This window comes from Rhodococcus sp. SORGH_AS_0301, from assembly GCF_030818285.1.
Lineage (GTDB): Bacteria > Actinomycetota > Actinomycetes > Mycobacteriales > Mycobacteriaceae > Rhodococcoides.
In genome coordinates this window covers 3,483,129-3,539,509 of sequence record NZ_JAUTAC010000002.1, presented here as the reverse complement: position 1 = coordinate 3,539,509, position 56,381 = coordinate 3,483,129, and the positions used below count along the sequence as shown (strand labels likewise).

The following is a 56,381-nucleotide window of genomic DNA, read 5'->3' as shown; positions in this document are numbered from 1 at the left end:
ATCCAGGACGGCCGCACCATGGCCGGTGCGCCCATCTTCATGGCGGCGGACGAGGGCATCGGCGCCGAGGAGGTCCCCGCGACCACCGAGTTCACCCGCGAATTCCAGTACGAGACCAAGCTGCTGCAGCGCGAGCGCTCGTTCGACCACCCGGCGTGGCTGTTCACGGCGGCGTGCCTCGTGGTGCTGGCCTGCTCGCTGGCCCTCATCTGGTCGCTGTCCTGGGGCGCCGCGCGCATCAGCCTGGCCACCCCCGGCAACACCGCGACGAAGGGCAGCAAGGAGCGCAGTCGCGTATGACGCCCGATCCGAACGTGATCTACCTCGCGGATCACTCTGTCGTGCTGGCACTTCCGGCCGTCATCCCCGCAGTGCTCATCGCTCTCGTGGTGATCGTCATCGTCGTGCGCGACCGGCGGGCCGAGCGGGCGGAGAACGCCGAGAACGAGCTGAAGGACGCGAACGAGAGGGAGGGCACGGAGTGAGAGGGAAGGCCGGAGGCCGGTCGGCAATCGGCATGCGCGCAGTGGTAGTCGGGTTGGCAGCCTTGGCACTGGCGGGGTGCTCGCCGGCGGAGCCGGAGACCGAGGCGACGCCCGAGCAGGTCTCCTCGACACCGGCCACGTCCGTAGCGGCATCTGACGTCCCACGCATCACGCCCACCACCACGCTCGACGTCTCCATCGCGGGCGGTGAGGTCACCCCGGTCGACCAGCGTCTCGAGGGCAGGGTCGGCGAGGAGATCCTCGTGACCGTGTCCAGCGACGCGGAGGACGAGATCCACGTGCATTCCGTTCCGGAGCAAAGCTTCCCGGTGGCGGTCGGTGACGATCAGCAGTTCCGCTTCACGGTCGACGTGCCGGGCTCGGTCGACATCGAGTTGCACGAGGCCGACGTCACCGTGGCGACGGTGCTCGTCCGGTCGTGAGTAGCGAGCTCCTCGCGCACGGTCTCGGCGGGTCGACCGACCTGCCGATCCCGGTGACGTACGCCCTCATCGGCGGTGCCTGGGCGCTGGCAGCGTCCTTCGCGGTCCTGTTGCTGGCGTGGAAGACTCCGCGTCTGACGCCCGATCGACACCTGGTCCGGACGCCGCTGGCGCGACTCGTGGACGCTGCCGCGTTCCGGGGCGCCGTCGGCGCCGCGTCGGTGGCGCTGGCCGTGTGGGTCGGTGCGGCGTCGGTGCTGGGTCCGCAGGATGCATCCAACGCGCTGCTCGGCGTGTTCTACGTGCTGGTGTGGGTCGGGCTGGTCCCGGCATCGCTGGTCTTCGGGCCGGTGTGGCGCATCGTGTCCCCGGTTCGCGCGCTGTATCGCGTTCTGCCGCACGGCCGGCCGCGGACCCTGCCCGACGGCATCGGGGTGGTCCCGGCGGTGCTGGGCCTGCTGGCCTTCGTGTGGCTCGAACTGGCGTCGAGTGATCCCGGTTCGGTCGCCGCCGTGCGTACCTGGTGTCTGCTGTACGTGGTGATCCTGCTCGGCGGTGCCCTGATCTTCGGCGAGGAGTGGTTCGCGCGCGCGGATCCGTTCGAGGTGTTCAGCGACACCGTGGCGCGGTTGTCGATCCTGGCGCGCGACAGGGAGTCACGCGCCCTCGTGGTGCGCAACCCGCTCGACGGCGCCGCCACCCTCCCCGTACGACGCGGAACCGTCGCCGTGACGGCCGCGCTGCTCGGCTCCACCGCGTTCGACTCGCTGGCGCAGACGCCGAGTTGGAAGTCGTTCGCGCGTGACCTCGGTGACCCGGTGCTGATCCGCACGGCCGGCGTGCTGGCGTGTGTCGCACTGGTGGGCACCGTGTTCTGGCTCGCGGCGCGCACCACCGGCGGTGTGACGAGGGAGCGTCGCGCGCAGTTGCCCGGCTTGCTGGCGCACTCGCTGATCCCGATCGTCGTCGGGTACTTCTTCGCCCATTACCTCACCTATCTCGTAGAGAAAGGTCAGCAGAGCGTCTTCACGTTATTCGATCCGTTCGACCGAGGATGGAATCCGCTCGGCATCGCGGACGCGTCGGTGAACTACGCGTTGTCCTCGCACCCGTCGGTGGTCGCGTCCATCACGGTGCTGTGCGTGGTGATCGGGCACATCGTCGGAGTGACACTGGCGCACGACGCGGCTCTGCGGCTCCTACCGAAGAAGGATGCGCTGCTCGGCGAACTGGCACTGATGCTGGTGATGGTGCTGTACACCTTCCTCGGTCTCTTCTTGTTGTTCGGTGCATGAATGGTCGTTGACCTTTCCGTGACCGTAGGTTACCGTCCGATAGGTTAGTGGCGCCCATCACAGGGGAGGGTGCCGATCAGAGCATGGGGGCTCGTGTGCGGCGTCGTTCCACGGTCATCTCGGGCGTTCTCGTCGCCCTCCTCGTCGCATCCGGTACCGCGGTGCCGGCCACGGCGGATCCCACCGGCGGCGCGGACGCCGTCGCCTGGACCGCCGCGGCCGATGCGCCGCCGCACTACCCGCAGGTGGCCATCGACTGGGACGTCCCCATCACGATGAGTGACGGAACGGTGTTGCAGGCCAACATCTACCGGCCCGCCGATGCGTCCGGTCGCCCGGTGGAGACCGACCTCCCGACCGTCCTGAACATCACGCCGTACACCAAGCTCGTGGGCAACCTGATCGACTCGATCCAGCAGATCCCCGGAGTGAGCGAGCCGGTGCTCGACTTCCTCGCGAGCCTGAACTTCGCGGGTACGCCGTTCGACGGCATCACCGATCTCACGCAGGCGGTCGACGGCGGGGGCCTGCGCATCTTCGCCGTCAACCGAAACCTGGTCCAGAACGGCTACGCCCAGGTGATCGTCGATGCCCGCGGCACCGGGTTCTCGCAGGGCACGTGGGACGTGTTGGGTCCACGCGAGCAACAGGATTCGGCGGAGATTATCGACTGGACGTCCCGGCAGTCCTGGTCGGACGGTCAGGTCGGCATGTCGGGCATCTCCTACTCGGCCATCAACTCCGTGCAGGCCGCGGCGCTGCGTCCGCCGGCGCTCAAGGCCATCTTCCCGGTCGAGCCCGGCAACGACCTGCTGCGCGACATCGTGGGTACCGGCGGCGCGTTGGGTGTCGGGTTCATGCCGCTGTGGCTCACGTTGGTCAACGTGCTGAAGTTCGTCCCGAACGTGCAGTCGATCCTGCAGGGGCAGTTCGACACTCGGTGGCTCGCCGATCGATTGGCCGATCCGGCGATCCTGATCCCCGAACTCGCCAACGCCTTCACGGCGCCGACCATTGCCGACATCCGGCCCGAGACACTCGGTGTCGCGCAGGACGGCGAGTTCTACGCCGACCGTTCGGCGGATCTGTCGCAGATCGAGGTGCCCACCATGGTCTACGGCGGCTGGCACGACATCTTCACCAACAGCGAGCCGCGCATCTACAACGACATCCCGGTCGCGCCCGGACGCAAGCAGCTGATCATGGGCGACGGGTACCACGTCAATCCGGGCGCGGGCTTCGGACGCCCGGGCAATCCGCCGCGGCTCGATGCACTCGAACGCGCGTGGTTCGACCACTGGCTCAAGGGCGTCGACAACGGTGTCGAGAGGTACGGCCCCGTGACGCTGTTCCAGCAGGGCGGCGGGTGGACCACCACCGATCAGTTCCCCCGTGCCGGAGCGCAGTCGCAGCGCACCTACCTCTCCGCCGCCCCCAGCGGCACCGCCGGGCACAGCCTCCATGACGGCTCGCTGTCCTCGTCGCCGACGTCCGACACCGCGCGCCTCACCGTCGCGCCGGGCCTGCGCGGGGTCTGTTCCCGCGACGCCGCGGTCGGTACGGCGGGTGCGGCGGCGATCCTGGGGTCCGTGTGCACGAAGGACTCCCGGTTCAACGAGGCCGAGGCGCTGACGTTCACCAGCGCGCCGGCCGAGAAGCCCACCCAGATCTCGGGTGCCACCAACCTGCATCTCAACACGGTGCTCGATCGGCCCGACGGCTTCTGGGCCGCGACGATGAACGACGTCGCGCCGGACGGCACGTCCACCCCGATCAGCCACGGCGCTCTCACCGCATCGCTGCGCCAGATCGACGAGGCGAAGAGCACCCGCTCGGCCAACGGCGACTACGTCGACGCGAAGCCGGCGCTCACGCTCGCGAGCCGGCAGCCGCTCGTGCCCGGCGTCCCGACCACGGTGGACATCAACCTGCTCCCCACGGATGCCGTGATCGCGCCGGGCCACCGGATCCGCATCGACGTCTACGCCGCCAGCGTGCCGCGCTACCTGCCCCTGGGGCCGATGCTCGTCGACTCCGCGCTGGCACCCCAGCACGTGCAACTCGACCCCGCGAACCCCAGCTTCGTGAACATTCCGTATGTGAGCTGAGCGGATACCGTGACCATGTCGCGTCCTCGCAGGCGGTTCGGTGGCCGGTCTCGGTGGAACACTTCGTGACATGTGGTGGTTCGTCATCGGCTTCGTGGCCGTCTGGATGGTGGTGTCGGTCGTTCTCGGCGTCCGAGTCGGCCATGCCATTCATGTGGCCGACGTCGAGGAGGATGTCGAGCACGCGCACGACGTCGACGGTGACGCGCCACTCGCTCCCACGAGGTGATGGGGACCGAGATCGAATTGTGATAAATCCCGACAATCCTCGCCGACATGTGTGACGAAAGCCGGGTGTGAGACTCCCTGGATTCGGTCGCTCCCACTCGGCACCCATGGTCGTTCCGGCTCCCGGTGCCGTGCTCACCTTCACCGGCCCGGTCTCTCTCCTGATCGAGCTCGCGGACTCCAGACCGCGGTTCGTCGACATCGGGTACGTCGATGTCGCAGGCCAGAAGGCTCGGCGGAGCGTTCTGGTCGACACGTTGTGGCCCGAGGAGGACCGGTTTCGCATCGAGTTCTCCGACAGGTCGGTTCCGGACATGGTCGTGGGTGCGGACGAGGACGTCACGTTTCACGTCGTGGACATCGATCGGCCGGACCTCGCGCAGTTCGGCGAGGACGGGTACGTGGTGCGGATGGAGCCGCGCGGAATAGAGTGACCCTCGAACAGTCGTTCAGCGAGGGAACCCGGTGCGATTCCGGGACTGGCGCGCAACGGTGACGAGCTTCGGCTCGAAGTCCGATCGCTTGCTGTCCGGCACCACCCTCGAAGCTCCGCGCACGGGCTCCCAGCAGGACGGCACAACCGAACATGACCCCACGCCTCGCGATCGCCGCTGTCGTCACGACAGTCGGCCTCCTCGCCACAGGATGCTCCACCGGCCCGACCACGACGGCTGCGGCCGAGGCCGGAAGCACCTATCCCGTCACCCTCGAGAACTGCGGCCGCACCGTCACCATCGACGCGCCGCCGCAGCGCGCCGTCTCCCTCAACCAGGGATCCACCGAGATCCTGCTGTCCCTCGGGCTGGAAGATCGGATGGTCGGTACCGCCACCTGGACCGACCCGGTACGGGCCGACCTCGCGGACGCCAACGCGCAGGTTCCTCGGCTGGCGGACAACAAGCCCTCGCTCGAGGTGGTGCTGGACACCGAGCCCGATCTGGTCACCGCGTCGTTCGGCGGAACGCTGGGAGAGGGTGGAGTCGCGGACCGCGACCGGTTCGATGCCCTCGGCGTCCCGACGTACCTGTCGCCGACCGACTGCATCGGTAAGTCGGCCACCAGCGTCAACGCTGACGGTGCCCGGGACGAGCCACTGAGCATCGAGACGGTGTTCGAGGAGGTGCGCGATCTTGCGGCGATCTTCGATGTCCGCGACCGAGGGGATGCCCTCGTCGACGAGCTGCGAACGCGCTACGACGCGGCATCCACGCCGGTGTCGGAGGCGTCGCTCGCGTACTGGTTCGCCGACACCACCGCCCCCTACATGGCCGGGTGCTGCGGAGCGTCCGGTGTCATCTCGAACGCGGTGGGCGTGCGCAACGTCTTCGCGGACACGAAGGACGAATGGCCGCAGGTGAGTTGGGAGAGTGTCGCCGACCGCAACCCCTCCGCACTCGTGCTGGCAGACCTCAGCCGGCGCAGCATCGACGGTGACGCGCTGGCGAGCAAGATCGCATTCCTCGAGAGCAACCCGGTGACGAGTCGCATGCAGGCGGTGATCGACAAGCGCTACATCGTCGTGAACGGTGCCGACCTCAATCCGTCGATCCGGACCATCGACGGTATCGAGAAAGTGGCTGCGGCACTGCAGGAGTGGTCGAACGGGTGAGGGTGCGACCGGCATTGGCGGTCGTGGCCACGCTGCTGGCGGTCGTCGCGTCGGTGGCGGTGTCCATCGCGCTGGGCCCGGCGAACGTGACGGTGCCCGACGTGGTCGCCGTCGTCGTCGCGCATCTCGGTGGCCCGCCGGCGGACGTCAGCCGCATCCAGGACGGCATCGTCTGGGAACTGCGGCTTCCCCGTGCACTTCTCGCGGTGATCTGCGGGTGCGGCCTGGCGCTGTGTGGTGCGATCATGCAGTCACTGCTGCGTAACCGCTTGGCGGATCCGTTCGTTCTCGGCATCTCGTCCGGTGCCTCGACGGGCGCCGTGTCGGTGGCGGTGCTCGGTGTGGGTGCGGGCGCACTGTCGCTGTCGACCGGCGCCTTCGTCGGTGCCCTCGTGTCCTTCGTGCTGGTGATGATGTTGGCCACCGGCGCGGGCGGTGGGACAGGGCCGGTGATTCTGGCGGGAGTGGCCGGTACGCAGTTGTTCTCGGCCCTCACCTCGTTCATCGTGCTGTCCTCCGCCGACGCCGAGCAGACGCGCGGGGTGCTGTTCTGGCTGCTGGGCTCGCTCGCCGGTGCCGGGTGGAGCGATGTCGCGGTGTGCGCCGGCGCCGTGGGGATCGGGGCGGTGGCGTGCGTGGTGGCGGCGCCGTCGCTCGACGCGGTCACGCTGGGATCGGACACGGCCCGCGCGCTCGGGGTCTCGATGCTCCGCCTGTCCGTCGTGCTGCTCGGAGTCACTGCGCTGATGACCGCGACCATCGTGGCGTCGGCGGGAGCCATCGGATTCGTCGGGCTGGTCATCCCGCACGCGGCTCGCATACTCGTCGGCACCGCCCATCACCGCGTGCTGCCGGTGTCCATGGCGATCGGTGCCGTGTTCATGGTGTGGGCGGACACCCTGGCGCGCAGCGTCTTCGCACCGCAGGAGATTCCGGTGGGGGTCGTGACGGCGCTCGTGGGTGTGCCGGCGTTCGCGGTGATCCTGTTGCGGAGTCGGCGCGGGGTTCGATAGTGGAATCTGAACCCCGGAATCCGGGGCGCCGATTCCACTATCGACGCGGTGCTCGACGCACTTCGGCGATCACGGCATCGGGCTCCCGAATCAGCCGGTGGTAGGTGAACCGGAGTACCGTCCAGCCGTCGTTCACGAGCGCGTTCTGACGCACCGCGTCGTGTGCCATGCGCTCGGCCGTGCGGTGATACGCCCAGCCGTCGATCTCGATCGCCACCCGCCTGTCGACGAAGGCCACGTCGATCACGTAGCCGCACGATCGCACGGCGCACTCCCATCCCGTGATGCGAAAGGTGCGCAGCAGTCGAAGGAAGATTCGCTCCGCCTCGGATTCGCCGCCGGTCGCCGCGTGCACGAGCATCGCCGCGGCGCGAGGGCTGCCGACACGTCCAGGGTTGCGAGCGTGGGCACTCTGCAGCCGGTCCAGTGACGTGCGGGTCTGCAGTGCTCGGTCGAGGAACTGGGTTCCGTCGCCGGGTCGTGCCTCCTCCAGGATCACCGCGGTCTCCAGCACAGTCAGAGCGAGGCCGGTGACGCGAAGATCACGGGCCACCGCCACGTCGATTGCGGGAACGTCGCGTCGTCGCACGGTGACCGACCGATCGAGGTAGCGCCGAGCACGCGGAATGGTCACCCAGGAGTGGGCGGGCGGCCGCTCGAGCAGGCCGAGCCACCACGCGGCGGTGGGTCCACTCGCCAGTGCTCCGCGACCGCATCGGAGCACCGCGATGCGCACCATCGCCTGCTGGGTGACCGGTTGACCTGCCGGCATGTAGATGCCCGACGCCATGCGGGTCCAGCGTCCTGCGGACACGCGGCGTTCGAGCGCAGTGGACGACAGTCCCAGTGCGAGGGCCTGAGCCCGGCTGATGACGCCGTCGTGCCGACCAGCGAATCTGTCCAGTTCGTCCACGCACTGTTGGACGGTCGTGGGCCCACCGGGGATCCCGGGAGCAATAGTGGAACCAGGACCCCGGAAACCGGGGTCTGACATCCACGATCAACACCCCCGCGGCGGCGGCTCCACGAGGTGATCGCGTGCCCGCGCGACGACGAACGCCTGCGCCGCCGTCTCCGTGTCGTGAGCGGATCGCACGGCGTCCCGGTGCAGCACGTACCCGCTGTCGATGAGCAGCGACTGCACCTCGTCGACGTCGTGGCGGAGATAGTCGAGGTGCACGTCCCGCCCGAACGCAGTGCGCAGCTCGCGGGTGGGTGCGGCGGTCTGGAATGCCAGCAGCAGCCAGCCGTCCGGGACGGTGACGCGGCGGAACTCGGAGAACAGAGCGGGCAGATCGGCGGTGGGGGTGTGCACGATCGAGTACCAGGCGCACACGCCGTGAACCGAACCGTCGGCCAGGGGGAGCGCGGTCATGTCGCCCACCACCCAGGAGGCCGGCCCCGATGCTGCGGTGATCATGCCCTTCGACGCGTCGAGGCCCAGGACATCGAGGCCGGCACTCGCGAGCTCGCGTGCCGCCTGGCCGGGCCCGCATCCGGCGTCGAGCACCGTCGTGCCGCGCGAGGACCGCACCGAGCGAGCGAACGACGACAGGAATCCGCGGTCGAAGGGGCGCGAGCCGAGCTCGTCCGCGAACGCCGCGGCGTAGTCGGGCGCGATCGCGTCGTAGGGGGATGCCGGGGTCACCTGCTCACCATAGTGAGCGCCACAAACCGGCACGGGGCTGACAAACTACTGAGATAGTGGCCGAAAGTACTGACATCCATTCACGGCTCTGGTGTCATGGACGTGGCGCCGAGGGCGTCGCCGCTCAGCCAGCCGAGGTGACGACAGTGAAGTTTCGATCCCGAGACAGACGTCCTGTGGCCGTGGTGCCCGCGCCGGGTGCGGTGCTCTCCTTCACGGGTCCGGCCGCCACTCTGTTGACACTGGACGACGGCCGACCGCGCTTCGTCGACCACGGTATCGAGGACGTCTCGGGTGTCGTGATGCGGCGCAGTTCGTTGGTCGACACCCTGCACGTCGTGGGGGACGAGATCCGCATCGGCTTCAGCGATCCCACGCTTCCGGACCTCGTCGTGCCCTGCGGTGACGCCCTCACCTTCCACGTGGTGGACATCGATCGCCCCGACCTCGGAACACGCGAGATGAAGGACGTGTTCGTGCGACTCGAACGGCGAGCCTGACAGGCACACAGCTAAATACGTCGCGATGGTCGTCGACTCCACGTACCGTTCGGACCTCACCGAACACGACGAAGGAGATCACCATGCCACCGACAGGCGCGGGAACGCGGCTGCTCAACTGGGCCTCGGCCATCGAGGACGCCACGTTGGAGCAGGCGCGTCGCACCGCGGCCATGCCCTTCATCCACCCCCATGTCGCCCTGATGCCCGATGCGCACCCCGGAATGGGAAGCGCTGTGGGCACGGTCATTCCGACACTGCGCGCGGTCATCCCCGCGGCGGTCGGTGTCGACATCGGGTGCGGGATGATCGGCGTCGAGACGACGCTGAGCCACAGCGACATCACTGACCTCGACCTGGCGCAGCTGCGTCAGGACGTCGAGCGCGTCATCCCCCTCTCGCCCGGCAACTACAACGGGCACCTCGACCGCTTCGAGTTCACCGCTGCCAAGATCGCGGAGCTCGAGGAACTGGCCGAGAAGAGCGGGGTGGACCTGTCGCACTCGCCGAAGTGGCGTCAGCAGCTGGGGTCTCTCGGTGGTGGCAACCACTTCATCGAGCTGTGTCTCGACGAGCGGGACCGGGTGTGGCTGTTCCTGCACTCGGGTTCGCGAGGGGTGGGCAACAAGATCGCCAAGAAGCACATCGCGATCGCGCAGAAGATGTGCGAGAAGTGGTGGATCCAGCTGCCCGACCGTGACCTCGCGTACCTGGCCCAGGGCACGCCCGAGTTCGATCGGTACATCGCGGATCTGACGTGGGCGCAGCGGTTCGCGTACCTCAACCGGGCCGAGATGATGGATCGGTTCCTGCACCAGTTCGTGCATCGGGCCGGTACCGACACGAGTGTCGAGTCGGATCGAATCAACTGTCACCACAACTACACCCGGCCGGAGAAGCATGGCGGCAAGGACGTGTGGCTCACCCGTAAGGGCGCCGTCCACGCGGCCGAGGGTGTGCGGGCCATCATTCCGGGCAGCATGGGAACGCGGTCGTACGTCGTCGAGGGCAAGGGCAGCGCGAGCGGTCTGCACTCGGCTCCGCACGGTGCGGGTCGGCGGTTCTCCCGGGCCGAGGCGCGCAAGCGCTACACGCAGGACGACCTGCGTGAGCGGATGGTGGGGATCGAGTACCGGGATTCGGCCGAGTTCATCGACGAGATCCCCGATGCCTACAAGTCCATCGACGTGGTGATGGAGGATGCTCGCGATCTGGTCACGGTGCTCCACGAGCTCCGCCAGATCATGAACGTCAAGGGCACCTGACGACCCCGATGGCCCTGCAGTGCAGGGCCATCGGACGTCACACGCTCCGCCAGGCGTCGTCCTTCACGAACTGGACGGCCTGCGGCCCCATCAGGGCCATGCCGCCGTCCACGACGAGGGAGGCGCCCGTCATGTACGACGACGTCGGGCCGGCGAGGAACGCGACGACGGAGGCGATCTCCCGTGCGTCGCCGGTACGCCCGAGCGGGACACCCGGCCGGGGGTTGCTCTCGGGGTTCTCGTCGGTCTGACCGGTCATTGGTGTCGAGATCTCGCCCGGCGCAACCGAGTTCACCGTGATGCCGAACTGCGCGAGCTCGATCGCCATCACCTGCGTCAGTCCGCCGAGACCGGCCTTCGCGGCGCAGTACGGTGCCGCACCGACCTTGGGCAGGTGTTCGTGCACGCTGGTGACATTGACGATGCGCCCGCCGTGGCCCTGCTCCACCATCAGCCGTGCGGCGTGCTGTCCACACAGGAACGCGCCGTCGACGTCGACCGACAGCACCGTGCGCCACGAGTCGAAGTCCAGGTCGAGGAATGAGGTGGCGGTGCCTGTGCCGGAGCAGTTCACCAGCACGTCGATCCCGCCGAGCTCACTGGACAGCGAGTCGACGGCGAACGGGGCGCCCGGGAGGTCGGTCAGGTCCATGTGGGCACTGAACCCGCTGCACCCCAGCGCGCGGATCTCCGCGACGGTGGCCTCGGCGCCCTCGCGGTCGCGGTTGTAGGTCACCCCGACGTCGAGGCCGCCGCCGGCCAACGCGACGGCCACCGCGCGGCCGATGCCGGAGTCGCCGCCGGCCACGACGGCGGTGCGGGGAACGAAGTCGGAACCTGGTGTCGTCATGGCCGGGCCATACCCGCTCAGAGTGCGTTCATGCCGTCCTGACGGCTCAGGATCGGAGTGGAGGTGGGGCGCCCCAGCAGGAACCCTTGCACCATGTCGGCACCGAGGCTGCGCGCCGACTCCAGCTCCTGCGGCGTCTCGATGCCCTCATACACGCATTCCGCACCGATGGCCGCCGCGAAGGTGGTGAGGGCGCTGGCGGCGGCGCGGCGCATGGGGTCGGTGTCGATACCGCGGACGATCGAGGCGTCGAGCTTGAGGACGTCGGGCTTGATCTCGACGAGCTGACGGAGACCGGAGTAGCCGGCCCCGACGTCGTCGACGGAGATGGACAGGCCCTCGTCGCGCAGATGATCGAGGGCGGCGCCGAGTGCGGTGTAGTCGCTGACCAGGTCGTGCTCGGTGATCTCGACGACGACGCGTCGGCACTCGGCGGCCTCGTCGAGGATCGGCACCAGATCGGTGGCGACGATGGTGGTCGCCGAGACGTTGACGGCGAGGAAGACGTCGGTCGGGAGGTCTCGGGACGCCGCGACGGCGCGTCGGACAGCAGCGAGCTCCAGCGGGATCTGCAGGCCGTCGGCGGCCGCGTCGAGGAACCAGCTCTGTGTGGTGCCGTGCCCGGAAGGAAAGCGGGACAACGCTTCGTAGCCCATGACGCGACCCGTCGACACCGACAACACGGGTTGGAAGACGATGGCGGGCCCGCCGTCGGCGATCAGCTCGGCGACGTGGTGGTTGCTGCGCGGAGCCACGGCGTCGCCGTACTGCAGGAACGCGGCGGCGGTGAGGGTCTTGCCGAGCGCGACGGTCACGGTGGTGCGGTAGTCGACCGGCACGGTGGAACTGGTGCACGTCATGCTGACGGTGGCGCTGCGCAGGCGGGTCGACTCCACCAGGGCGCGCGCCGCGGCGAGCCGCTCGGCCACGTCGTCCGCGGAACCGAGCCAGACACAGGCGAATTCGCCCGGTTGGGTCCGGGCCACGATGGCGTCGGGAAACGCGTCCGTGAGGAGACTCGATGTCTCGGCGACCAGGTCGTGGCTCGTGGCGCGGCCGAGGCGTCGCTCGATCTGCACGAAGTCGCGGAGATGGACGACGGCCGTGCCCAGGGTCTGCTCGACTCCGCGCGGGACATCGAACCGGGCGACGGCGCCGTCGAGGCCGCGACGGTTGAGCAGGCCGCTGACGCTGTCGCGTCGGCTGTTCTCGAGCTTGTCGGTGAGGAAGTCGACGTGCATCTTGAGCAGGATCGGCACGATGACCGCGGTGAGCAGGGTGAGCGCTCGAGACAGAACGAGCCAGCCGGGGACTCCGTCGTGTACCGAGAGCACAGACAGCACGACGAGGATCGCCGCGGCGAAGGCCAGTTGGGCCGCCAGGATCCGCCCGGAGACGTACACGCCCGCGAACAACGACACCAGCATCAGCAGGACGACGCCGGGAAGGGCGTCGAACGGCGACCGGGAGGCGAACAGAACGACGGTGATGCCGATGTCTGCGTAGACGACGAAAGGAATCGAGTAGCGGAGATTTCGCCCGTAGAGGTAGATGAGCAACGCGGACGGAAGAGTGGTCAGCGCCGCCACGGCGACGATGACGAAGGACGTCCTGTCGAACTGCGGTGACAGACCCCAGGTGATCCCGGCCAGGCCCACGATGATGACCAGCGTCAACACGACGAGACGCATCGCAGGCACGCTCGGGTACTCGAGGCGTGCCGCGGCGTGGTCAGCGGTCGGGATCGGACGTACGGGCAACACACACTCTCGTTCGTCGAGCCGCGTCGACCCCCGACGAACGATGCGGCAGTGAGGAGAAGGACAGGTCGAGTTCCCGGTATTCGGAGCTGCGGTTCGCAAGGACGGGCAAACGGTACCCGATGATCGAAGAATAGATGCCGAGTGAATGCAACAACCGAGAATGGCCTGATTTCGGCCATGATGACAACGTTCGTTGTACCAATTCGCGACGGCTCAACGCTTGCGTGGTACACCGAGTTGCAGTAACTTTTACTGCAACAGCCTGTCGCACCAAGTCGGCCCGGCACTCACGGAGGTTCACGCCATGACGATCACATCCGACACGCGCTCCGAGTACGAGCAGACGCTGCGCACCCTGTCCGAAGCGTCCGTTCACCAGCACTTCGATGCATTCCTCGACATCCCCTGGGACGATCCGCACTACGCGATCGTGGCCGACGATCCCCGCTGGGTGCTCCCGGCCGCCGATCCGCTGGGCAACACCGAGTGGTACCGGTCGCTCCCTCTCGATCGGCAGATCGCGGTCGGGATGTACCGGCAGGCCAACATTCTCAAGGTGGGTCTGCAGTTCGAGCAGGTGCTCATCGCCGGCATCATGAACTACGCGCTGCGGCTCCCGAACGGCTCGCCGGAGTTCCGCTACTCCACGCACGAGGCGACGGAGGAGTGCCACCACACCCAGATGTTCCAGGAGCTGGTGAACCGGATCGGTGTCGCCGTGCCCGGTGGCCCGAGGTGGTTCCGCAAGGCCGGCCCTCTCCTTCCCCTCTTCGCGGGCCCGCTGCCGTTCGGCTTCTTCGTCGGAGTGCTGGCCGGCGAGGAGCCCATCGACCACGCGCAGAAGTCGATCCTGCGCGCCGGTGCATCGCAGCACCCGTTGATGACGCGCATCATGCAGATCCACGTCGCCGAGGAGGCGCGGCACATCGGCTTCGCGCACCAGTACCTGGAGCACCGTGCGCCCAAGCTGTCCCGACGTCAGCGGTTCGCGATGTCCATCGCGACGCCGATCATCATGCGCGTGCTGTGCGACGTCATCATGAAGCCCAGCAAGCAGGTGCAGCGCGAGCTCGGGATCCCGCCCGAGGTGGTGCGTGAGGTGTGGTGGGACAACGAGGCCTCCGCGAAGACGTTGCGCGACATGTTCGGTGACGTCCGCAAACTGTCCGAGGACATGGGCCTGATGAACCGCGTCTCGAAGCGTCTGTGGACGAGTCTGCGTATCGACGGACGCCCGTCGCGGTTCCGCAGCGAGCCCGCCTCCGCCGCGGCCTGATTCGATGCCACATGTCGTCACCGGGACGTGCTGCGCCGACGCGTCCTGCGTCCTCGCGTGCCCGGTCAACTGCATCCACCCCGCGCCGGGTGAGCCCGGGTTCGGGACCACCGACATGCTGTTCATCGACCCGGCCACGTGTGTGGGATGCAGTGCCTGTGTGACGGCGTGCCCGGTGGGCGCGATCGTTCCCGACACGAAACTGACGATCGAGACCGCTCCGTACGCGGCCCTCAACGCGGAGTACTTCGAGCGGTCTCCGCACGCGGACCGCACTCCGCTGGCTCTCGTTGCGCCGCAACGACGTCTGCGCCGCGGTGGCCCGTTCCGCGTCGCGGTGATCGGTGCCGGGCCTGCCGGGCTGTATACCGCGGACGAGCTGCTCAAGCATCCCGAGGTGGCGTCGGTCGACGTCTACGACAAGCTCCACACTCCGCACGGCCTGGTGCGGCACGGCGTCGCACCCGACCACGCGACCACCAAGAAGGTCACCGACCTCTTCGAGGCGATCGAGAACGAGCCCGGCTTCCGCTACGTGCTGGGCGCCGAGGTGGGAACGACTGTCACTGTGGCGCAACTGCAGTCGGTCTATCACGCGGTGGTGTTCGCCGTCGGCGCGTCGTCCGACCGCTTGCTCGGCATTCCCGGTGAGAACCTGACGGGCTCCGTGGCGGCCACCGACGTCGTCGGCTGGTACAACGGCCATCCCGACCATCGGGACGCCGCCGTCACGCTCGATCACGAGCGCGCCGTCGTCGTCGGCAACGGCAACGTCGCCCTCGACGTCGCGCGCATGCTCACCCGCGACACCGATTGGCTCTCGGAGAGAACGGACATCGCGCCGCACGCTCTCGACCAGCTCCGGGATTCTCGGATCCGAGAGGTGCAGATTCTCGGCCGACGCGGACCGGCCGACGCGGCCTTCACCGTGCCCGAGCTGATGGGTCTCGCAGCGCTCACCGATGTCGATGTCATCGTCGAGGCGGATCCCGCGCAGCTGCAGGGTGACGATCAGCGGAGTCGCCTGCTCGCGGAGCTGGCTGCTCGGCCGCGATCGACAGACGCCACGCGCCGTCGCATCGTGCTCACGTTCGCGGTGTCTCCGGTGGAGATCCTGGGCCGGGACGGCCGGGTGACCGGCGTCCGCGTCGCCCGGAACGACCTGGTCGAGGGTGCTGACGGTGCCGTCGTCGCCGCCCCGACGTCCGACGAGTACGTCCTCGACGCCGGCCTGGTGGTGCGGTCGGTCGGCTTCCGCGGTGTCGGTCTGCCCGGGCTCCCGTTCGATGAGCGCACGGGCACCGTGCCGAACGATCGCGGGCGGGTGGCGCCGGGTGTGTTCGTCGTCGGGTGGATCAAACGCGGTCCGCGCGGCTTCATCGGCACGAACAAGACCTGCGCGCAGGAGACGGTGGAGGCAGTGCTCGACCACCTGGACTCCGAGATCACCGAGCCGCACCACACGCCCGACGAGTTGATCGCAGCAGCGATCCCGCGGGCGGGTGACCTGGCGGCATGGCGCCGGCTGGATGCGGAGGAGCTCGCCCTCGGTCGACGGAACGGTCGGCCGCGCGTGAAGATCGTCGATCGGCTCGACCAGGAGGCCGTCGCGGCACGTGTGACGGTCAGGGCGCCGCGGAGACTACTGCGTACGTGAGATGCTTCGGTGCGATGAGCACCGAGCGCACCACCTCCGGTGACGGCCGGAGGCGACGGTGGGATCAGCACAACGCCGACCGCCGCCGTCAGGTGATCGCCGCTGCCCTCGACGTGCTCGAGCGGGGCGTGCATCCGGGGGAGTGGGTCACGGCGCAGCAGATCGCCGACGAGGCGCGCATCCATCGCACCGGCATCTACCGCTACTTCGCCGACCGGGCTGACCTCGACGTCGCCATCCAGCGCACCATCTGCGAGCAGCTGGAACACACCCTGACGGCGTCGGTGACACTCGAGGGTCTGCCACGCTCGGTGGTGCAACGGGTGGTCGACTCGTACGTGCGCTGGGTCGTGGCCCACCCCACCTGGACGTACGTCATCGAGCAGAACGTCACCGGATCGTCCGAATCACCTCTGCAGAGCACCATCGCCCGCGTCGCCGAGAAGATCGAGGTGGCCGTCGGCGGATTCCTCGCCCTCGTCGACGCCGATCTGGGCGACGACGACCTGCGCCTGGTCGGACCGTGGGTGTCGAGCCTCATCTCCGGCTGCGTCGGCGCCGTGAGAACGTGGCGCGCACAGGAGGATTCGGTCAATCTCGACACGTTCGCTGCCTTCCTCGCCGACACCATCTGGCTGCAGATCACCGGCCTCGGCGCGTCGCGGGGGATCACGATCCCGAACGTGCCACTCGAGCGGGTGCTGGACGGCCCCTGATTCCTGGCGTCATGGTGGCTCGCACGCTCCCGTCCACCGCACCGGTCGGTCACTGGCCGTAGGTATGGCGGAGGTTGCCATTGATCAGCCTGTCGATGCGCTTGCGCAAGCTGCGAACGGCGTCGTCGTCCGGGCGCGGTGGGTCGAGAAGCAAGGTCCACCGGAGGTTCGTCCCAGCGCCATCGTCGGCCAGGTCGAATCGAATGAGAGCATCGGGTCTCGCCGGCCAGAGCGACGACCACACGACCAGCGACGGCGGCTCTGACTCGATGACGCGCGGAGGCGTCTCGTCGTCGAGCAGGTGCAACCACGGTCGTCTGGTCTCTCGACCCGGATGCGCGAGATCGTCGAAGACCACACGACGGGGCGGTGGCTGGTTCTTCCGTCGGGTCACGACCTCGTCCATGCACCGAACCGTACGGTGTCGACGAGATCGTGAAAAACAGTTTTCCGAGCACCGGAATGCTTGCCACACTGGACCGATGTGGGGCCCCGATCTCGAGTACGTCGACGAATGGACGTTTCCGCTGCTCCCCGACTCCGGAATGGGTGCGCCCACCCAGATGGTCGACGCGTGTGTCGCAGTGGGGTCGGACCTACACTGGCGCCGGTCCGGTGCGCACCTGGACCTCGACCGACTTCGGTGGACCCTCTCGCTCCACGAGACGGGTGTCGTCGGACTCGGCGTGAACTCCAGCGGCCCTCGCCCACGCCTGAAGGCGAGCAACGTCGACGAGAGGACGCTCGGTATCGCGCGGTACACGGTTGACCTGCACATGGATCTGTCCCTCGCGGAGGCGACCGTCGTCATCGCGGACATCGTGCAGACCGAACTCGCGGGGTACCCGCCGTGGGTCGAGTGGCCCGTCGAAGAGAAGCGTCTGCTGTGGCCGACGGTCGTCGACGGCGGGGCCGTATGGCGCGATCCCCGCACCGACCGGGCAGTAGCGCCGATCGGACTGCTCGCAGCGAGACAGGATGACTGACGTGAGTTCGTATGTACGACCGACGATCGACGAGCAGGTGTTCCGCGACTCCGACGGCCGGAAGATCGAGTACGGAAACCTGTGGGCCGACTCTCCGCCGGAGAGTGCGTATTCCGTGACCGAACACCCCGAACGCTATGCGCCACTTCATGTGATCGCGGATGCCCTCATCGAGCACCTACGCGACACCTACGACGTCGACATCGACGAGGGTCCGGAGGCGGTGGCGGACTTGATTCGTCCGAATCGTGACGTGGTTCGGGGAGTCCGCGTTCGGCCGAACGCGTCGACGTGCGCACCTCTGGCGCTGGTGTTCACCCCGTACCCGGGGATCGCAGTGCACGCTGGTCTGCTGCACGATTTCTACTTCCCGAGCTGCGGGTGTGACGCGTGCGACTCGACCTGCCAGGACGAAGCCGACGGCCTCGAGCGTCAGGTGTTCGCGGTCGTGAACGGCAACTATCGGGAGAGTGTGAAGCGCGGGCTCCGTCCGATGGTCGGGTACGCATTCACCTTTCCCGACGGCGCGAGCTCGGGGCGGACCGGTTCCGACGGTATCCCCGCAGCGCGTCTCGACGCTGCGGATCCCATTCTCCGTGCACTGCCTGACGGCTGGGCCGCCTGGCCACCGCGACCGTGATCGCACCAGGCCCATGTGTCGCAGCTCGGTGTGCGGGTATCTGCTGACGGAGGCCGACAGGACGGAGGTAGCCGATGGAACTGCGCATCGGCATCTCCGGGTGGCGTTACGCGGGCTGGCGGGGCGACTTCTATCCCGCAGGCCTGGCGCAGCGCCGCGAGCTCGAGTACGCCTCCCGTGCACTGACCTCCATCGAGATCAACGGCTCGTTCTACTCCCTGCAGCGGCCGTCGAGTTACCAGCGCTGGCGTGCGGAGACACCCGAGGGCTTCGTGTTCGCGGTGAAGGGGCCGCGCTTCGTCACGCACATGAAGAAGCTGGTGGGGGTGGACGCGGCGCTGGGCAACTTCTTCGCGTCGGGTGTTCTGGCGCTGGGGCCACGGCTCGGGCCGATCCTGTGGCAGCTGCCGGCCACGTTCCGTTTCGACGCCACGAGGATGGCCGACTTCTTCGCGCTGCTGCCGCGGTCGACGACGGAGGCCGCTCGGCTGGGGGAGAAGCACGACGACAAGCTCGCCGATGACCGCGTGTTCCTGGACGTCGACGAGGACCGGCCGCTGCGACACTGCCTCGAGGTGCGGCACCCGAGCTTCGACTCAGCAGAGGCGTTTGAGCTGATGCGGGCACAGGGCATCGGGTGCGTCGTGGCCGACTCGGCCGGGAAGTTCCCGATGCTCACCGAGGTGACCAGTGACGTGGTCTACGTCCGGTTGCACGGCGACACGGAGCTGTACACGAGCGGGTACTCCGACGAGGCGCTCGGCCGGTGGGCCGAGCGCATCGGTGAGTGGCGCGCTGCGAAGCGAGACGTGTACGTCTACTTCGACAACGACGCGAAGGGCTTCGCGCCGTGGGATGCCCTGCGGCTCAGCAAGATGACTCATGCCGCCGGCTCGTCGTCCTCCCACAGATAGTCCTGTGGGTGGTGATAGTGGTTCACCCGGCCCGTCCTCGACGGGTCGATGAGGGCAGGCGGGTGCCACAGAGTGCGCCCGGCGTAGGGATGGCCTGGTGGCGCTGTGGTGGTGGACCATCCGAGTGCCCCGTCGTGGACCATCGGATGATGCATGTCGCACACGAAGGTGAGCGACTCGATGTCGGTGGGCCCGCCGTCCTGCCACTCGTGGATGTGGTGCGCCTGCGTGGCGACGGCGGGGCGATCGCATCCCGGTGCGGTGCACCCGCGATCGGTGGCCATGAGGACGAGGCGCTGGTCCTCACTGGCGATGCGGCGGGTGCGGCCGAAGTGCAGTGGCCTGCCGTCGTCGTCGCCGAAGACCGCGAGATAGTGGTCGGCGTGCGCCCCCATGCGGATGACGTCGCGGATCGGCATGGTGGAACCCGTTGCGGTGGTGGCCAGTCCGGTGCCTCGGATCAGGTCCTCGAGCCGGGCGACGATGATGACCTTGACCGGCACACCGCGGTGCTTGCCGAGATCGTCGGAGGCCAGTGTGTCGCGCAGCAGTAGCTTGAGGGCGTCGTGCCGTCGTTGCGGTGTGGTCCGGGTGTCGCGCTGGCGGGTCTCGACGTCCGGTTCGGCGCCGACGACGGGCGCGCGGGTGTCCTCGGGATTGCCCACTCCGGGCGCCGCGTACTTGCTGTTGTAAGCGTCGAGGTACGCAGCGGTCTCGGCATCGAGGACGAACCTCCCGCTGCGCATGCCGTCGCTGTCCTGCTTGCCCATGAAGATGCCGCGCTTGCGTGCGCGCTCCGGCGGGAGTTCGAACTCGCCTTCCTCGACGATGTGCGCCGTGATGCGCTCCGAGAGCGCCGCGAGCTCTGCGGGACGCACCTCGCGCGCCGCGTCGGCCAGGTGCCGCTCCGCGTGGGCGCGGGTGTCGGCGTCCACAGCGGCGGGGAGGTTCTTGTCGAACTTCCGGATGACCTTCACATGCTCTGCATCGATGGCACCCTCGCGCAGCGCTGCCGCGGTGGTGGGCAGCTCCGGTTCCATGACGTCGCCGAGCAAGGTGGTCCAGTTGCCGAGCTGGGCGGCCACGGACAGTCGCGCGACGGCGGCTGCGCGATCGATGGTCAGGAGTTGAGCCAGCGCATCGGCGTTGTGAGCTCCGGTCTCCTCGAACCCGCGCTGCTGGACGAGCTCCGCCAGCCACACGTGGGCCTGGCCCAGGCGGGCACGCGTCACCTTCTCGTCCCGCACCAGGAGAGCGAGACGGTCTGCCGTGTCGAGGTGCTGTGTGCCGTACGCCGCGATGCGACGCGTCAGATTTTCCTGCTCGGCGATAAGTCGAGCGAGAACGGGGTCACCGATGGAGCCGTCGTCACGACGACCAGCCCCTGCGATTCCCCCCGAAAACATGCTTTAAGCTACCGCGACCCACCGACAAAAATCGAACACGCGTTCGATCTATGGCGTTGGGTCGAGCAAGGGTGTGCACCCAGGGGAGTGGGTCACGGCACAGCAGATCGCCGACGAGGCGCGCATCCATCGCACCGGCATCTGTCGCTACTTCGCCGACCGCGCGGATCTCGACATCGCCATCCAGCGCACCATCTGGGGAGCAGTTGGATCAGACCCTGACGGCGTCGGTGACACCCGAGGGTCTGCCGCGCTCGGTGGTGCAGCGGGTGTGCATTGGGTGGTGGCCCATCCACCAGGACGTACGTGGTCGAACAGAACATCACCGGCTCGTCGGAGTCGCCGCTGCAGAGCACGATCGCCCGTGTCGCCCAGAAGATCGAGGTGGCCGTCGGTGGCTTCTTCGCTCTCGTCGGCGCAGACCTGGGTGACGACGACCTGCACTTGGTCGGTCCCTTGGGTGTCCAGCCTGATCTCCGGCTGCGTCGGCGCCGTGAGGACGTAGCGCGCACAAGAGGAGGATTCGTCGATCTCGACACTTTCCTCGCCGACACCATCTGGTGCAGATCAAGGGCCTCGTTGCGTCGGGGCATCACGATCCCGAACCTGCCACTCGAGCGACTTCTCGATAGCTCATGAATGGGTGTCGTCGACGCGCATGTCTCGCGTTATGCGCGGTTCGACAGTCTTGCGCCTGTCCCGGATTAACTCGATGCTGTGTCGATGGATGACTTGATCGGCGAGATCCAAGCAGCGGTTCGCGGCAACGCCTGGATTCTCGCGCTGGCCGGCGCCCTGGCGCTCCCTGACATGTGCGCTGCTCTCGCCAGTTCGAACGGCGAGACCACGGGCGCAAAATACAAGGCCTGGTGGAAAGCGAACCTGGGCCCGACTTACCCCAACCTGGACGCTGACGAGATTTACAAGATGCGTTGCAGCATGCTCCATCAGGGGCGGTCCGCGACCAGGTCGTACGCTCGGGTCATTTTCATCGCTCCGGGCGGTCCCATGTTCCATAACAACGTGATCAACGACGCCATGAACCTCGACCTACCAACATTCTGCAATGACGTCATCACGGCTGTGGAGAAGTGGCGAAAGGACGAGATCTCGAACCCGGTCGTGCTCGCGAATGCTGAGCATCTGTTGCGGTGGCATCGCGGTGGACTCTCGCCGTACATCGTCGGAATCGACGTGCTCACGTAACTCCCGTTATGTGCGGGCCTGAAAGTGCCACGCGGTGCGCTCGATGATCGCCCACACAAGCACGCCACGTTCATGAACCAGCAGGGGCACCAGACGATCACGGTGTTCACCACACTTTGCCACAGGCATCACGGTCAAGCAGAGCGCGTTGAGTCGTTGAGACCACAATGTCGGCGGGAGGACCCATTCGACGACCCTGTCGACAGTGTGAACGACGGGGTCCGGACCGTTCGGCGTGCGAGAAAGCATCCCACAACGGCATGATGTCGCAATGGGAACACTGACCTCGTTGCTGACCGGCGAGCGGTTGCTCACTCTGGGACTGCTCGCCGTCGTCGCAGCGGGTGGTGCAGCCTTCGGTGAGCAGTGGGCCAGAGCGGCGCGAGCCCGCGGCGGCACGTGGTATCTCGAAATGCTGCTCTACACCTGCGGAATCTTGAACCCACTGACCGGCGCTTTCGGGGTCGGAGGGTCAGCGGCACTCGCTCTGGGCACCGGCCTGGCACTGTTTGCTCTGTTCGCCTCGCTCGGCAACGTCCGTCCGGGTGTCGCGACACTGGCCAGCGTGATCGCATTCTTCTACGGATCGCTGATCGTCTCGGCGTACTTCGGCGCCGTCCCCGTTGAGCTGTTCGGGATCCCGCAGCGGCTCTGGTCGACACCGCTCATCGTCCTCGCATTCGTGCTCCACGGCGGGTACACCGCTCAGTGGTTGCAACGCCAGATCGTCGTGATTCTCCGGCTTCTGGTGGTCATCAGCCTCGTGACAGCGGTCGCCCTTCCTGACGTCGGCATCAACCTGGAAGAGTCGCGCACGGTCTTCGGATTCAACAGACTTCAAGGTGTCTTGGGGCACCCGAACACCATGGCCGCCGTCGCCGCGCTCCTGCTGATCGCGGAACTGGCTTTCACCGGATGGTCGCTGTGGTTGGTGCCGGCAGTGCTCGGCTTGACGTTGGCGCAGTCGAACACGACGTGGGTAGGCGTACTCGTGGCACTGCCGTTCCTCGCGTCCAGGCTGGGCAGGACTGTGGGCGTCGTCGCATACGTGGGCGCACTTGGCGCGCTGGTGATCGGCATTGTGGCGGCGCGGCCTGCCTGGTTGACCGCAACATCCTTCTTCCCACGGAATTGGGAGACCCTCAATGGGCGCACCGACATTTGGGCGGCTGCGATCCGCGGTGGTTACCGAGGTCACGAGCTGCTCGGTTACGGGCCAACGCTGCTCGATGACACCTTCCGCAGCACATACCTGCCGTCTTTCGACGCTGCAGCTCAGGCGCACAACCAGTTCGTCCAGAACTTGGCCGGTGAGGGGATTGTCGGCCTTGTCGCGTTGATTACCTTCATCGCCGTCCTGGTAGGGACACCGTTCGCACGAGGCGCCTCTCATGGTGGATTCACCTTGGCGGCGACCGCGTTGCTGATCGTGCGCATGATGACCGAGACGCCCATCCGCCCCGACCGGTGCCAACGTGGGAACCTTCATTGTCATCGCCACGGTGGCTCTCATTGCCACACTCCCCGCCAACAGTCGCAAGCTACGTAAAGAACCGCTGCTCCGGGATGCTGACGCGCAGGCCGAACCTGCTCGGCACTGGTTGTGATGTGACCGGTCGACCCCTGCGAAGGGGCCGACCCGTCGCAGTCGCTAGACGATCCAAGCCAGGTTCCAGCCGTCCAGCGCTGTTTTCATCACGCGAACACTGCTCCGTGGCCGGCGTCGTTCGGGTGCGTCTTGTTCCCCGACGTGTCCGTGCTGGCGTAGTTCGCCTCGACGGTTCGGTCGAAGGCTGCGGGCAGCGAGGCGTACCGGGCGCTGTGGTGATGGTGGGCCATCCGAGTGCCAGTCGTTGACCATAGTGTGGTGAATGCCGCGCACGCAGCGACCCGATACCGGTTGGGCCTGAGGACCTGCGATTTGTGGGTGTCGTGAGATGTCGGGGCGATCGCATGCGGTGCGCCCGCGGTGGCAGGACATGAGGATTGAGCGCTAGCCTGCGCCAGTGATGCGGCGGGTGCGACTGGAGCGCAGTGATCGGCCGCCACCGAACACCGCGAGGCTTCGATATGTCGGAGCGCACTCAAGTTCCGGGCACACGCTTAGTGTTGTCTGACCCAGGACAGGTAAAACCCCAATTTTCGCAGATCTACCGGTTCCAAAGCCAGATAACTGTAGTCACCGGATACAAGGCCGCAGCACCGTAGGCAAGTGTGAACGCCACCGCGCCGCCGTGCGGGTGCCGCAAAGCCTTCGGTAAGGTTCCGCACCTGAAGAGGGATGATCTGCTGGGCATGCGACGGCGGCCGGAAACCGGCATGATCGCACCATGCAACAGACCGAGGAGCTATGTCTCATCGACGGTGACACCGCGGTGTTATGCCGGCGAGTCAGCAGGCTCGACTACCAGCGGTTGTCATGCGTTCCGCCGGCAACTTCGTACTACTACAGATAAAGGTCTACGATGCCGTCACTGAGAGGCATAAAAAATCGAGTTGTCAGTGAAAGTCTGACGAGGTATTACCGATCTACGGGAATTGAGATAGACGGACCAACGCGCTTCTACGGCCGACCTCGCTTCGCGCGGGCTGACGGTAGCAGGATCATAATCGACAGGAATGTCGCAATCACGAGCAACTGGCGTGCCAACGACCTCGACGCGAATTGGCCCTGCACAATCAGAACGCTTAACCAAGACGCAGTCCTACGAATCGGGCAGCACACTGGACTCTCGAGCACCACAATATCTGCAGCGGTGCACATTGAGATAGGCAAGCGTGTTTTGATTGGTTCAGGCGTCCTGATCACCGACTCGGATCACCACGTGGTTAGTCCGCTAAATGTTGAGGACCGAAGATTCCTGGGCCCGCCCGCTCCAGCCGCCGACGATGCGGTAATTGTCGAAGATGACGTTTTCATCGGAGCACGTACGATTGTCCTAAAAGGTACACGAATAGGCCGGGGAACAGTGATTGGCGCTGGCAGTGTTGTTTCGGGCGTGCTTGAGCCAATGTCGATATATGCGGGGAATCCCGCGAAATTACTCAGAGTGAACCGATGAAAATCGTGGTTGCAGGTCCCGCAACCCTGTCGGCTCTGGGACTAACGACCGACGTTCCAGGGTATCCATTTCCCCTCATTTCAAACTTAGCCCTGGAATACCGCAAGCAAGGCCACGAGGTACACGTCGTTACCACTTCACCAGGCCTAGAGCGTCCAATCACAATGGAGGGCCACAACGGGATTAAGGTACATATCGTAGGATCGCGACTACGTGCTCGCGATCGCGCTCTGGATCTCTTCAAGATCGAAAAAAGACAGCTGAAGCGCATGATAGAGGAAATCGCGCCGACAGTCATACATGCACACTGGACGTATGAGTTCGCGCTGGCATCCCAGAAGCTTACAATTCCAACTCTTATTACTGTCCACGATTGGGCCCCGGCCGTGCTAAGGCATTTCCGTGACCCCTACCGCGTCGCAAGGCTTATGATGCAGGTAATTTGTCTGAGTCGCGCGGTTGATACGACTGCGCCCTCCCGCTACGTTGCGCGAAAGGTTGAGCGCACTTACCGGACTGAGTGCAGAGTAATCGCGAACGGGGTACCTGTAGAACGCCCTGCGGCTGCGGCGCAGAGTCATAACTCCTCGCAAGGGTATAAATTTCGTGTGGGTATGTTGAACTCACAAAATGATCCTCGCAAGAACGTTGAGGCCGCGCTCTCCGCCTGGCCGTACTTCCTCAAAAAGTACCCGGATTCAGTACTTGTACTTGCCGGGGAGGATTTCTCACGTGAAGGTCCGCTGGCAAAGCAACAACGTTTCGCGCAGCTGGAGAGTGTCCAATTTATTGGGTCGATACCCGCCCAATCTGTATCCAGCTGGATGCACAGCTTGGATGTATTCTTGCACCCTAGTCTCGAAGAATCTTTCGGAATGGTTCTGGTCGAAGCAATGCAGGGTAGCGCTGTTGTCATCGCAGGATCGTCGTCTGGTGCAGTTCCCGAGGTCGTTGACAATGCCGGATACCTTGTAGACGTCACCGATCCTCGACACATTGCCGCCGCATTGGTGCACTTGCGAGACGAACCAGGGCTAGCGGACGAGTTCCGCAGGCGAGCGAGCGACCGAATAGTAGAATTTGGTCTCCCGGTGATTGCGAGTCAGTACCTATCGGTAATGGACGAAATTGTTCAGCGTGGTACGTCCGGTCGCAAAGCATCACACCGAGTACGAGGAAGAAAGATTAGTACACGCTATGAAGGTTAACGTCATCATGACAACGTTCAATCGGCCAGGAAAGACTAGTGCTTGCTTGCAGTCTATTAGTCGGAGCTTCCAAGAAGCCGATATTTCGTTTGAGGTATTTATTGCGGACGCTTCTACGAACAGTTTGACAAGAGAAGCCGTCGAATCCTCCCAGCTCGGGAATATAGAGTTGTTCAGTGTGCCGGCGTCAGTTCACTGGGCAGAGGGAATGCGGTTCGCGTGGCAGCGGGCGTCCGAGAAACCTGCGGATTTTTTGTTATGGCTGAATGATGACGTGGTTCTTGATGTCCATGCGATCAAGCGCCTGTCAGAGGTTCACAGCAAGGAGGCGCGCTCTAAGAGGTTAATTTTGGGTGGCTCACTCAGGTCGGAAGTGGGAGGAGCGACGTACGGCGGGTTCCGATCGAAGTCGCGATGGAATCCGTTAGCGTTGCGTCGCGTGGGCCCATGCGCCGATGTGGTGGAATGCGATGCATTGAATGGCAATATCGTGCTTGTCGACACAGCAACCGACCGCATGCTCGGAGGATTCCCGACCGGGTACAAACATGCAATGGCTGATCTTGACTACTCGTTTCGCGCGCGTTCGAGATCTGTGGCAGTCCTCCTTGCGCCGGGAACCATGGGTATCTGCGACTTCAATAGGGAGGTCGAGGCGTGTAAGAGCGCCAGTAAGCGGTTGAAGGTCGCTATGTCGGAGAAGAATCAGCCACTAGCATCGTGGTTTCGGCTGACCCGACGTCACGGCGGGCTGCTGTGGCCCCTGATTTTCCTGAGCCCCTACGTTAGAGCTCTTCGGGGATGACGGACACGAAACGACGTGGTATAGCGATTTTTCGCGGTGCGTCGGTTCTCTTCCTGGCGCAGGGCTTTGTCGCGCTGGCGCAACTGGGGTATGCAGCTTTCACGTCACGTTTGGTCGAACCACCCGAATTCGGCGCTTACGGAGTCGCGATGGTAGTAGTCGCTGCGATGAACTTGGTCGCGGTCGGTGGTGTCGGGCAGTCGGTCATGCGCGTGAGAGATGGATCCGTGGCCAGTCGACGCGGCGCAGTCACTTACGCGGTTGTGGCCGGGCTCTTATCGGGAGCCGTACTTTTCCTGACGGCAAATTGGTGGGCGGTTTTGTGGAATGTTGTTCCGGCAACACATGCGATCGAAATGCTTGCCCTCTCGACCTTGTTCGCACCGATACTCAGCGTCTATAGCGGCATTGCACGCGCCAATGGGGTATACGCGAAGGTAGCAGTTTCACTCATTGCTTCATCCGTTATTGCAATCGGATGTGGCATTTACTTCGTATCAACATATCGAAACGCCGCGGCCTTGACATCGTTCATTATATGTCAACAAGTGCTGCAAATTGTGTTCTTGGGTGCCGCCGCCAAGTCCTCGGCCTTACCTGGACGGGTAACTGCGACAATGATCCCGGACTTCGTATTCTCCTACAAAGTGATGGTATCCAATCTTCGTGAATATATGATCTTGAACTTAGTGAAAATAGCATTAACGCGGAGTGCGGGCGGAGCGAGCGCGCTCGGTAGCTGGAGTAGGTCCGATGTGCTGACTTCGTACCCTTTTGCCATGGTGCAGACTTCTATCATGCAGGTGGTCTACCCTGAGTTCCTTGCGTCGGCCACCGTTCGGGCCAAGGCCCGACGCCAGTGGAGCGACATGCTTGTGTTGGTTTCGTGGTTCACGATGCCCGCGGGAACGTATCTCGCGTTGACGCTCCCCGGTCTGGTACCGCTTCTTTTCGGTTCCAACTGGCAGGAGACATCGAATATCATTGCATTAGCCGCAGTTGCTGCGTGTTTACAGCCGTCAGTCGTGCTGCTCAGTAGCGCGTTGGAAGCGATTGGTTCATTCAAGGCTGTTTTCAGGACGCAGGCGGTACTGCTCCTTGTGGTAAGTGGGATTGCAGTGTGGGTATTCGCGACGGGGCATTTGACCGTAGCGGTCACATCTGTGATAGCTGTAGCTGTTGTTCGACACGGTATTCACTTGACGCTCGGTGCGCGAATGGGATTGATAGATGTTGTCTACGTTTTGCGATCGTATGCGATTGTGGTCGCGTGCTGCGTGACGTGGTATACATGCACTTATGCCGCATCTATCCTCGCTGTCGCCGTAACGTCCAACCCCGCGCTATCCTGGAGTTTACGTATCCTCGCAGTATGTCCATCGGTGGCGGCAGTGGTGGCCGTGATCATGCTGCGCCGATCGTTTCCGCCAATTTTAATTGCTCGCAGATACGGTCTGAAACCAGCTTAGTATTGCAATCGCGAAATTCCACACGATCTACTATCTTGAGTGTTTTGATAGTCAGGCAATTAGGGCGTTGCGGTAGCCGTGATGCCGCGTCGCCGGCGACATAGCTGATGGTAAACATCTCTTGGCCCACCCTTCTCTATGGACGAAAGAGCACTAAGGGGTGGAGCAAGCAATAACGCGAAGCGCCAGGTTCGGTGTTCATCAGTTGGTCGTCAACGCATATGGACGGCACTCAGCACACCGTGTGCGAACTGCTCGACCATCCGCTCAATTGTGAGACCCTTACCCAGTTCGGCACAGTTGTCCTGAAGGTTTGAAAGCGCCTGCTTGTCTCCCAGCAGGTCACTTGCAGTTCGAGCATACGACTCCACGTCGTCCTCTGACACGAGGCAGTCCATTTGCGGCGTCAAATATTCGAACTCAGGTGCGTGCAGAGGCCACTTTGTAGTGACTATGGGCACTCCCGCGGCGGCGCTCTCGACTGCGACTAAGCCGACCCGCCCGGGTACCATCAGAATGTCAGCAATTTGAAAAAGCTTGGCCTTCTCGCGGCCAAAAGTATTGCCGACGTATTTGATGTACGCGAATTTGTCTGCGGAGTCCTCAACGGTGGATTGGGAAGAGCCTGCGCCCGCGATGATCAACGAGAAGTTGGGTATTTTCTCGTGCATCATTCGTGCGGCCGACAGTAAGAAAGGAATTCGCTTCGCTTCATCCAAACCGCCGATGTATAGAGCTGTCGGTCCATTGAGCCCAAGACTCTCGCCTGATTGACGAAGTTCGTCTTCCGTGATCGAGGCCATCTGACTCCGCAACTCGCTTGTATCGGTAGCATTGTAGACAGCGGTGGTCTGACCTCCGGGATAGCCTGAGCTGACTGTCGCGTCCACGCCGCCTTGTGTGTAGCCGAAGAACCAGACTCCAGTATTGGTGAGAGTCGCCTTCAGTTTTTCCTCGATGCCAGATCTAGCCACAGTGTAGTTTTTCCCGTGGCCCCAGAAAGCGATCTTGTGCCGGGTCTTCGGATGAGCGACCAAGAGGAACGTTTCCAGATTACGAATCGCTTGCTCGAGGATGATCAAGTCGTAGGGCTCGCGATCCAAGATCGGTCGGATTGATTTGCAACCCAGGGATCTGCCTCCAAACCGAAAGAAGCGCGTGGGTAGTCGGGTGCATACGTTCGATGTGCCAGAATCGTTTCGATCTGCCCATTCGGGTGGTGTGTCTCCATAATATATGTCCACGAGTACCCCTCGCTTCTCAAGATGGGGAACAAGCAAGTCAAAAAACGGTACGCGATACTGAGGCAGCCAAGGATGAATTATGGCTACGCGTGCGGGCTTCGTCATTATTACGCCTCGAGGTTTGGTAGTTTGTGCAAACCGCGGCGACGAAGCAGCGCCCAGTGCTCGGCATACTCGTCCGGTGAGAATCGATCACGTAAAGCGGCTTCGTTCGAGTCGAATATTGTGTTCTCTGGCACGTCGCGTTTGACGACCGATCCCGCAGCAATTACCGCACTATCGCCGATCCTAACGCCAGATAATATGATTGCGCCAAATCCGATCCACACATCGGATCCGATTGTCACCGGCTTCGAGAGGTCCGGGTTATCCCCTACCCATTTGGCGGAGCGTACGGGAACCCCCAATTCGAATAAGTCATGGTCTCGGCGACCAACTATCCCGACGTTGTTTGCGATGATTACTTCATCGCCGATCGAGCCGTCGCACTCAATCGTGACGTGTTTACCGATATAGCAGTTATTACCAATTGTCAGCTTACTTGGTGCCCACACGCGCGAGAATGGTCCAACGTGCAGGTCGGACCCATGATTGACGGGTCCGCTCATCGCAAACCTTCTCAGTAGTTGATTTTTCGCTTTTTCAATAATCACTGGCGTTCTCTCTTTGGCCGATGTGCTAGTTCATCGCAGTCGCAAAGCCCGTTAGTTCAGGCTTCTTCCGAGCGTTGACCTCTTATGCGCGAGTTCACCGTTCTCGGCGTGACTGGTTCGAACTCACCGCTGCTTTGAGGAAGACAAGATTGCCGATCAAGTATCGTCGCCAGAGTCGTTTCGGTTCGCGCGCAAGTCGGTACAGCCACTCGAAACTGCTGTTTTGTACCCAAAGGGGGGCCTCACGACTGGTGCCGGCGATGAAGTCGAATGCCGCGCCCACGCCGATGCAGGGTTTGTTGACGAGAGGCGCCAAGGCAGCTGCTACAAAGTCCTGTTTGGGTGTGCCCATCGCGATCCATACTATGTCGGACTCCCGAGCGTTCACCTCGTCAGCAATCTCCTGGATCATCTCGTTACTGACCGGCGCGAACTTCGGTGCGTACGTTCCGGTGATCTCAAGGCCGGGGTATCGGCGTTCCGCCTCGGACTGGAGCAGCTCGAGAGTGGAGGTGGTAGTTCCTACGAAGAAGTGCTTGACGTCGTGCTCACGGCCTTCGTCCAGGCACTGAGCGAACAGCGAGGGTCCACGGACTCGTCCGGGTCGCTGGCCGACACCCTTCGATCGCCGCATGAACCACACAACGGGTGACCCGTCGGGGAAGTTCATGCCCGGGCCGCGAAGAATCTCCATGTAAGTGTCGTCGCTGTTGGCGGCCGCGACGCAATACGCATTGGCGAGGCGAATGGGCTGCGCGGATTGATCTCGCGCGAGAGCCATCACTGTCGATGTCGCTTTTGTGAGCGAGGTCACCTCGAAAGGCACGGATCCGACGGAGACTCGTGTGGTGTCTGTACGTATGTTGTTGCCTGCGCTGGACACTGCCGAACCCCCTGACGCGCGATCGACCTGCACGTTCGATTATCACGATCTCGTTACTGTGTGAGGTGATATTAGTCTGACCGGTTGTGGCTCGCTACTCGAGGCGTGTTGCTTGGTAGAAGTTCGTAAACAGCGTCAGGCATTAGGTTTTCGTCGCTCGAGTCGCCCGAGAGTTGCTGTCGTGATTAAGATTATGCGTCACATGCCGTTCGATACAGTAGGGGAACCGTCGTGAAAACTGCTCTGATAACGGGAATTACCGGGCAAGACGGTTCTTACCTTGCCGAGCTGCTTCTGAGCAAGGGCTATGTTGTCCATGGGCTGATCCGGCGGTCATCTAGTTTCAATACCTCGAGAATCAACCACCTTTATGTGGATCCTCACGATCCGGACGCCAAATTGTTCCTTCATTACGGTGATTTGAGCGACGGTGCCCGGCTGGTGACCTTGATGTCGGAGATTCGCCCGGACGAGGTGTACAACTTGGGCGCTCAGTCCCACGTGCGGGTGAGCTTCGACGAGCCCGAGCACACGGGCGACACCACGGGCATCGGTTCCATCCGCCTCCTCGAAGCGGTCCGTCTGGCCGGCGTGCAGTGCCGCTTCTATCAAGCGTCGAGCTCGGAGATGTTCGGTGCGTCGCCGCCGCCGCAGAACGAGGACACGCTGTTCTACCCGCGGTCGCCCTACGGAGCGGCGAAGGTCTACTCCTACTGGGTGACGCGCAACTACCGCGAGGCGTACGGCTTGTTCGCCGTCAACGGCATCCTGTTCAACCACGAGTCGCCTCGTCGAGGCGAAACGTTCGTCACCCGGAAGATCACGCGTGCGGTCGCCCGCATCAAGGCGGGAACCGAGAAGTACCTCTACATGGGCAACCTCGATGCCATCCGCGACTGGGGCTACGCACCCGAGTACGTCGAGGGCATGTGGCGGATGCTGCAGGCGGACGAGCCGGAGGACTTCGTGCTCGCCACCGGCGGCAACTACAGCGTGCGCGACTTCCTCACCACCGCGTTCGAACATGCCGGCTTGGACTGGGAGAAGCACGTCAAGTTCGACGAGCGCTACCTCCGGCCCACCGAGGTGGACGCGCTCGTGGGAGATGCGAGCAAGGCCGAAAGTAAGCTGGGTTGGAAAGCCTCGGTGCACACGCCCGAACTGGCCAAGATCATGGTGGACGCAGACATTGCCGCTCTGGAGCACGAGGGGCGGCCGTGGATCGACTCACCTGCGCTCCCCGACTGGAAGTGACGACGTATGCCTGAAGAGCCGCTCGACTTCGTGCCGACCGCCCTCGATCGTTCTTCGACGGTGTACATCGCCGGCCATCGGGGACTGGTGGGATCGTCACTCTGGCGCCACTTCAAGGATCAGGGATTCACGGACCTGGTCGGCCGTACGTCGTCCGAGCTGGATCTGAAGAACCGTCAGGCAGTGTTCGACTTCTTCGCCGAGTCGACGCCGGACGTGGTGATTCTTGCTGCCGCCAAGGTCGGCGGGATCATGGCGAACAGCACGTACCCGGTCGACTTCCTCAGCGAGAATCTGCAGATCCAGGTGAACGTTCTCGACGCTGCGCTCGAGCACAAGGTGCAGAGGGTGCTCTTCCTGGGGTCGTCCTGCATCTACCCCAAGTTCGCCGATCAGCCGATCCGCGAGGATTCTCTGCTGACCGGGCTGCTGGAACCGACGAACGACGCGTACGCCATCGCCAAGATCGCCGGCATCCTGCAGATCCAAGCTGTGAGGCGGCAGTACGGCCTCCCGTGGATCTCGGCGATGCCCACCAATCTCTACGGGCCGGGTGACAACTTCTCACCGAAGGGCTCGCACGTGCTGCCGGCAATGATCCGACGGTACGACGAAGCGCGGCGCAACGATGCCGCCACAGTGACCAACTGGGGTACCGGTACCCCGCGTCGAGAATTCCTCCACGTGGACGACATGGCATCGGCGTGCCTGCACCTGCTCGAGCACTTCGACGGGCCTCAGCAGGTGAACGTCGGCACGGGGGTGGATCACACGATCGAAGAGATTGCCGCCATCGTGGCGAACGCCGTCGGCTACACCGGTGACATCGAGTGGGATACGACGAAGCCGGACGGAACGCCTCGAAAGCTGTTGGACGTCTCGACCCTGAGGGCGAGCGGTTGGTCACCCGCGGTGGGTCTCGAAGTGGGCATCAGCGCGACCGTCGACTGGTTCCGTGAGCACATGGACACCATTCGCGAGTGAGTCGATGTACCGGCGGCCGGTACGGTCGGTCCTCGAAACGCGCTCTCATGCTGCATGATCGGCCGTGAACTGCCGACCATCGAACTCGAGAGAAGTGTCGCCATGACCGGTCTACCGTCCCGATCCGCCCTTTCAGCGGTTTTCTCCGACGAAGTCGCACCTCTGCCCCGAGACTTCTACCTGAACACAGTTCTGGCGAGTCCGCTGGTTCCTCGTCGCGCTCGCGTGCAGGGTCTCCGGGCCACCGGACACGACGTGCATTCCAGCGCCATCATCAACCCCGGATGCTTCTTCGGGAGCTGGTCCGGTCTGACGATGGGACCTCGGTCCATCCTCAATTACGGGTGCTTCCTCGACCTCGGTGCACCCATCTCCATCGGTGCCGGATCAGGACTGGGGTACCGCTCGATGCTGGTCACCTGTGGCCACGACATCGGTACAGGCCTCACGCGTTTCGGAGCGGCCCGCAACGAACCGATCGTCATCGGTCGTGGCGTCTGGATCGGCTCCAATGTCACGGTGCTTCCAGGAGTGACGATAGGGGACGGGGCTGTCATCGCCACCGGCAGCGTCGTCACCAGAGACTGCGAGGCGAACACCCTGTACGCCGGGGTGCCCGCAGTCGCCAAGAAAGTCGTCGGACCTCCGCTCGAGGTGTGATTCACACCGATCGAAAACCGGGCGGTTTGCAGGGCGGACGTCACGAGATGACGCACTGCCGCTGATTTATCGGACATTCGATCGAATCCGGGTCGCACTGTCCGCGCTCTTACCGGGTAAGTCGGGCGGCCCCGTGGAAAACAGCCGAATGCCATTGTTCGAGTTGCCTGTTAATGGAAGTACTCCTTTCTGATTCACCTGCACCCCTGACCCTTTACGGAGGTATGTTTCTCCGCAGGTCGGCTGTGTCCGCCCGGAAGTATCGGACAACGGGGGGTGCACGAGATGACCGCGACGGACACCGCGACTGTCAGACCGATGCCCGTTTGCCAACTGTCTCGCGTCGAGCCGATAACCACCGGCACAGCGCAATCGGCCTGCCGGACACGTGTCGGCCGAGTAAGTGACGTGCCCTTGCCCGTCTCGGGGCCGGCTACGCTCCGAGTCGTCGGTCGCTCTCGTGGCGTGTTGATCATGTTGGGCAGTACCGCCGTATGGCCGCTGGTCAATATCAGTGCGACGGGTTTCTCCGTGGTGTGCATCGCCATTTCCGGTATGTACTTGATGCGGTGGCCGACACCGCGATCATTCGTTCCGATCGTGCTTGTTGCCTTGGGTAGCGTCGGCTATGCAGTGTCCGCAGCTGTCAATGGCACCAGTCCCACCAACCAGACGATGTTGGTATTTCCTGCAGTGGCGTTGTACATCGTGGGCATATCGGTGTTGGCGTCGTCCCTGGACGAGATCCTGGCGCTTCTGGCCGGTATCAGCCTGGGAACCGTCGGCTTCTACGTCGTCCTCGGTACCGATCTCACCACTGGTGGATCGCTGGCCGACATCTGGAAGTACGGCCTCGCACCTCCGATGACAGTTCTGGTTCTCTACGTGATCGCATCGAAGACGATGAGACCGTGGTGGTCCGTCCTGGCCCTCACCGGTCTGGCCGGGGCGAGCGTCCTGCTCAACTACCGTTCCCACGCCCTGATCTGCGTTCTGGCCGCTGTCGTGGTGCTCTGCCGCGGTCGACGAGGCCCGATGTCGCGAGTCCGAACGGCCGCTGCACTCGCAGTGGCGGGTCTCGCATTCTCGCTGGTCGTCACGTCCCTGGGTGCGAACGGCACTCTCGGTTCGAAGCTCCAGGAGAAAGTCGAGCTGCAGGCCACTGCGCATGTCTCACCGCTTCTGGCGGGGCGGACCGAGCCGCCGCTGTCACTGACTGCCATCGCGGCGCGACCACTGCTGGGATGGGGCAACGCCGACCAGATCGACTCCACGACCTTCGCCGCCGCGCGTCGCTTCGCGAGTGAACTCGGATTCGCCCGTAGTTACCCCATCGAATATCTCTGGCGACTCCCCAACGGTTCCGTGTCGCTCCACTCGATCATTCTCGGATCATGGGCCGAAGGCGGCGTGCTGGCCGTCCTCTTTCCGGTCTGGTTGCTCTTCGCCGCCATGCTTCTCGCGTCTGGACCACTCGAGGCCGGACGGTGGATGCCTCTCGTCATCACGGTCGGCTTCCAGGCGGCATGGGACCTGGCGTTCTCACCGTGGAGTTACAACCTCGCCGCGGTATGCGCCATCGTCGCTTGCCTCGCTGTCCGTCTCACCATTCATCGCCGCCGAGTTCGGGTGTCCGCCCCGCCCCACTCCTCGTCGCGACCATCGCCTAGGCGGCCCGCGCGCCCGCATGCACCCACACCGGTGGAGCCCGCTTACACGGGCCGGCATCGACTACTCGAGGAGTCACAGTGACCGTCAGCGTGATAGTTCCGACCATCGGTCGCCCTACCGTCCGTCGCGCGGTGGAGTCCGCTCTCGACCAGACCTGCCCGCCCGACGAGGTCATCGTCGTCATCGCCGACGACGACCGTGTCGCGTTGGACATGCCGGACCACCCGGCAATCCGCCTCGTGACCGTTCCCGAACGCATCGGCGCTTCCGCGTCTCGGCAGGTCGGGGTTCGGGCGGCCCGGGGAGACATCGTCGCGCTGTTGGACGACGACGATCTGTGGCATCCGTACAAGTTGGAACGTCAAGTTGCAGAGGGACTCGCTACCGGCTCGGATCGGTGGATCGTCGCGTGCCGTGCAGCAGTTCGAGGCGTCGGTCGCCGCGAGAAGGTTTGGCCCAGAACGGTGATCGGACCGGCGCAACCGGTGGCCGACTATCTGTTCCGCCGCTCCACGTTGTTCTTCGGCGACGGAATGCTGCAGTCGTCCACATTGTGCTTCCCCCGAAACGTTGCGCTCGAGGTGCCGCTGGACTCGGTCGGAGACGCGGTGCACGACGAACCCACGTGGTTGATGACACTCCAGGGGAAGTTCGACGACCTGGTGATTCGACAGATCGCGGAGTGCTACACCATCTACACCGTGACATCGGACTCGGTGTCGCGCTCCTTCGACGACCGCACAGCCGACTACATCGACTGGGGTGACACGTATCTGGGCTCCAGTTCGGCCCGGACCCGAGGCGATTACTTCCTGACCAGCGCAGTGACAGCCGCGGCGTCGGCACATTCGGCCAGCGGTGTCGTCTCGGCCATCGGACACGGGATGACACACGGCCGTCCAGGGCCCATGGCGTACCTGTACGCGATGGCGAAGTTGGCCGTCGTCGTCGCACCGATGGGCAGGCGAGTCGGGTGACCGGACCTCCCGGCGACGCTGTCACGTTCAGTGTCGTCACGATCAGTTACCAGGACGAGGACGGTCTTCGTCGCACCATCGCCAGTACCGCGGAGCAGGACTACACCCACGTCGAGCACATCGTCGTGGACGGGGGAAGCGGCGCACGGGTCGAAGATATGTTGCAGCACAGCGGAGTCGGACGTTGGAGGTCCGAGCCCGATGGTGGTCGGTATCCGGCCATGAACATCGGATCGGCGCTCGCGAGTGGAGACGTCGTCTGGTTCCTGCACTCCTCGGACACGTTCTCGCATCCCGGTGTGCTGTCCGAGATCGCGTCCGCCCTGGGGTCGGTCGCTCGAGCCCGCTCCTGCTGGGGCTTCGGATCGGCACGGTTGATACCTCCCCACAGTGGACACGACGTCTGGCGCACGACCTCATTCGACCGCACCGCATTCGCGTTGGGCACGCGCCCGATTCCCCATCAGGCCAGTTTCTTCGGGCGCGATGTCCTCGCCTCTGTCGGCTCGTACGACGAACAGTTCGGAATCGCGGCCGATCAACTCCTGATGCTCGCCGCGTCGCTGCACACCCCACCACTGGTGGTCGACGACGTCGTCTGCGACTTCGATACGACCGGGGCGGGGACGGTGCGTGGACTGCACGAGCACTACGCGGACGTACGTCGTATGTGGGACACCGTCGAGTGGTACCCCATCGGGGGACGCCGTGCATCGCGACTGGTGTCCCGAATCGTGGAAGCGCGCGCGCGAGTCGGGCTGGCGGCTCGATCGGCCATCACGGCGAACCGTGCGAGCCTCTCGCGTTCCTCCCCGCCGCGCACGGCGTCGGAGATCTGACATGACCAGTGCACGATCCGGAACCGGATCGGCAGGCCTGCTGGAATCCGAGCGCCGATCCCTGTTCTACAGCACCGGGTTCCGCATTGCCGGAACGCCGGTCATCGCGGTCTGTGGACTCGTGTCGACCGCGATCGTCGTTCGGTCCACAGGTGAAGCGGTCTACGGACTGGTGTCACTGATCACGACAGTGGGCCTGCTGCTGCCCTTCGCAGACCTCGGCATCGGCGCGGTGGTCACCACTGCGGTGTCGAAGAGCACGAACCTGCCTGACGACGCACATGCTCATGCCGTCGTCCGCCGGGCGTACTCGGTGCTCGCTCTCATCGCAGTCGGACTGACCCTCCTGGCGTGCGTCATCGCTGCCCTCGACGCGTGGGGTTCGCTCCTCGGTATCCGTACAGGGCCCCAGGACCGGTGGGCGATCACGGTCGCCGTCATCGTGTGGGCGTGGACCATTCCCGCCGCACTGAACCTGAGATTGCTGATCGGATCCGGACGGAATCACCACTCGGTAGTAGTGACGATGTGTATGTCCGTGTCCGGACTGCTCCTCGTCGCTACCGCTCACGCTGCCGGGGTACGAGGCATCTGGTTCGTCGTGCCCCCACTGCTCGGTGCGTTCCTGGTGAATGTGGCAGGCACGGTCTGGGTCTTCCGTCTGTTGGGACGTCGGTCCATCCTGGGTATCGGCGCCGAGGATCGGTCGACACGGCGGCCGAGCACACGGGCTCTTCTGCAGGGGTCGTTCTGGCTCTTCGTCATCAGCGTCGGCGTTCCGTTCGGACTGCAGTCCCAGCGAGTGGTCCTCGCTCATCTGTCGACACCGATGGAGTTGTCCGCGTATGCACTCGCTGCCCAGCTCTACGGTGTTGTCTGGGCCGTCTTCTCCACGGCGGGAGCCGCTCTGTGGCCCATCTTCGCCTCCCGCACGGCTGTACCCGAACTCGTTGCACTGTGGAAGAAGTGCGTCGCGTTGTTCGCCGTGTCCGCGGTGCTGGCGTCCGTCCCGTTCGTTGCGCTCGCACCGTTCGCCGCCCGTGTCCTGTCGGGTTCCGAGATCGAGGTGTCGGCAGGCCTGGCAACAGCATTCGCCATCCTCCTGGTCGTCCAGGTCGCACATCTCCCCACCGGTGTCCTCCTCATCCAGGCCACCGAGGCGCGATGGCAAGCCTGGTGCCTCGTGGCGATGGCGGTCACGACCTCGGCCGCAGCGATTCTGATCGCTCCGAGTGGTGGTGCGCCGGCCGTCGTGATCGTCACCGCAGTGTCGGTGTGCGTATGTCAACTACTGCCGGGGCTCGGCCGAGCCCCGGCTCTGCTCGCACGACGCCCGGAGGTGGTGTGATGGCTTTCCCGCTGACAGTTCTCCCCTTGTTTCGCGGACTCGCGAAATTCCACCAGTCCGCGTACATGAAACTCGTTGTGCGATTGATGGATCGGGCCGGAGTCGAACACGACGGGCGTCCGCTGTGGATATCGCCGAGTGTGCGTTTCGACATGTTCGGGCCGGGAGCTATTCGCCTGGGCAACCGATGTGTGCTGTCGGAGAACGTCGTCCTGCTGACGCATGATTTCTCGCTCGATCGGGTGTCGGAGCGCCGTGGCATGCTCCCCGAGAATCAGGAGTTGTTCAGTGCGTCACCCATCGTCATCGGTGAGCAGGCTTTCGTCGGGCTCGGCACGGTAGTGCTTCCCGGAGTGACCATCGGGGCCGGCGCCATCGTCGGGGCGGGTTCGGTCGTGACGTGCGACGTCGAACCGGACACCGTCGTCGCGGGTAACCCCGCTCGCCGCATGGCGTCCACAGATGACTTGTGGGAGCGGCGGCGCGGCCGATTCGACATCAGAGAACGCCGGGGGTGACCGTGCGCATCGCACTCGTCGGAGTCAATTACCGGCCGGAGGTGACGGGTATCGCGCCGTACACCGCCGACGCAGCAGAGCACCTGACGTCCTCCGGCCACGACGTCCGCGTGTGCACCGGTTTTCCGCACTACCCGCGGTGGGCAGCGGACCCGAGATACGGCAGCCCCCGTATCCGCGAAGTGATCAACGGCGTCCAGGTGACCCGCGTCAGACATCACGTTCCGGCGCGCCCGTCGCTCACCGGGCGCAGTCGGCTGGAACTGTCCGTGGGACGCCGACTGGTGATGAACGACGTCCGTGGAGCGTCGGATGCCGACCTGTCGGGCGCAGATCTGGTCATCTGCGTGACACCAGCACTGCTGACATCGGCCTGCGTGGTCGCGTATCTGCGTACCCGGAGCGCGCGCCCGCGGATAGGTGTCTGGGTGCAGGACCTCTACGGGCGTGGGATCGTGCAGACCGGCTCGGGCGGGACGACGGCGGCGGCGGCGATCTCGGCTGTGGAGAGCGCTGTGTTCCGTGCCGCGGACGGTGTGGCGGTGATTCACGAACGTTTCGCCGAGCACGTCGTCGACAGTCTCGGCGTGCACAGAGAGCGCGTGTCCGTCGTACCCAACTGGAACCACCAACGCCACGTCGACCGGCCGTCGCGCGTTGAGGCACGACGCATGCTCGGATGGTCGCAGGACGCCGTGATCGCAGTGCACGCCGGCAACATGGGCGTCAAGCAAGGTCTGCACACCGTCGTGGATGCTGCGCGCGTGGCGCGGGACCGCGGACGGAATGTGCACTTCTACCTGGTCGGCGACGGGAATCAACGAGAGGCGCTGGAACGGAGCGGGGACGGCGTGGACACGATGACATTTCTTCGGCCGCTTCCCGACGACCAATTCCGCGCGTCGCTGGCGGCGGCCGACGTTCTCCTGGTCAACGAACTGCCGACCCTCACGGACATGGCGGTGCCGAGCAAATTGACGACGTACTTCGCCAGCGGCACACCCGTCCTGGCTGCTACATCTGCAGACTCGGTCACCAGTGCGCAGATCGAGCTGTCCGGCGCCGGCCGGAGGATCGACCCGGGAGATCCCGAATCATTGCTCGCCGCCGTCATCGACATGGCGAGCGACGCACCGGGTAGCGCTCGAATGGGTCTGTCGGGCAGAGGATTCGCCGACAGCGCGCTGTCTCGCTCGGTCGGAGTTTCTCGAATCGGGGAGTGGGCGGACGGCCTGCTCGGAATGCGGATGTCACAGTCGGAAAGGCACTAGCGACATGGTCTACACGGAAGACAAACGCGCGCTCCTCATTGCTGCCAGAATCTACTCCGCTGCTCTCCGGGCCGCGGTCGACGCGTACGTGCCCAGTGACGTGGTGACGTCGGATGTCGATCGTGCGATCGTCAGCGTGGCCGTACCCTCCCTGCTCGGGTTGACCGCTCGGGATCGTTTCGCGTATCTCGTCGGGGCTCTCCCCGAATTCCGGTCGGTGGTCCATCTGAGGTTGGCGGCCGCCCCGTTCATCGTCAGGCGGTTACTTCGACGCCTGTACCCCGGTAAGACCGGACTCGTCCTCGTTCCGGGGCCGATCGGTCCAGGACTGTTCGTGCACCACGGAGGATCGACGATCGTCGACGCAGCGTCCATCGGGCGGAACTTCTGGGTGAATCAGAATGTGACGATCGGGCACTCCACCACTGGGCGGCCCACGATCGGAGACGATGTGACGGTGGCGACCGGGGCGGTCGTTGCCGGTGGCATCACCATTGGTGACGGTGCGTGGATCGGGCCCAATGTGGTGGTCACTCGCGATGTCCCACCCGGAGCAACCCTCGTCGCGGCACGGCCGGTGGACATCTCCACACCGTCGTCGGTCACCGGGTAGGCAGGGACGCGCTCGGCTTCGGATCACCGTCCGAACGCAGGATGCCGTAGTTGTACTCGGGGTTCGCCTCGCCACTGTCCAGATCTTGGAAATCGAAGACGAAGGTGGGGCCGGCGAAGTCCAGGGATCGAAGGTACGCGACCCCGTCACCGATGATCTCGGCCTGCCGAGCCTCCGACACGCCAGGTGACGACGCTGCGGTCGGTGCGCCGAACTCGGTGAACCAGATGCGTGCATCGTCATCGCCGTTCTCCACCATGACCGCTCGTACGGCTGCGATATCGGCAGCGGATCCCGATGCGGTGGTGGCACTCAACAATTCCGGTGTGCTGTACGGATGCATCGCGATTGCGTCGAATGACCCCGCTGCACAGAGATACAACGCGCGAACAAAGGTGGCGGGCGCGAGGGTCGACGTCGAGTCGACGGCCGGAGACAATCCTCCGGCGACCACGGTCGCATCCGGGTCGGCGCGTTCGATGGCGTCGTGTGTCGCCGTGAGAATGCGGCAGTACTTCTCCGGATCCACGTTCGGGCCGAAGGCCGCAGAGATATTGGGTTCGTTCCACACCTCCCACGCTTGTACGGAACCCCGAAACCGTTCCGCTGCAAGGGAAGCAAACTGCGCGAACATCGCGGGGTCCGACGGAGCGGGATGGGCCGTGGCCCGATAGTCGGGCGGCACGGCCCACGACGGAGCCCACGTGACGACACCGAGTACGGCAAGGCCGCGCTCGCGAGCGGCGTGAATTGTGGCGTCGACGCGCTCCCAATCGAATTCACCTCGGACCGGTTCGACCGATGACCATCGAACCGTGACGCGCACGGCCTCGAACCCGGCATCGGTGATCGAGGTCATCGCGTCGGCCGGTGAGGGCACCGTTGCAGATTCAGCGTCCAGAAAGGCGGCGGTCACGGCTGGTAGGTCGGCGTCGAACGCCGGCACCGGTGGCAGGGCAGGATCGGGCGATGTCGCCGGGGCGCACGAAGCAGCGAAGAGTACGACGGCGACACTTCCCGCTTTCCACCGCTGCACGCCGTCATCCTAAGTGCAGGTTGCCGTGCGTGCATGTACGGCAACACAGTTCGTGCGCCCGCGTCATGGACTCCCGCCCACCCCGCTGTTCTGCTTGACGTCGCAGGGGGACCGACGGTCGGTTCCCCACGACGTCGGGGGACATCTTGATCACAAGGCGCATTGTCGGCACCACGCTCGTAGCGGTCGCGACAGCGGTTGCGGGGGCGGGAACTGCGAGTGCATCGACCACGTCGAATCCGTTACTGGATGTCGTCGAGTCGTTCGAGACGGCCGTCGACGAGTGCTCTTCCGGGATGCTCACCGGCGCCATGGGCGGAGCGAGCGTGGGCGGAATGCTCGGCGCCGGCGGTGGTCCTCTCGGTGTCGCGGTCGGCGCCGCCATCGGCGGACTGGTGGGCGAGATCGGAGGCGGAGAGACGTCGTGTGAGGACCGGGTGGTCACGGGTCGAGCGGTGGCCGACCCCGATCAGGTCACGCGCGGACACAAGGGCAAGGGTCGTAAGTGAGGGCGTCTCGCGTCGACGCGCGGATCTGGGCGGCCCTGTCGGTCCTTCTTTTCTGCACCACGCTGACGCTGATGGTCACCGGTGGCGCACCGGTCGCGATCTGGGGCTTCGTCGGCGCGACCGCTCTGGCGGCCGTCCGGGCGATGAGGACCTGACGACGGCTCTGACCTGCGTACGCTCGTGACATGAGTTCTCGGCAGGTGGACGAGGGCACGTACCAGGCGATGTTCGACGCCAGCACCGTTCCCATGGCGCTGGCGGACGAGTGCGGCTTGCTGGTGCTGGCCAACGATGCCTACTGCCGTCTTGTCGGTCGCTCGTGGGACGACATCGCGGGACTGTCCTCACGCGGGTTCACCCATCCCGACGACATCGCCCAGCATGTCGGCATGGAGCGGCTCACGGCCGACGCCGACCGGCGAGGCGAAATCTTGCGGGTGGAGAAGCGGTACCTGCGCCCCGACGGTGAGATCCGGTGGGGATGGGTGTCGACGACCAGTGTCGTCACCGCCGACGGAACCGTCTGGACGATGGCGGTGATCCACGACATCACCGACCGTCGCACCAAGGAAGACGCCCTCGCGCAGGCTGTGATGACCGACGGCCTCACCGGCTTGCTGAACCGTCGAGGATGGCGTGAGCGCGTGCAGTCGCTGGTCGGGAAAAGATCGTTGGTTCTCGCGATGCTCGACTTCGACCTGTTCAAGTCCTACAACGACGCCCATGGCCATGCCGCCGGGGATGCTCTGCTGGTCGGATTTGCCGACGCCGCGACACGGATGCTCGGTCCTGATGTCGTGCTGGCTCGTTGGGGCGGCGAGGAGTTCGCGATGGCGGTCCCCGGTGGCGGCCCCGAGGGCGTCACCGCGATCCTGACCCGGCTGATCGCTGTCATGCCGGAGGAGCAGACGTTCTCCGCCGGCTGGGCGATGCTGGGTGTCGACGAGGACATCCACGACTGCCTCGATCGCGCCGATCACCTTCTCTACAGCGCGAAACGGGACGGGGGACGGGGTCGGACGTATGGGGACAGGTCCCTCGGTTCCCCGGTTGACGCCACATGGTGACGACGCGGATGTCCGGTTCTTGCGATCTACCGGCCGATCGATCACCATTCCACAGTGTCCGAAGCCTCCGCTGACCCCCGCATCACCGTCGTCGTACCCACGTACAACGAGCGCGAGAACCTTCCCAAGCTGGTCGGAATGCTCACCGACCTGCAGATGAAGAACCTCGGCGTCCTCGTGGTCGACGACGGATCGCCGGACGGAACGGGCGACGTGGCGGACGAACTCACCACCTCCGCCGCCATCCCGGTGAGTGTTCTGCATCGCACCACCAAGGACGGGCTGGGCCGCGCGTACGTCGCCGGCATCCTTCGCGCGCTGGAGGAGGGGGCGGACATCGTCGTGCAGATGGACGCCGATCTCTCCCACCCGTGCGAGGCCATTCCGCGCATGGTGCAGCGCCTCGAGGAGTCGGACGCCGCCGTGGTGCTCGGATCGCGCTACGTGCCGGGCGGCGCCGTCGCCGAGGACTGGCCGTGGCACCGCAAGGCGCTGTCGAAGTGGGCCAACCTGTACGTCAACGCAATCCTGCGGTTGAAGGTCAAGGACGCGACGGCCGGCTTCAAGGCCTGGCGCGCATCGACGCTGCGCACCATCGACGTCGCGTCCGTCGGCAGCAACGGCTACGCCTTCCAGGTGGAGATGAACTACCGCGTCATCAAGCACGGTCTGCGCATCGCCGAGGTGCCCATCCGCTTCGAGGAGCGCGTCGACGGCACCTCCAAGATGAGCCTCGCGGTGCAGCTCGAGTCCGCCGCCGTCCCGTGGAAGCTGCTGCGCAGCGGGATCGGAAAGTAGGAGGCGCATTCCGCGTCCGGGACACAGCGCGTGGGACACTGGGTGCGAGGCGCACCGGGCGTCCGGAGGAGGTTCGCTCGTGGATTCCATGCCCGACGACCCCACCCCTGACGACGATCGTCGTGCGTCCTCACGTGACGGTGCATCCTCGTTCACCGGTATCCGCCACGTCACCGAGACGTCGGTGCGGCTGACGGGTGTCGACGGGGCCGCGGTCGCGCTTCTCGGCACCTCGCACGACGTGCGCGAACTCGTCTTCGCCACCGACGCCCTCTCGCAGCAGCTCGACGAACTGCAGTTCACCGTCGGCGAAGGCCCGTGCATCGACGCGCATCGCTCCGCAGAACCGGTACGGGTGGGCGACATCCGCTCGCCCGATTCCGCGGCCCGCTGGCCCATCTTCGGACAGGGCGCGGCCACGCTGGGCGCTCGCGGGATGTACGCCTACCCGCTGCTGGGTGGCGCGTCGTCGTTCGGCGTCCTGGAGCTCTACCGATCGACCCCCGTGGACCTGACCGACGTCGAGCACGACGCGGCCCGCATGTGCGCTGTCGCGATCGCGCGTACGGTGCTCGGGCACTACGTGAACCCGGACGACACCGACGACGCGGCGGCCACCCCGGAGGATGCTCTGGCATCGGAGGACGTCGCCGCCATCGAGGGCGCCGGCCCGTACAGCCGCGCCGACGTCTACGTGGCGGCGGGCATGATCGCGGTGCAACTGGCCGTGACCACCGACGTGGCGATGGACCGTCTGCGCGCGCACGCCTTCGCACGGGGGCGCAGCGTCACGGAGGTCGCTGCCGACGTCGTGGCCCGTCGGATCAGCATGAGAGACGAACGAGACAACGGAGGTCCCCGGTGAACACGACGCCCACTCGGCTCGCCCTCGCCGACATCACCGCCACGCTGATCACTCGCTTCGACCTGCCCGCCCTCCTCGAGCGCATCGCGGGCACCGCACTCACCGGGTTCGACGCACACATCGCCGTCATCTCCCTGCTGGACGGCGATACCCTGCATACCGTGGCCACCGCCAGTGTCGGCAGTGCGGCCGCCGACGAGCGGCTCTTCACGTCCGGTCCCGTCCGCACCAGTGCCCGGGAAACGGCCGTGGCCATGATCGGCGACGCCTCAGAGGCGGGAAGCAGCCGGTGGGAGCAGTACCGCGCACTTGCCGAGGAGAGCGGCGTCGGCGCCGTACGGGCGTATCCGGTCGTCGCCCTGGGCGTCGGACTCGGCGCCCTGGCCGTCTACACCGCCGAACAGTGGGGGACCCAGCGTCCGGACGAGCTGGGGCAGATGCTCGCCGACCTGACGGCGTTGGCCCTCACCACCGGAGCGTCGGAGATACGACGCGTCGACGCGTCGGCCGCCGTGCAGGCAGTACTCAGCGGCGCGGCCACCATCTCGGGTGCGACCGGTGTGTTGGCCGAATTCTTCGACGACTCCACGTCGGCGGCACGCACTCGGCTGTCCCGCCTGGCGCGGGCGCACGGCACCACGGACAGCGAGCACGCCGCCGCGATCATCGCCGCGCAGAACGTCGCGCCGGCGGACATCGGATCGTCGGAGCTGATCTACCTGCCGACGAGTCCGGTGCCGCCCCGGCGCTTCGACTCCTGACCTACTTCTTGGTGATGGCGGCGCTGACGGCGTCGGGCCCGTCGTAGCTGTCGTCGGGCATGGACGACAGTGCGTCGACCACGTCGTCGTCCGCGCCGTTGCTCTTCGCGAGATCGGCCAGGTCTGTCGGCGACGCCGGGTAGTCGGCGCCGGCCAGGTGCTTCTGCAGTTCGATCGGATTGACGGCCATGGGACGGTCCTCTCGTCGTCGGGTGATGGCTCGCGTGCGAGCTACCCGAGGAGGATGACGGCAAACCGTCCGGGCGTCAGTCCGTGTAGACCACCACGGTATTGCGGCCCGCCGCCTTCGCTCGGTACATGGCGATGTCCGCGAGGTGCATACCGTGGTTGATGGTCGACGCGATCGGGGCCGCCGTCATCCGCGTGGTGTCGAGACACGAGACCCCGATGCTCACCGTCACCGGGATGAGGTCGGACGTGTCGGACAGCGCGAGCCGGATCGACTCGGCGATTGCATGCAGACCGGTGGACTGCGCGTCGAGCACCACGAGGAACTCCTCGCCGCCGCGTCGCGCGACCACTGCCCGGTCACCCAGGTGATCGCGCAGGCGCTGGGCGGCGAGCGCGAGCACCCCGTCGCCCGCGATGTGCCCGTGATGATCGTTGACCCACTTGAAGTGATCGAGGTCGACGAGCAGGAATCCCACCTGTGACCGTCCGCGGAGCTGCCGCTTCGCCTGCACCTCCAGGCCGCGCAGGTTGAGCAGTCCCGTCAGCGGATCGGTCCGCGCACTGTCGATCTGGCGCTCGAGGTGCCGGTGCAGGGACATCGAGGTGGTGCTCACGATGGACATGGTCGCGTTGACCGCCAGCCAGATGCTCGTCGCCGCGGCGATGGTGGCCATGGCGCCGATCGGTTGCTCGCGCAGGACCAGCGCTGTCATCCAGCCGATCACGACGGTGGTCAGCACCAGGTGCACCACCACGGTGGCGCGTCCGCCGAAGAAGGCGACGTACGAACTGATGACCGCGAACAGGGCGCACCCGGCGAGACCCAGAGCGTGACTGCTGCACAGCAGGAGGAAGGTCGACGTCCCCACGTCGGCGTAGACGGTGAAGGCCAGAGCGACGGCGCGCTGGGTGCGCGCCCGGCGCCACCAGGTGAACGATTTGCGAGCGGTGGCGACGATTGCCGCCACGGGAAGAGTGGACAGCAGGACGGCGATGGCAGCGATACGCGGGGCGCCGGCGGCCGGGCCGGCGGCGCTGAGCATTGTCAGGATGCCGGGGACGGCGAACGTCGGGATCAGCACAGCGATACGGCGACGCACGACGTCGGTCAAGGGTGCCCGGGACCGACCACGACTGCGGCCGCCGGAACCTGGGCGTATCACCTGTCGGACGGTATCAGCGTGGAACCTGCGTCGAGGGGCGGTTGCACGCTTCCGTCGGGCTGAATCCTTGTTTTGCGTACACGTAACAGGAGCGAAAATCAGGAATTGTCGTTCTCGCGCGCGAGCCGCTCGATCAGCGGGCGTGTGCGATAGGGAATCGCTTCGCGCATCACGACAGAAACCGTCGTGCGTTCGACTCCGGGAACCGCGAGAATGAGCCCGGCGACGCGATACAGATCGTCGGCGTCCGCGGCGGAGACGCCGATCTGTAGATCCGCTCCGCCCGAGACACCGACCACCTCGGTCACCTCGGCGATGTCCCGCAGTCGATCGATGACCGCCTCGAGGCGGTGTTGGTCCGTCACTGCGCCCACATACGCGCGGAGGGGATACCCCAGGTCCCGAGGGGAGACGAGCCGGTCCATCGGCGCGAGAGTATGTGAGTCGTCCCAACGAGAGAGTCTGGCCTGAACCGTGTTTCGAGCCAGTCCGAGGACCGAGGCGAGGTGGACTCCGGTGGCGCGAGGGATGTCGCAGAGCGCGAGCAACAGGCGAGCATCGGTGCGGTCGAGCTTGGTCACGTGGTGAACTGTGCCACACGGCGAGCGGAGCAGGCCGAAGTATGCAGTGCTCACGAACTCGATCGTGATTTCGGAAATCGGTGTTTCTCACATTTATCGCGTAAAAACCGGAGCGAAGCTTTCGCCCCGTTCTCGAGATGCCCGATGGTCACGACATGGTTAAGGTGAGTCCAGAAGTTTGCCCCAGATGTGTGGTCAGGGTGCTCGGTCCGGCCGTCATCGATGTGAGGAGTCGTCTCGGTGGAGATATCTGATTACGTGAGAATTCTCCGCGCGCGGTGGATCGTGATTGTTCTGACCACGGTGATCGCCGCAGCGGCGTCGCTGGTGTTCTCACTCGTGTCCACGCCCGTGTACGAGGCGTGCACCCGCCTCTACGTCTCCACCGGCTCGTCGTCGTCCTCGGTGACCGAGGTGTACCAGGGCAACCTGGCGTCGCAGCAGCGCGTCGCCTCCTACACACAGCTCCTCGGCGGCGAGAGCGTCGCGCAGCGCACCATCGACAGCCTCGGCCTCTCCATGAGCCCGTCGACGCTGGCGTCGAAGGTCCGCACGACGTCCTCGCCCGACACCGTGCTGATCGACACGTGTGTCTCCGACGCGAATCCCACCACCGCTCGCGACCTCGCGAACGGCATCGGCGCGACCTTCGTCGGCTTCGTCGACGATCTCGAGACGCCCCCCGGTGGCGGAGCTGCCCTGGCGAAGGTCAGCGTCGTCGAACCTGCCCAGGTTCCTGCGGGTCCCGTGTCACCGAAGACCACGCGCAACCTCGCTCTCGGTGTCGCCGTCGGCCTGCTGCTCGGCATCGCGCTCGCGGTGATCCGCGACCGGCTCGACAACACCATCAAGGACCGCACCGCCCTCGCCGATCTCTCGGGCGTTCCCGTCGTCGGCGTCGTGCCCTTCGACAAGACCATCAAGGAGGAGGCGGCGCTCTCGTTCGCCGAGTCGTCCTCCGGCACCGCCGAGGCGTTCCGTGAACTGCGCACCAACCTCCAGTTCCTCGAGGTGGACTCCCCGCCGCGCGTCATCGTCGTGACGTCCGCCGTGCCCGCCGAGGGCAAGACGACCACGGCCGTCAACCTCGCGCTCGTCCTCGCCGAGGCCGGCCACCACGTGGCGCTCATCGAGGGCGATCTCCGTCGTCCCCGTGTCTCGAAGTACCTCGGCCTCGTCGGGTCCGTTGGCTTCTCCACCGTGCTGTCGGGACAGGCGGATGTACAGGAAGTGCTGCAGCCGACCAAGTTTCACGGTGTCGACGTCCTCGCCTCGGGGCCGTTGCCGCCCAACCCGTCCGAGCTGCTCGGCTCCGAGGCGGCGCGCACCGTCATGGACACGCTGCGCGCGAGCTTCGACTACGTCGTCGTCGACGCACCGCCGCTGCTCCCCGTCACCGACGCATCCGTCATCACCGCGCATGCCGACGGCGCCATCGTGGTGACACGCCACGGCCACACCAAGAGGGACGAACTCACCCGTGCACTGGGCAATCTGACGCAGGTGGGTGCCCCGATCCTGGGCGTCATCCTCACGATGGCCCCCTCGCGCGGCAAGCGGGACTACGACTACCGCCACTACTACGAGACCGACACCACGGTCGCTCGTCAGGACGCTCCGTCCGCCGCGGTGCGGCCGGCAGCACCGGTCGTGGTCCCCGAACCCGGGCCGGAGCCCACCCCGGCACCCGCCCCCGAGGCCTACCCCGCGCCTCGCTACGAGCCGACTCGGAGCCATGGCGGTCGAGCGGCTCGACGTCAGGCCGAGAACGCGAACGGCAACGGCAACGGGATCGGGTACGAGGCCGAGCAGGTTCCGAGCCGGTCGACGATGCGTCCGCCGCCTCGCCGTCCGTATCAGTCCTGACAGGGGCGGGTTGCTCGAACCCGCACCGTGTGAACGACGAAAGCCGCAGACCAGGGGTCTGCGGCTTTGTCATAGGCGACGGTGCCCGCCAGTGCGCCTCTCGGCAGGTGGCCGCTCGAAGCGGCTGATGGTTGGTACCCGGGGCATTGGGATCGAACACCGTCGGTGAAAGTAACGGCGTCCGTGGCGGAAGTATTCCGGGTGTGCACCACGTTCGTGACCGGGGGACACGGCACCGTCAGTTCTCCCCGGACTCGGCGTCGTCCGCGTCGGTGGTGGTGGTCGTGGACGTGCGGGTGCGCCGCGTCGTGGTGGTCGGCTCGTCGGCCGTCGTGGCCGCGGTGGTGGTCGGCGGAGGCGTGGTGGTGGGCCGGGGTGTGGTGACGGGCGCGATCTGCCACGTCGGGGACGGCGGCACCTCGATGGTGGGCGCGTAGGTCAGGCTGCCCACGACGGCGACCGTGCCGTCGATGGGTGGGGGAGAGACCCGTCGGACGTCCGCGTCGAACACCCCGCCGGCGGCAGCGACGGTGAGCCCGCCGGCCAGGGCGGCCGCGGCGATGCCCATCACGACGGCGACGGCAGCACTCTCACGCATGGTCTCCGCGCTCCGTTTCCGCCCGTGTCCGCGAGCCGAGTCATACCGTAGCCGGGGAGACGGCGGGTGGCAGTCCGAACTTCGATCAGCGAGCGCCCCAGATCTCGAACAGCGGACCGAGCGCCTCCGAGATGGCGTCGCCCACCCGCTCGTACACGTCGGTCGACTGACCGATGGGATCCATGATGTCGAGTTGTGTCACCGGGTTCGCCGCGCGCTCCGAGACCCACGCGGCCGGGTCGATCACCCCGGTGCGCCGCGCGAACTCCGCCGCCTCGAGCAACGTGAACGTGCGCCGCAGGTTGCGGGGCGCCACCGTCAGCACCTCGTCACGGTGCCGCGACGTCATCGTCAGCACCAGATCCGCCCCGGATGCGATGGTCGGGGTGAGCCGGCGGGCCACGAACCCGGTGGGATCGCCGCCCAGGGACTCGAGAACGCGGGCCGCCTCGGCCTGGACACCGTGCCCGATCACGGCACGAGTGCCGGCGCTGTCGGTGGTCACGTCCAGGTTCAGGTCACGGGCGAACGCGGCGGTCAACCGTTCCGCGGTGGGGGAGCGGCAGATGTTGCCCGTGCAGACGTAGAGGACATGCATGAGCGGAGTGTAGGTCCGCCCCGGTGTCAGGTGCGCGCGTTGTCCGTCGTGGTGTACGCCTGGTCGTCGAACCGCAGGCTGTCCCCTCCCGCGCGCTTCGCCTCGTACATCAGACGATCGGCGCGGCGGATCAGCAACTCGACGTCGTCGGCGTCGCGGGTCCACCGGCTGCCGGGGATCCACGCGACTCCGGCACTCGCCGTGACGGGTACCTCGTCGGCGTCGCACCGGACGGCGGCGTGGACGTCGTCGAGACGGTTCCGCATCTCCGCCCACGGCACGATCCCGACGACGCAGAACTCCTCGCCGCCGAGACGGGCGACATACGCCCAGGTGGTCGTACTGGTCTGCAACCGTTCGGAGACCCGTCGCAACACCTCGTCGCCGCCCTCGTGGCCCACGCGGTCGTTGACCGACTTGAACCTGTCGAGGTCGATCACCATCATCGCCACCACCTCGTCGTTACGTGCCGCCGCCAGCAATGGCGCGTGCACCACCGCGCTCAGCCCCCGGCGGTTCAGCGCCCCGGTCAGTGGATCGGTGCCCGACTGGTACGCGTCATCCCGCAGGTTCGACAGCGGGATCTGCGAGAGCAGCGGTGCGAGAAGGAACAGTGCCAGCTGCACGACCAGCAGGACGGACAGGTACGCCACGTCGCTGTCGCCCTCCGCGGCGGCCGAGCCGAAGAAGTAGAGCGACACGGCCACCGTCAGCGCGATGTGCGCCACGAGCGTGCGGATCGAGTGGAAGTAGCCGCAGTAGATGCCGAGCAGGGCGAACACCACGGACACGGTGAACGAGGCCTGCACGTCGGCCAGCATCGACAGCCCCACCACCAGCGCCACGTCGTCGCCGAACAGGAAGACGAGGGATTGTCGACGAGTCGGCCACGTCCCGCGGAGCCACAGCAGCGCCGACACTGCGCCCGTGACCAGGCAAGCGATGAACACGGCGCGGGCGGCAGGTGAGGGAGGTGCTCCGCTGGTGAAGAGCAGCAGGGACCCGGCGAGCACCACCATGAGCACCACTGCGGCCATCATGCGGCGGTAGGGCCGCTGCAGTCCGCGCTGCGCCATGTAGCCGGGCATCGCGGAGTAGTCGAACGGTCGACTCCACCACTCGCCCACAACACGGAACATCGACTGGCATCTCTCGGCTGGGAAGAATGGTGAAAGGTAAACCTACTCACAGGTTCGTGACGACGCCCCGCTTCGTTACAGCACTGCGGTCTCGCGTGGCAGGATTTCGAGCATGGCTGATGAACTCTCACGACAGCGCCCGAGTGTCGTCGTCGTCGGCGGCGGATTCGGCGGGCTGTACGCCGCCCGGCGGCTGCGCCACATCGACGGCGACGTCACCGTGATCGACCGCGGCACCTCGCACGTCTTCCAACCGCTGCTCTACCAGTGCGCCACCGGCCTTCTGTCCGAGGGATCCATCACCTCGCCGCTGCGGCACCTCCTGCGTCGACAGAAGAACACCCACGTCGCGCTCGGGGAGGCGTCGGGCATCGATCTCGAGAAACGACGTCTCACCGCGTCGCGTATCGACGGGTCGACGTTCGAGCTGCCCTTCGACTACCTCGTGTTCGCCGCCGGCATGCGGCAGAGCTATCACGGCAACGAGGAGTTCGCGAAGTACGCGCCCGGCATGAAGACCGTCGACGACGCGCTCGCGATCCGCCGCAAGCTCATCAGCGCGTTCGAGATGGCCGAGTCGCTGCCCACTCCCGAGGAGCGTCGGCCGTGGCTCACGTTCGCGGTGTCCGGCGGCGGCCCCACCGGCGTCGAGATCGCCGGGCAGATCCGTGAGCTCGCCGTCGGGGCGCTCGAGCACGAGTTCCGCTCGATCGACCCGAGCGAGGCGCGGGTGCTGCTGTTCCACGGCGGTGACCGCGTCCTCGAGTCGTTCGACGCCACGCTGTCGGCGAAGGCCCAGAAGACCCTCGACCACATCGGGGTGGAGACCCACCTCGGGGTCCACGTGACCGACGTGACGGCCGACCACATCGAGGTCACCCGCAAGTCGGACAAGCAGAAGACGACGTACGACACCCACACCGTGCTGTGGACCGCGGGCGTCGAGGCGGTGCCGTTCGCCGGCACCCTGGCGTCGGCACTGGGCGTCACGCAGGCGCGTGGCGGACGCATCCCGGTGGAGAAGGACCTCTCGGTCGCGGGGCACCCCACGGTGTACGTCGTGGGCGACGTGGCCGCTCTCGACGATCTGCCCGGCGTCGCGGAGGTCGCCATGCAGGGCGGCCGCCACGCGGGCGCGATGATCGCGAAGACCATCGAGAACGGGACGCGCGCGTCGTCGCCGTTCAAGTACCACGATCTCGGTAGCGCGGCCTACATCGCGCGTCGGCACGCGCTGCTGCAGGCGGGCCCCATCCAGCTCTCGGGCTTCGCCGGGTGGGCCGCGTGGGGCGCGATCCACATCGCGTTCCTCTCGGGTCGACGCAACCGTGCCGGCACCTTGATCAACTGGGCCGCGACCCTCGCCTCGGGAACCAGACGCGAGCGAGCGGTCACGTTCGGCGATCCGGAGACCGCCCGCATGCCCTACGCGTGACCGGCCTCCGGACAAAGTGGACGCCTGCCCCGTTTGCAAGGTCGTAACAGCCGATGTGACGGCGATGGCGCGGCCTGGTTACACTCTGTGATCGCACGCGCTCGTCGTGCGGTACATCGGTCCGGACAAGGCGGCTCATGACAGTACTGGGAGTGTCGGTGGGCACCAGTGCCGTGCGCTTGGCCAGGCCCGTTCAGGGGCTGCGCGCCGGCGTCGAGGCCGCCTTCCGTCACCGCGCCATCGACACGACGTTCGACCAGGCCGAGCAGCTCGCGGCCGAGTCCATCGGTGTCATTCTCGCCGACCCCGCCGACCCTGAGTCGATCTCCGCCACCGGCGTCGCCTACCGCGACGACGCGCAGGCCGGCGCCGTCGCCCGGGCCATGGCCCGCCAGCACATCGTCAACTACCGCCTCGTCCCCGAAGTGCATGCCGCCGTGCAGTTCCTGCGGTCCACGGGCGATCTCGACGGGCTCCACGTCGTCGGGTTGTACGACCTGGGCAGCTCGGGTCTCAGCGTCACCGTCGTCGACCTCGACAACGGCCAGGTGCTCACCTCGGAGCGCAGCTTCGCCGTCAGCGGCAACATGTTCGACGCCACCATCCGCGACAACCAGATCGGCCGCCAGCAGAGCGGCCTGGACGACGTGGACGGCCGCGAGTTCGAGCTCCGGTGCCGCGTGGCCAAGGAGCAGCTCTCCTCGAGCGGCGCCGTGTGCCTGCCGGGTATCGGCGGGCTCATCCTGCTGTCCCGCGAGGCGTTCGAGTCGATGGTCGCCGTCCCCATCGAGCAGTCCGCGCGGCTCACGCGCGACGTCATCACGCGCGCCGGCCGCCCCGTCGATGCTCTCGTCATGATCGGCGGCGGATCCCGCATACCCCTGGTCCGGGCGACGCTCGCGGGCTGGGTCGGTCTGCCCACCATCACGCCCGCGGAGCCCGAGCTGGTCGCCGCGAAGGGTGCGGCACTGTCCGCGACTCCCGTGGACGGCCAGTCGAACTCCGGTCCCGTCCCGATGGCCGCCCCTCGTCCCGCTGCTCCCGCTCCGACCGTCGCGGCACCGCTGGTGTCCGCTCCCGTGGTCGCCGGGCCGGTCGCGCCGCGCACGCCGGACGCACCGGCGCCGGAGAAGGCGCTCAGCGCACCGTCCGCGGAGACCATGGCCTACAGCGACGTGGAGAGCCGTGAGCACTCTGCGCGCGACATCGACCATGCGGCTCGCGACTCGGAGCATCGCCCCGACGTGGCGGATCCGCGTGCGGCGGAGACTCCCTCGTGGCTCTCCGGGTCCGGTTCCGCAGCGCCGGAACAGCGTTCGTCACGCCCACGGCTGCCGCTCATCGCGGCCGTCGGTCTCGCGGTGATCGCTGCCGTCGGGCTCGCGCTCGGATACGGCGCCACGCCGTCGCAGTCCACCGCCGACGTCACGCCGGCCGATCAGGCGGGAACGTCGAACTCGGACGCACCGTCCACGACGACGGCGACCACCACACGGACCACCACCACGGTGCCGCCGACCACCACCACCGTTCCCCCGGTCGCTCCGGCTCCGGTGGAGGCGCCCGCTCCGGCCGCCGAGGTTCCCGACGTGGCGCCGGCCCCCGCGCCCGCTCCGCCGACCATCCCGGGACTCCCCGGTGTGCAGCTGCCGCCCGGCATCCAGATCCCGCCGGGTCTGATCCCCGGGTTCTGACTCCGAGTCACACCTCTCGGTCGGTTTCTCTGAGGCCTGAAAACAAACCGAAAGTATCTTGCGTGATATGATCTTCGGTATCCGGTCTTCTTCCGACCGGTGGCTGCGCTGCGGGGCGCGTCGGCGGCGGAACTCGAGCCAGAGGCGGTGTCGTGCGTGACCAGCGTTGACGAACGAAGCAGTGTCAGAGGTGTGTCGATCCCTCGTCCTGCCGTGTCGAGAACGACCGACGAGCCGAACTACTCTCGCGTCACCGTGCCTTTCCCTCGGGTCGCACCGTCGTCACGTGCCCACTGGCAAGCCGTCTATCGGCGCCGTGTGGCCCTGACCGATCTGGCGGTCATCGTCCTCTCCGTCGCGCTCGCACACGTGGTGCGGTTCGGGGAGAACTCGTCGCTCATGGCCGCGTCCGTCGACATCGACTACGTCACGGTGTCGCTGCTTCTGGTGGTCGGTTGGTCCGCCTTCCTGGTGATCTTCGGAGCCAGGTCGACGCAGATCATCGGGACCGGGGCAGAGGAGTATCGACGCATCCTCTCGGCGACCATGCGACTCTTCGGTGTCGTCGCGATCCTGTCTCTGCTGTTCCGCATCGACTTCGCACGCGGCTAC

Annotated in this window: 60 protein-coding genes, 1 pseudogene and 1 riboswitch (2 of these 62 cut by a window edge); of the genes and pseudogenes, 44 read left to right on the top strand and 17 right to left on the bottom strand. The window is 65.6% G+C overall.

Features of this window, described 5'->3' with window-relative positions:
- The 9 genes from QE397_RS17280 to QE397_RS17240 all read left to right on the top strand — a co-directional run.
- On the top strand, positions 1-300 hold the end of the coding sequence (locus tag QE397_RS17280; protein WP_373425251.1) for a hypothetical protein. The gene continues 1,620 nt to the left of window position 1, outside the view; 300 of the gene's 1,920 nt are visible here — the last part of the coding sequence; its start codon lies off the left edge, out of view; its stop codon occupies positions 298-300.
- Positions 297-485, top strand: a complete 189-nt coding sequence (locus QE397_RS17275; protein WP_222650715.1) for a hypothetical protein — start codon at positions 297-299, stop codon at positions 483-485. Before QE397_RS17280 ends, QE397_RS17275 begins: the two co-directional genes overlap by 4 nt.
- Positions 486-517: 32 nt before the next feature.
- Positions 518-928: a hypothetical protein gene (locus QE397_RS17270; RefSeq protein WP_307096310.1), complete on the top strand. Its 411-nt coding sequence runs from the start codon at positions 518-520 to the stop codon at positions 926-928.
- A complete protein-coding gene (locus tag QE397_RS17265; RefSeq protein WP_307096309.1) occupies positions 925-2,223 on the top strand; it encodes a hypothetical protein in 1,299 nt (432 codons plus the stop codon). The genes QE397_RS17270 and QE397_RS17265 overlap by 4 nt, the downstream gene beginning before the upstream one ends.
- Positions 2,224-2,306: 83 nt before the next feature.
- Positions 2,307-4,331: a CocE/NonD family hydrolase gene (locus QE397_RS17260; RefSeq protein WP_307096307.1), complete on the top strand. Its 2,025-nt coding sequence runs from the start codon at positions 2,307-2,309 to the stop codon at positions 4,329-4,331.
- A 70-nt stretch (positions 4,332-4,401) separates the two neighbouring features.
- Positions 4,402-4,560, top strand: a complete 159-nt coding sequence (locus tag QE397_RS17255) for a hypothetical protein (protein WP_155957071.1) — start codon at positions 4,402-4,404, stop codon at positions 4,558-4,560.
- A 106-nt stretch (positions 4,561-4,666) separates the two neighbouring features.
- The gene (locus QE397_RS17250) at positions 4,667-4,993 is read left to right on the top strand and encodes a hypothetical protein (protein ID WP_222646710.1); all 327 of its coding nucleotides are present in this window, start codon (positions 4,667-4,669) and stop codon (positions 4,991-4,993) included.
- Positions 4,985-5,104, top strand: a riboswitch (cobalamin riboswitch). Its footprint overlaps the gene before it by 9 nt.
- 41 nt (positions 5,105-5,145) lie before the next feature.
- On the top strand, positions 5,146-6,168 hold the full coding sequence (locus QE397_RS17245) for an ABC transporter substrate-binding protein (protein ID WP_307096303.1): 1,023 nt from the start codon (positions 5,146-5,148) through the stop codon (positions 6,166-6,168).
- On the top strand, positions 6,165-7,181 hold the full coding sequence (locus QE397_RS17240; RefSeq protein WP_222633103.1) for an iron ABC transporter permease: 1,017 nt from the start codon (positions 6,165-6,167) through the stop codon (positions 7,179-7,181). Before QE397_RS17245 ends, QE397_RS17240 begins: the two co-directional genes overlap by 4 nt.
- A 37-nt stretch (positions 7,182-7,218) precedes the next feature.
- Here QE397_RS17240 and QE397_RS17235 read toward each other — a convergent pair whose 3' ends face one another.
- Positions 7,219-8,094, bottom strand: a complete 876-nt coding sequence (locus QE397_RS17235; protein WP_307096299.1) for a type IV toxin-antitoxin system AbiEi family antitoxin domain-containing protein — start codon at positions 8,092-8,094, stop codon at positions 7,219-7,221.
- An 87-nt stretch (positions 8,095-8,181) separates the two neighbouring features.
- Complete coding sequence (locus QE397_RS17230) at positions 8,182-8,829, bottom strand: class I SAM-dependent methyltransferase (protein ID WP_307096298.1); 648 nt, start codon at positions 8,827-8,829, stop codon at positions 8,182-8,184.
- A gap of 176 nt (positions 8,830-9,005) precedes the next feature.
- Here QE397_RS17230 and QE397_RS17225 point away from each other — a divergent pair, with 176 nt between their 5' ends.
- Together QE397_RS17225 and QE397_RS17220 are read left to right on the top strand one after the other, a co-directional pair.
- Positions 9,006-9,329 (top strand): hypothetical protein, encoded by a 324-nt coding sequence (locus QE397_RS17225; RefSeq protein WP_307096296.1) that lies wholly within the window; start codon positions 9,006-9,008, stop codon positions 9,327-9,329.
- 83 nt (positions 9,330-9,412) lie between these two features.
- Positions 9,413-10,594, top strand: a complete 1,182-nt coding sequence (locus QE397_RS17220; protein WP_307096294.1) for an RtcB family protein — start codon at positions 9,413-9,415, stop codon at positions 10,592-10,594.
- Positions 10,595-10,631: 37 nt separating this feature from the next.
- Here the strand turns inward: QE397_RS17220 and QE397_RS17215 are convergent, their stop codons facing one another.
- Together QE397_RS17215 and QE397_RS17210 are read right to left on the bottom strand one after the other, a co-directional pair.
- The gene (locus QE397_RS17215; protein WP_307096292.1) at positions 10,632-11,444 is read right to left on the bottom strand and encodes an SDR family oxidoreductase; all 813 of its coding nucleotides are present in this window, start codon (positions 11,442-11,444) and stop codon (positions 10,632-10,634) included.
- A 17-nt stretch (positions 11,445-11,461) separates the two neighbouring features.
- Entirely contained in the window at positions 11,462-13,135 is a 1,674-nt protein-coding gene (locus tag QE397_RS17210) for an EAL domain-containing protein (protein WP_307096291.1), read from the bottom strand.
- Between the two features lie 376 nt (positions 13,136-13,511).
- Here QE397_RS17210 and QE397_RS17205 point away from each other — a divergent pair, with 376 nt between their 5' ends.
- Genes QE397_RS17205 through QE397_RS17195 form a run of 3 tightly spaced genes read left to right on the top strand, consistent with a single transcriptional unit; the run spans position 13,512 to position 16,856 of the window.
- Positions 13,512-14,483 carry a diiron oxygenase gene (locus QE397_RS17205; RefSeq protein WP_027506362.1) on the top strand — a complete coding sequence of 324 codons (972 nt, stop codon included), beginning with the start codon at positions 13,512-13,514 and terminating at the stop codon, positions 14,481-14,483.
- A gap of 4 nt (positions 14,484-14,487) precedes the next feature.
- Positions 14,488-16,140: an FAD-dependent oxidoreductase gene (locus tag QE397_RS17200; protein ID WP_307096288.1), complete on the top strand. Its 1,653-nt coding sequence runs from the start codon at positions 14,488-14,490 to the stop codon at positions 16,138-16,140.
- 14 nt (positions 16,141-16,154) lie between these two features.
- A complete protein-coding gene (locus QE397_RS17195) occupies positions 16,155-16,856 on the top strand; it encodes a TetR/AcrR family transcriptional regulator (RefSeq protein WP_307096286.1) in 702 nt (233 codons plus the stop codon).
- A 49-nt stretch (positions 16,857-16,905) separates the two neighbouring features.
- On the opposite strand, the gene QE397_RS17190 is transcribed toward QE397_RS17195, so the two are convergent.
- Positions 16,906-17,262, bottom strand: coding sequence for a hypothetical protein (locus QE397_RS17190; protein WP_307096284.1), 357 nt, complete (start codon positions 17,260-17,262; stop codon positions 16,906-16,908).
- 76 nt (positions 17,263-17,338) lie between these two features.
- On the opposite strand from QE397_RS17190, the gene QE397_RS17185 reads away from it, so the two are divergent.
- The 3 genes from QE397_RS17185 (at position 17,339) to QE397_RS17175 (ending at position 19,396) form a co-directional block, all read left to right on the top strand.
- On the top strand, positions 17,339-17,842 hold the full coding sequence (locus QE397_RS17185) for a hypothetical protein (RefSeq protein WP_307096282.1): 504 nt from the start codon (positions 17,339-17,341) through the stop codon (positions 17,840-17,842).
- Position 17,843: 1 nt separating this feature from the next.
- The gene (locus tag QE397_RS17180) at positions 17,844-18,482 is read left to right on the top strand and encodes a DUF6226 family protein (protein ID WP_307096280.1); all 639 of its coding nucleotides are present in this window, start codon (positions 17,844-17,846) and stop codon (positions 18,480-18,482) included.
- Between the two features lie 74 nt (positions 18,483-18,556).
- Complete coding sequence (locus tag QE397_RS17175) at positions 18,557-19,396, top strand: DUF72 domain-containing protein (RefSeq protein WP_307096278.1); 840 nt, start codon at positions 18,557-18,559, stop codon at positions 19,394-19,396.
- Here QE397_RS17175 and QE397_RS17170 read toward each other — a convergent pair.
- Entirely contained in the window at positions 19,363-20,802 is a 1,440-nt protein-coding gene (locus tag QE397_RS17170; protein WP_307096276.1) for an HNH endonuclease signature motif containing protein, read from the bottom strand. The two genes, QE397_RS17175 and QE397_RS17170, sit on opposite strands and share 34 nt — an antisense overlap.
- Positions 20,803-21,108: 306 nt before the next feature.
- Between QE397_RS17170 and QE397_RS17165 the strand changes: the two genes are divergently transcribed.
- From QE397_RS17165 to QE397_RS17155, 3 genes are all read left to right on the top strand, one after another.
- Positions 21,109-21,441, top strand: coding sequence for a hypothetical protein (locus tag QE397_RS17165; protein ID WP_307096273.1), 333 nt, complete (start codon positions 21,109-21,111; stop codon positions 21,439-21,441).
- An 84-nt stretch (positions 21,442-21,525) separates the two neighbouring features.
- The gene (locus QE397_RS17160; RefSeq protein WP_307096271.1) at positions 21,526-22,008 is read left to right on the top strand and encodes a hypothetical protein; all 483 of its coding nucleotides are present in this window, start codon (positions 21,526-21,528) and stop codon (positions 22,006-22,008) included.
- Positions 22,009-22,279: 271 nt separating this feature from the next.
- Positions 22,280-23,557: an O-antigen ligase gene (locus QE397_RS17155; RefSeq protein ID WP_307096269.1), complete on the top strand. Its 1,278-nt coding sequence runs from the start codon at positions 22,280-22,282 to the stop codon at positions 23,555-23,557.
- A gap of 146 nt (positions 23,558-23,703) precedes the next feature.
- On the opposite strand, the gene QE397_RS17150 is transcribed toward QE397_RS17155, so the two are convergent.
- On the bottom strand, positions 23,704-23,847 hold the full coding sequence (locus QE397_RS17150; RefSeq protein ID WP_307096268.1) for a hypothetical protein: 144 nt from the start codon (positions 23,845-23,847) through the stop codon (positions 23,704-23,706).
- A 626-nt stretch (positions 23,848-24,473) separates the two neighbouring features.
- Here QE397_RS17150 and QE397_RS21845 point away from each other — a divergent pair.
- From QE397_RS21845 to QE397_RS17145, 4 genes are read left to right on the top strand one after another with little or no spacing between them, the layout of a single operon-like run.
- Positions 24,474-25,070, top strand: a complete 597-nt coding sequence (locus QE397_RS21845; protein WP_373425250.1) for an acyltransferase — start codon at positions 24,474-24,476, stop codon at positions 25,068-25,070.
- Positions 25,067-26,278, top strand: a complete 1,212-nt coding sequence (locus tag QE397_RS21840; protein WP_373425249.1) for a glycosyltransferase family 4 protein — start codon at positions 25,067-25,069, stop codon at positions 26,276-26,278. The genes QE397_RS21845 and QE397_RS21840 overlap by 4 nt, the downstream gene beginning before the upstream one ends.
- The gene (locus tag QE397_RS21835; RefSeq protein ID WP_373425248.1) at positions 26,268-27,083 is read left to right on the top strand and encodes a glycosyltransferase family 2 protein; all 816 of its coding nucleotides are present in this window, start codon (positions 26,268-26,270) and stop codon (positions 27,081-27,083) included. Before QE397_RS21840 ends, QE397_RS21835 begins: the two co-directional genes overlap by 11 nt.
- Positions 27,080-28,552 carry an oligosaccharide flippase family protein gene (locus QE397_RS17145; RefSeq protein ID WP_307096266.1) on the top strand — a complete coding sequence of 491 codons (1,473 nt, stop codon included), beginning with the start codon at positions 27,080-27,082 and terminating at the stop codon, positions 28,550-28,552. Before QE397_RS21835 ends, QE397_RS17145 begins: the two co-directional genes overlap by 4 nt.
- 212 nt (positions 28,553-28,764) lie before the next feature.
- Here QE397_RS17145 and QE397_RS17140 read toward each other — a convergent pair whose 3' ends face one another.
- From QE397_RS17140 to QE397_RS17130, 3 genes are all read right to left on the bottom strand, one after another.
- A complete protein-coding gene (locus tag QE397_RS17140; protein WP_307096264.1) occupies positions 28,765-29,634 on the bottom strand; it encodes a glycosyltransferase family 4 protein in 870 nt (289 codons plus the stop codon).
- Between the two features lie 269 nt (positions 29,635-29,903).
- The gene (locus tag QE397_RS17135; RefSeq protein WP_307096262.1) at positions 29,904-30,404 is read right to left on the bottom strand and encodes a DapH/DapD/GlmU-related protein; all 501 of its coding nucleotides are present in this window, start codon (positions 30,402-30,404) and stop codon (positions 29,904-29,906) included.
- Between the two features lie 139 nt (positions 30,405-30,543).
- Positions 30,544-31,275 (bottom strand): WecB/TagA/CpsF family glycosyltransferase, encoded by a 732-nt coding sequence (locus QE397_RS17130; protein ID WP_307096260.1) that lies wholly within the window; start codon positions 31,273-31,275, stop codon positions 30,544-30,546.
- 288 nt (positions 31,276-31,563) lie between these two features.
- Between QE397_RS17130 and gmd the strand changes: the two genes are divergently transcribed.
- The 10 genes and pseudogenes from gmd to QE397_RS17080 all read left to right on the top strand — a co-directional run bounded on the left by gmd (position 31,564) and on the right by QE397_RS17080 (position 41,467).
- A complete protein-coding gene (gene gmd / locus QE397_RS17125) occupies positions 31,564-32,586 on the top strand; it encodes a GDP-mannose 4,6-dehydratase (protein WP_222633076.1) in 1,023 nt (340 codons plus the stop codon).
- Between the two features lie 6 nt (positions 32,587-32,592).
- A complete protein-coding gene (locus tag QE397_RS17120; RefSeq protein WP_307096258.1) occupies positions 32,593-33,570 on the top strand; it encodes a GDP-L-fucose synthase in 978 nt (325 codons plus the stop codon).
- A 483-nt stretch (positions 33,571-34,053) separates the two neighbouring features.
- A pseudogene (locus QE397_RS21830) lies at positions 34,054-34,153 on the top strand (DapH/DapD/GlmU-related protein); the annotation flags it as partial.
- A 770-nt stretch (positions 34,154-34,923) separates the two neighbouring features.
- Entirely contained in the window at positions 34,924-35,982 is a 1,059-nt protein-coding gene (locus tag QE397_RS17110) for a hypothetical protein (protein ID WP_307096254.1), read from the top strand.
- Entirely contained in the window at positions 35,979-36,878 is a 900-nt protein-coding gene (locus tag QE397_RS17105; protein ID WP_307096252.1) for a glycosyltransferase family A protein, read from the top strand. Before QE397_RS17110 ends, QE397_RS17105 begins: the two co-directional genes overlap by 4 nt.
- On the top strand, positions 36,875-37,717 hold the full coding sequence (locus tag QE397_RS17100) for a glycosyltransferase (RefSeq protein ID WP_307096250.1): 843 nt from the start codon (positions 36,875-36,877) through the stop codon (positions 37,715-37,717). The genes QE397_RS17105 and QE397_RS17100 overlap by 4 nt, the downstream gene beginning before the upstream one ends.
- 1 nt (position 37,718) lies before the next feature.
- Entirely contained in the window at positions 37,719-39,065 is a 1,347-nt protein-coding gene (locus QE397_RS17095; RefSeq protein WP_307096248.1) for a lipopolysaccharide biosynthesis protein, read from the top strand.
- Between the two features lie 140 nt (positions 39,066-39,205).
- Positions 39,206-39,583, top strand: coding sequence for a DapH/DapD/GlmU-related protein (locus QE397_RS17090; RefSeq protein WP_307096247.1), 378 nt, complete (start codon positions 39,206-39,208; stop codon positions 39,581-39,583).
- Positions 39,584-39,585: 2 nt separating this feature from the next.
- On the top strand, positions 39,586-40,854 hold the full coding sequence (locus QE397_RS17085) for a glycosyltransferase family 4 protein (RefSeq protein ID WP_307096245.1): 1,269 nt from the start codon (positions 39,586-39,588) through the stop codon (positions 40,852-40,854).
- Between the two features lie 4 nt (positions 40,855-40,858).
- Positions 40,859-41,467, top strand: coding sequence for a serine O-acetyltransferase (locus QE397_RS17080; RefSeq protein ID WP_261770069.1), 609 nt, complete (start codon positions 40,859-40,861; stop codon positions 41,465-41,467).
- On the opposite strand, the gene QE397_RS17075 is transcribed toward QE397_RS17080, so the two are convergent.
- Positions 41,457-42,347: a cellulase family glycosylhydrolase gene (locus QE397_RS17075; protein WP_307096243.1), complete on the bottom strand. Its 891-nt coding sequence runs from the start codon at positions 42,345-42,347 to the stop codon at positions 41,457-41,459. The genes QE397_RS17080 and QE397_RS17075 overlap by 11 nt on opposite strands.
- Before the next feature lie 452 nt (positions 42,348-42,799).
- Here QE397_RS17075 and QE397_RS17070 point away from each other — a divergent pair, with 452 nt between their 5' ends.
- The 6 genes from QE397_RS17070 (at position 42,800) to QE397_RS17045 (ending at position 46,503) form a co-directional block, all read left to right on the top strand.
- The gene (locus QE397_RS17070) at positions 42,800-43,012 is read left to right on the top strand and encodes a hypothetical protein (RefSeq protein ID WP_222633067.1); all 213 of its coding nucleotides are present in this window, start codon (positions 42,800-42,802) and stop codon (positions 43,010-43,012) included.
- On the top strand, positions 43,009-43,167 hold the full coding sequence (locus QE397_RS17065; protein ID WP_307096241.1) for a hypothetical protein: 159 nt from the start codon (positions 43,009-43,011) through the stop codon (positions 43,165-43,167). The genes QE397_RS17070 and QE397_RS17065 overlap by 4 nt, the downstream gene beginning before the upstream one ends.
- Before the next feature lie 30 nt (positions 43,168-43,197).
- The gene (locus QE397_RS17060; protein ID WP_307096239.1) at positions 43,198-44,079 is read left to right on the top strand and encodes a sensor domain-containing diguanylate cyclase; all 882 of its coding nucleotides are present in this window, start codon (positions 43,198-43,200) and stop codon (positions 44,077-44,079) included.
- 54 nt (positions 44,080-44,133) lie between these two features.
- On the top strand, positions 44,134-44,877 hold the full coding sequence (locus QE397_RS17055) for a polyprenol monophosphomannose synthase (RefSeq protein WP_307096237.1): 744 nt from the start codon (positions 44,134-44,136) through the stop codon (positions 44,875-44,877).
- A gap of 88 nt (positions 44,878-44,965) precedes the next feature.
- On the top strand, positions 44,966-45,742 hold the full coding sequence (locus tag QE397_RS17050; RefSeq protein ID WP_307097612.1) for a GAF and ANTAR domain-containing protein: 777 nt from the start codon (positions 44,966-44,968) through the stop codon (positions 45,740-45,742).
- Positions 45,739-46,503: a GAF domain-containing protein gene (locus QE397_RS17045; RefSeq protein WP_307096236.1), complete on the top strand. Its 765-nt coding sequence runs from the start codon at positions 45,739-45,741 to the stop codon at positions 46,501-46,503. Before QE397_RS17050 ends, QE397_RS17045 begins: the two co-directional genes overlap by 4 nt.
- 1 nt (position 46,504) lies before the next feature.
- Here the strand turns inward: QE397_RS17045 and QE397_RS17040 are convergent, their stop codons facing one another.
- The 3 genes from QE397_RS17040 to QE397_RS17030 all read right to left on the bottom strand — a co-directional run bounded on the left by QE397_RS17040 (position 46,505) and on the right by QE397_RS17030 (position 48,439).
- Positions 46,505-46,693 (bottom strand): DUF2795 domain-containing protein, encoded by a 189-nt coding sequence (locus QE397_RS17040; protein ID WP_307096234.1) that lies wholly within the window; start codon positions 46,691-46,693, stop codon positions 46,505-46,507.
- A gap of 76 nt (positions 46,694-46,769) precedes the next feature.
- Positions 46,770-47,807: a diguanylate cyclase gene (locus tag QE397_RS17035; protein ID WP_307096232.1), complete on the bottom strand. Its 1,038-nt coding sequence runs from the start codon at positions 47,805-47,807 to the stop codon at positions 46,770-46,772.
- 149 nt (positions 47,808-47,956) lie between these two features.
- Positions 47,957-48,439: an Lrp/AsnC family transcriptional regulator gene (locus tag QE397_RS17030; RefSeq protein ID WP_027506980.1), complete on the bottom strand. Its 483-nt coding sequence runs from the start codon at positions 48,437-48,439 to the stop codon at positions 47,957-47,959.
- A gap of 258 nt (positions 48,440-48,697) precedes the next feature.
- Between QE397_RS17030 and QE397_RS17025 the strand changes: the two genes are divergently transcribed.
- Positions 48,698-50,305 (top strand): polysaccharide biosynthesis tyrosine autokinase, encoded by a 1,608-nt coding sequence (locus QE397_RS17025; protein ID WP_373425247.1) that lies wholly within the window; start codon positions 48,698-48,700, stop codon positions 50,303-50,305.
- Positions 50,306-50,543: 238 nt separating this feature from the next.
- Here the strand turns inward: QE397_RS17025 and QE397_RS17020 are convergent, their stop codons facing one another.
- The 3 genes from QE397_RS17020 to QE397_RS17010 all read right to left on the bottom strand — a co-directional run bounded on the left by QE397_RS17020 (position 50,544) and on the right by QE397_RS17010 (position 52,640).
- Positions 50,544-50,903, bottom strand: coding sequence for a hypothetical protein (locus QE397_RS17020; RefSeq protein WP_307096229.1), 360 nt, complete (start codon positions 50,901-50,903; stop codon positions 50,544-50,546).
- A gap of 85 nt (positions 50,904-50,988) precedes the next feature.
- Positions 50,989-51,501, bottom strand: coding sequence for a protein-tyrosine-phosphatase (locus tag QE397_RS17015; protein ID WP_056443943.1), 513 nt, complete (start codon positions 51,499-51,501; stop codon positions 50,989-50,991).
- Positions 51,502-51,527: 26 nt separating this feature from the next.
- A complete protein-coding gene (locus QE397_RS17010) occupies positions 51,528-52,640 on the bottom strand; it encodes a GGDEF domain-containing protein (protein ID WP_307096226.1) in 1,113 nt (370 codons plus the stop codon).
- A gap of 112 nt (positions 52,641-52,752) precedes the next feature.
- Between QE397_RS17010 and QE397_RS17005 the strand changes: the two genes are divergently transcribed.
- From QE397_RS17005 to QE397_RS16995, 3 genes are all read left to right on the top strand, one after another.
- On the top strand, positions 52,753-54,075 hold the full coding sequence (locus tag QE397_RS17005; RefSeq protein WP_307096224.1) for an NAD(P)/FAD-dependent oxidoreductase: 1,323 nt from the start codon (positions 52,753-52,755) through the stop codon (positions 54,073-54,075).
- A gap of 137 nt (positions 54,076-54,212) precedes the next feature.
- Positions 54,213-55,769 carry an Hsp70 family protein gene (locus tag QE397_RS17000; RefSeq protein WP_307096222.1) on the top strand — a complete coding sequence of 519 codons (1,557 nt, stop codon included), beginning with the start codon at positions 54,213-54,215 and terminating at the stop codon, positions 55,767-55,769.
- A 255-nt stretch (positions 55,770-56,024) separates the two neighbouring features.
- Positions 56,025-56,381, top strand: the beginning of a protein-coding gene (locus QE397_RS16995) for a sugar transferase (RefSeq protein WP_373425246.1). Its footprint extends 1,116 nt past the window's final position; the window shows 357 of its 1,473 coding nt (coding positions 1-357); the start codon lies at positions 56,025-56,027; its stop codon lies off the right edge, out of view.

Bases quoted from the DNA above. Each gene is read 5' to 3' on its own strand.
- QE397_RS17275 (WP_222650715.1), top strand. From the start codon at position 297: ATGACGCCCGATCCGAACGTGATCTACCTCGCGGATCACTCTGTCGTG.
- QE397_RS17270 (WP_307096310.1), top strand. From the start codon at position 518: ATGCGCGCAGTGGTAGTCGGGTTGGCAGCCTTGGCACTGGCGGGGTGC.
- QE397_RS17260 (WP_307096307.1), top strand. From the start codon at position 2,307: ATGGGGGCTCGTGTGCGGCGTCGTTCCACGGTCATCTCGGGCGTTCTC.
- QE397_RS17255 (WP_155957071.1), top strand. From the start codon at position 4,402: ATGTGGTGGTTCGTCATCGGCTTCGTGGCCGTCTGGATGGTGGTGTCG.
- QE397_RS17250 (WP_222646710.1), top strand. From the start codon at position 4,667: ATGGTCGTTCCGGCTCCCGGTGCCGTGCTCACCTTCACCGGCCCGGTC.
- QE397_RS17245 (WP_307096303.1), top strand. From the start codon at position 5,146: ATGACCCCACGCCTCGCGATCGCCGCTGTCGTCACGACAGTCGGCCTC.
- QE397_RS17220 (WP_307096294.1), top strand. From the start codon at position 9,413: ATGCCACCGACAGGCGCGGGAACGCGGCTGCTCAACTGGGCCTCGGCC.
- QE397_RS17215 (WP_307096292.1), bottom strand. From the start codon at position 11,444: ATGACGACACCAGGTTCCGACTTCGTTCCCCGCACCGCCGTCGTGGCC.
- QE397_RS17210 (WP_307096291.1), bottom strand. From the start codon at position 13,135: ATGCGTCTCGTCGTGTTGACGCTGGTCATCATCGTGGGCCTGGCCGGG.
- QE397_RS17205 (WP_027506362.1), top strand. From the start codon at position 13,512: ATGACGATCACATCCGACACGCGCTCCGAGTACGAGCAGACGCTGCGC.
- QE397_RS17200 (WP_307096288.1), top strand. From the start codon at position 14,488: ATGCCACATGTCGTCACCGGGACGTGCTGCGCCGACGCGTCCTGCGTC.
- QE397_RS17195 (WP_307096286.1), top strand. From the start codon at position 16,155: ATGAGCACCGAGCGCACCACCTCCGGTGACGGCCGGAGGCGACGGTGG.
- QE397_RS17190 (WP_307096284.1), bottom strand. From the start codon at position 17,262: ATGGACGAGGTCGTGACCCGACGGAAGAACCAGCCACCGCCCCGTCGT.
- QE397_RS17185 (WP_307096282.1), top strand. From the start codon at position 17,339: ATGTGGGGCCCCGATCTCGAGTACGTCGACGAATGGACGTTTCCGCTG.
- QE397_RS17175 (WP_307096278.1), top strand. From the start codon at position 18,557: ATGGAACTGCGCATCGGCATCTCCGGGTGGCGTTACGCGGGCTGGCGG.
- QE397_RS17170 (WP_307096276.1), bottom strand. From the start codon at position 20,802: ATGTTTTCGGGGGGAATCGCAGGGGCTGGTCGTCGTGACGACGGCTCC.
- QE397_RS17160 (WP_307096271.1), top strand. From the start codon at position 21,526: ATGGATGACTTGATCGGCGAGATCCAAGCAGCGGTTCGCGGCAACGCC.
- QE397_RS17155 (WP_307096269.1), top strand. From the start codon at position 22,280: ATGGGAACACTGACCTCGTTGCTGACCGGCGAGCGGTTGCTCACTCTG.
- QE397_RS17150 (WP_307096268.1), bottom strand. From the start codon at position 23,847: ATGGCCCACCATCACCACAGCGCCCGGTACGCCTCGCTGCCCGCAGCC.
- QE397_RS21845 (WP_373425250.1), top strand. From the start codon at position 24,474: ATGCCGTCACTGAGAGGCATAAAAAATCGAGTTGTCAGTGAAAGTCTG.
- QE397_RS21840 (WP_373425249.1), top strand. From the start codon at position 25,067: ATGAAAATCGTGGTTGCAGGTCCCGCAACCCTGTCGGCTCTGGGACTA.
- QE397_RS21835 (WP_373425248.1), top strand. From the start codon at position 26,268: ATGAAGGTTAACGTCATCATGACAACGTTCAATCGGCCAGGAAAGACT.
- QE397_RS17145 (WP_307096266.1), top strand. From the start codon at position 27,080: ATGACGGACACGAAACGACGTGGTATAGCGATTTTTCGCGGTGCGTCG.
- QE397_RS17135 (WP_307096262.1), bottom strand. From the start codon at position 30,404: ATGAGCGGACCCGTCAATCATGGGTCCGACCTGCACGTTGGACCATTC.
- QE397_RS17120 (WP_307096258.1), top strand. From the start codon at position 32,593: ATGCCTGAAGAGCCGCTCGACTTCGTGCCGACCGCCCTCGATCGTTCT.
- QE397_RS17095 (WP_307096248.1), top strand. From the start codon at position 37,719: ATGACCAGTGCACGATCCGGAACCGGATCGGCAGGCCTGCTGGAATCC.
- QE397_RS17080 (WP_261770069.1), top strand. From the start codon at position 40,859: ATGGTCTACACGGAAGACAAACGCGCGCTCCTCATTGCTGCCAGAATC.
- QE397_RS17070 (WP_222633067.1), top strand. From the start codon at position 42,800: ATGCTCACCGGCGCCATGGGCGGAGCGAGCGTGGGCGGAATGCTCGGC.
- QE397_RS17060 (WP_307096239.1), top strand. From the start codon at position 43,198: ATGAGTTCTCGGCAGGTGGACGAGGGCACGTACCAGGCGATGTTCGAC.
- QE397_RS17050 (WP_307097612.1), top strand. From the start codon at position 44,966: ATGCCCGACGACCCCACCCCTGACGACGATCGTCGTGCGTCCTCACGT.
- QE397_RS17040 (WP_307096234.1), bottom strand. From the start codon at position 46,693: ATGGCCGTCAATCCGATCGAACTGCAGAAGCACCTGGCCGGCGCCGAC.
- QE397_RS17020 (WP_307096229.1), bottom strand. From the start codon at position 50,903: ATGCGTGAGAGTGCTGCCGTCGCCGTCGTGATGGGCATCGCCGCGGCC.
- QE397_RS17015 (WP_056443943.1), bottom strand. From the start codon at position 51,501: ATGCATGTCCTCTACGTCTGCACGGGCAACATCTGCCGCTCCCCCACC.
- QE397_RS17010 (WP_307096226.1), bottom strand. From the start codon at position 52,640: ATGTTCCGTGTTGTGGGCGAGTGGTGGAGTCGACCGTTCGACTACTCC.
- QE397_RS17005 (WP_307096224.1), top strand. From the start codon at position 52,753: ATGGCTGATGAACTCTCACGACAGCGCCCGAGTGTCGTCGTCGTCGGC.
- QE397_RS17000 (WP_307096222.1), top strand. From the start codon at position 54,213: ATGACAGTACTGGGAGTGTCGGTGGGCACCAGTGCCGTGCGCTTGGCC.